Source organism: Shewanella sp. M-Br, from assembly GCF_036245925.1.
Classification (GTDB): domain Bacteria; phylum Pseudomonadota; class Gammaproteobacteria; order Enterobacterales; family Shewanellaceae; genus Shewanella; species Shewanella oncorhynchi.
Window position 1 is genome coordinate 1 of record NZ_BJBV01000012.1, and the last position, 57671, is coordinate 57671.

General features: G+C 44.7%; 43 protein-coding genes and 2 riboswitches (1 of these 45 running past the window's edge). Of the genes, 21 read left to right on the top strand and 22 right to left on the bottom strand.

Annotated elements, in window-relative coordinates:
- Positions 1-77: 77 nt before the first annotated feature.
- From pepN to AAA952_RS11535, 6 genes are all read right to left on the bottom strand, one after another.
- Positions 78-2711: an aminopeptidase N gene (gene pepN, locus AAA952_RS11510; RefSeq protein ID WP_338257144.1), complete on the bottom strand. Its 2634-nt coding sequence runs from the start codon at positions 2709-2711 to the stop codon at positions 78-80.
- 256 nt (positions 2712-2967) lie between these two features.
- Positions 2968-3561, bottom strand: coding sequence for a penicillin-binding protein activator LpoB (lpoB, locus tag AAA952_RS11515; RefSeq protein ID WP_173246506.1), 594 nt, complete (start codon positions 3559-3561; stop codon positions 2968-2970).
- A gap of 69 nt (positions 3562-3630) precedes the next feature.
- Entirely contained in the window at positions 3631-5034 is a 1404-nt protein-coding gene (locus AAA952_RS11520; protein ID WP_113939848.1) for a COG3014 family protein, read from the bottom strand.
- On the bottom strand, positions 5034-5591 hold the full coding sequence (def, locus tag AAA952_RS11525; RefSeq protein WP_338257147.1) for a peptide deformylase: 558 nt from the start codon (positions 5589-5591) through the stop codon (positions 5034-5036). The genes AAA952_RS11520 and def overlap by 1 nt, the downstream gene beginning before the upstream one ends.
- Positions 5592-5656: 65 nt before the next feature.
- On the bottom strand, positions 5657-5869 hold the full coding sequence (locus tag AAA952_RS11530) for a SlyX family protein (protein WP_198573842.1): 213 nt from the start codon (positions 5867-5869) through the stop codon (positions 5657-5659).
- Positions 5870-5878: 9 nt separating this feature from the next.
- A complete protein-coding gene (locus AAA952_RS11535) occupies positions 5879-6829 on the bottom strand; it encodes a WD40 repeat domain-containing protein (RefSeq protein ID WP_173246498.1) in 951 nt (316 codons plus the stop codon).
- A gap of 154 nt (positions 6830-6983) precedes the next feature.
- On the opposite strand from AAA952_RS11535, the gene fkpA reads away from it, so the two are divergent.
- The 6 genes from fkpA to katB all read left to right on the top strand — a co-directional run bounded on the left by fkpA (position 6984) and on the right by katB (position 14218).
- A complete protein-coding gene (fkpA, locus tag AAA952_RS11540; protein WP_105250047.1) occupies positions 6984-7751 on the top strand; it encodes an FKBP-type peptidyl-prolyl cis-trans isomerase in 768 nt (255 codons plus the stop codon).
- Positions 7752-8369: 618 nt separating this feature from the next.
- Positions 8370-10982, top strand: a complete 2613-nt coding sequence (exeM, locus tag AAA952_RS11545) for an extracellular exonuclease ExeM (RefSeq protein WP_338257153.1) — start codon at positions 8370-8372, stop codon at positions 10980-10982.
- A 109-nt stretch (positions 10983-11091) separates the two neighbouring features.
- Positions 11092-11547: a hypothetical protein gene (locus AAA952_RS11550; protein ID WP_338257154.1), complete on the top strand. Its 456-nt coding sequence runs from the start codon at positions 11092-11094 to the stop codon at positions 11545-11547.
- 105 nt (positions 11548-11652) lie between these two features.
- On the top strand, positions 11653-12090 hold the full coding sequence (locus AAA952_RS11555; protein ID WP_028761594.1) for a PaaI family thioesterase: 438 nt from the start codon (positions 11653-11655) through the stop codon (positions 12088-12090).
- Positions 12091-12172: 82 nt separating this feature from the next.
- Positions 12173-12415, top strand: a complete 243-nt coding sequence (locus AAA952_RS11560) for a YgjV family protein (protein WP_028761593.1) — start codon at positions 12173-12175, stop codon at positions 12413-12415.
- A 327-nt stretch (positions 12416-12742) separates the two neighbouring features.
- Positions 12743-14218 (top strand): catalase KatB, encoded by a 1476-nt coding sequence (gene katB, locus AAA952_RS11565; RefSeq protein ID WP_338257158.1) that lies wholly within the window; start codon positions 12743-12745, stop codon positions 14216-14218.
- 115 nt (positions 14219-14333) lie between these two features.
- Here katB and norW read toward each other — a convergent pair whose 3' ends face one another.
- Entirely contained in the window at positions 14334-15500 is a 1167-nt protein-coding gene (norW, locus tag AAA952_RS11570) for an NADH:flavorubredoxin reductase NorW (protein WP_338257160.1), read from the bottom strand.
- The gene (gene norV / locus AAA952_RS11575; protein WP_338257162.1) at positions 15493-17022 is read right to left on the bottom strand and encodes an anaerobic nitric oxide reductase flavorubredoxin; all 1530 of its coding nucleotides are present in this window, start codon (positions 17020-17022) and stop codon (positions 15493-15495) included. The genes norW and norV overlap by 8 nt, the downstream gene beginning before the upstream one ends.
- Before the next feature lie 226 nt (positions 17023-17248).
- Here norV and norR point away from each other — a divergent pair, with 226 nt between their 5' ends.
- Positions 17249-18856, top strand: coding sequence for a nitric oxide reductase transcriptional regulator NorR (gene norR / locus AAA952_RS11580; RefSeq protein ID WP_251068822.1), 1608 nt, complete (start codon positions 17249-17251; stop codon positions 18854-18856).
- 50 nt (positions 18857-18906) lie between these two features.
- Here the strand turns inward: norR and AAA952_RS11585 are convergent, their stop codons facing one another.
- Entirely contained in the window at positions 18907-19461 is a 555-nt protein-coding gene (locus tag AAA952_RS11585) for a TMEM165/GDT1 family protein (RefSeq protein ID WP_338257167.1), read from the bottom strand.
- An 83-nt stretch (positions 19462-19544) separates the two neighbouring features.
- Positions 19545-19648: riboswitch (yybP-ykoY riboswitch) on the bottom strand.
- A 223-nt stretch (positions 19649-19871) separates the two neighbouring features.
- Positions 19872-19970: riboswitch (cyclic di-GMP riboswitch) on the top strand.
- Between the two features lie 123 nt (positions 19971-20093).
- Here AAA952_RS11585 and gbpA point away from each other — a divergent pair.
- The 3 genes from gbpA to AAA952_RS11600 all read left to right on the top strand — a co-directional run bounded on the left by gbpA (position 20094) and on the right by AAA952_RS11600 (position 25704).
- A complete protein-coding gene (gbpA, locus tag AAA952_RS11590; RefSeq protein ID WP_168824930.1) occupies positions 20094-21539 on the top strand; it encodes an N-acetylglucosamine-binding protein GbpA in 1446 nt (481 codons plus the stop codon).
- Positions 21540-22102: 563 nt separating this feature from the next.
- Positions 22103-23278: an aromatic amino acid transport family protein gene (locus tag AAA952_RS11595; RefSeq protein ID WP_173248682.1), complete on the top strand. Its 1176-nt coding sequence runs from the start codon at positions 22103-22105 to the stop codon at positions 23276-23278.
- A 269-nt stretch (positions 23279-23547) separates the two neighbouring features.
- Positions 23548-25704 (top strand): S46 family peptidase, encoded by a 2157-nt coding sequence (locus AAA952_RS11600; protein ID WP_198572959.1) that lies wholly within the window; start codon positions 23548-23550, stop codon positions 25702-25704.
- A 158-nt stretch (positions 25705-25862) separates the two neighbouring features.
- Here the strand turns inward: AAA952_RS11600 and AAA952_RS11605 are convergent, their stop codons facing one another.
- The 5 genes from AAA952_RS11605 to AAA952_RS11625 form a co-directional block, all read right to left on the bottom strand.
- The gene (locus AAA952_RS11605; protein ID WP_338257171.1) at positions 25863-27461 is read right to left on the bottom strand and encodes a methyl-accepting chemotaxis protein; all 1599 of its coding nucleotides are present in this window, start codon (positions 27459-27461) and stop codon (positions 25863-25865) included.
- Positions 27462-27534: 73 nt separating this feature from the next.
- The gene (locus tag AAA952_RS11610) at positions 27535-28641 is read right to left on the bottom strand and encodes a carbohydrate porin (protein ID WP_338257173.1); all 1107 of its coding nucleotides are present in this window, start codon (positions 28639-28641) and stop codon (positions 27535-27537) included.
- A gap of 275 nt (positions 28642-28916) precedes the next feature.
- Complete coding sequence (locus AAA952_RS11615; protein ID WP_338257174.1) at positions 28917-29660, bottom strand: 23S rRNA pseudouridine(2604) synthase RluF; 744 nt, start codon at positions 29658-29660, stop codon at positions 28917-28919.
- 8 nt (positions 29661-29668) lie between these two features.
- Positions 29669-30367 carry a hypothetical protein gene (locus AAA952_RS11620; RefSeq protein ID WP_338257341.1) on the bottom strand — a complete coding sequence of 233 codons (699 nt, stop codon included), beginning with the start codon at positions 30365-30367 and terminating at the stop codon, positions 29669-29671.
- Between the two features lie 181 nt (positions 30368-30548).
- Positions 30549-31880, bottom strand: a complete 1332-nt coding sequence (locus tag AAA952_RS11625) for a Na+/H+ antiporter NhaC family protein (protein ID WP_105250033.1) — start codon at positions 31878-31880, stop codon at positions 30549-30551.
- A 723-nt stretch (positions 31881-32603) separates the two neighbouring features.
- Here AAA952_RS11625 and AAA952_RS11630 point away from each other — a divergent pair.
- Complete coding sequence (locus tag AAA952_RS11630) at positions 32604-33449, top strand: FAD:protein FMN transferase (RefSeq protein WP_263203119.1); 846 nt, start codon at positions 32604-32606, stop codon at positions 33447-33449.
- A gap of 281 nt (positions 33450-33730) precedes the next feature.
- On the opposite strand, the gene AAA952_RS11635 is transcribed toward AAA952_RS11630, so the two are convergent.
- Together AAA952_RS11635 and AAA952_RS11640 are read right to left on the bottom strand one after the other, a co-directional pair.
- On the bottom strand, positions 33731-35362 hold the full coding sequence (locus AAA952_RS11635) for a methyl-accepting chemotaxis protein (protein ID WP_212600405.1): 1632 nt from the start codon (positions 35360-35362) through the stop codon (positions 33731-33733).
- Between the two features lie 153 nt (positions 35363-35515).
- Positions 35516-36406, bottom strand: coding sequence for a DMT family transporter (locus AAA952_RS11640; RefSeq protein WP_168824945.1), 891 nt, complete (start codon positions 36404-36406; stop codon positions 35516-35518).
- Positions 36407-36619: 213 nt separating this feature from the next.
- Here AAA952_RS11640 and AAA952_RS11645 point away from each other — a divergent pair, with 213 nt between their 5' ends.
- The gene (locus AAA952_RS11645) at positions 36620-37396 is read left to right on the top strand and encodes an AraC family transcriptional regulator (protein WP_028759458.1); all 777 of its coding nucleotides are present in this window, start codon (positions 36620-36622) and stop codon (positions 37394-37396) included.
- Between the two features lie 776 nt (positions 37397-38172).
- On the opposite strand, the gene AAA952_RS11650 is transcribed toward AAA952_RS11645, so the two are convergent.
- The 4 genes from AAA952_RS11650 to AAA952_RS11665 all read right to left on the bottom strand — a co-directional run bounded on the left by AAA952_RS11650 (position 38173) and on the right by AAA952_RS11665 (position 41828).
- Positions 38173-38577 (bottom strand): GreA/GreB family elongation factor, encoded by a 405-nt coding sequence (locus AAA952_RS11650; protein ID WP_338257180.1) that lies wholly within the window; start codon positions 38575-38577, stop codon positions 38173-38175.
- Between the two features lie 622 nt (positions 38578-39199).
- Positions 39200-39334 carry a DUF2474 domain-containing protein gene (locus AAA952_RS11655; RefSeq protein ID WP_105250029.1) on the bottom strand — a complete coding sequence of 45 codons (135 nt, stop codon included), beginning with the start codon at positions 39332-39334 and terminating at the stop codon, positions 39200-39202.
- A gap of 101 nt (positions 39335-39435) precedes the next feature.
- Complete coding sequence (gene cydB, locus AAA952_RS11660) at positions 39436-40443, bottom strand: cytochrome d ubiquinol oxidase subunit II (protein ID WP_338257182.1); 1008 nt, start codon at positions 40441-40443, stop codon at positions 39436-39438.
- Positions 40444-40493: 50 nt separating this feature from the next.
- A complete protein-coding gene (locus AAA952_RS11665; protein WP_338257185.1) occupies positions 40494-41828 on the bottom strand; it encodes a cytochrome ubiquinol oxidase subunit I in 1335 nt (444 codons plus the stop codon).
- Between the two features lie 158 nt (positions 41829-41986).
- Here AAA952_RS11665 and AAA952_RS11670 point away from each other — a divergent pair, with 158 nt between their 5' ends.
- Both AAA952_RS11670 and AAA952_RS11675 read left to right on the top strand, forming a co-directional pair.
- Entirely contained in the window at positions 41987-43426 is a 1440-nt protein-coding gene (locus AAA952_RS11670; protein WP_338257187.1) for an aminotransferase-like domain-containing protein, read from the top strand.
- Positions 43427-43549: 123 nt separating this feature from the next.
- A complete protein-coding gene (locus AAA952_RS11675) occupies positions 43550-44848 on the top strand; it encodes an O-acetylhomoserine aminocarboxypropyltransferase/cysteine synthase family protein (protein WP_338257189.1) in 1299 nt (432 codons plus the stop codon).
- A 120-nt stretch (positions 44849-44968) separates the two neighbouring features.
- Here AAA952_RS11675 and AAA952_RS11680 read toward each other — a convergent pair whose 3' ends face one another.
- Positions 44969-48208 (bottom strand): DUF2339 domain-containing protein, encoded by a 3240-nt coding sequence (locus AAA952_RS11680; protein ID WP_338257191.1) that lies wholly within the window; start codon positions 48206-48208, stop codon positions 44969-44971.
- A gap of 212 nt (positions 48209-48420) precedes the next feature.
- On the bottom strand, positions 48421-49557 hold the full coding sequence (locus AAA952_RS11685) for a methyltransferase (RefSeq protein WP_338257343.1): 1137 nt from the start codon (positions 49555-49557) through the stop codon (positions 48421-48423).
- Between the two features lie 83 nt (positions 49558-49640).
- Between AAA952_RS11685 and AAA952_RS11690 the strand changes: the two genes are divergently transcribed.
- The 7 genes from AAA952_RS11690 to AAA952_RS11720 form a co-directional block, all read left to right on the top strand.
- The gene (locus AAA952_RS11690) at positions 49641-50255 is read left to right on the top strand and encodes an alpha-ketoglutarate-dependent dioxygenase AlkB family protein (RefSeq protein ID WP_338257193.1); all 615 of its coding nucleotides are present in this window, start codon (positions 49641-49643) and stop codon (positions 50253-50255) included.
- Between the two features lie 151 nt (positions 50256-50406).
- On the top strand, positions 50407-50727 hold the full coding sequence (locus AAA952_RS11695; RefSeq protein WP_028761572.1) for a BolA family protein: 321 nt from the start codon (positions 50407-50409) through the stop codon (positions 50725-50727).
- Between the two features lie 253 nt (positions 50728-50980).
- On the top strand, positions 50981-52099 hold the full coding sequence (locus AAA952_RS11700; RefSeq protein ID WP_113939872.1) for a TRAP transporter substrate-binding protein: 1119 nt from the start codon (positions 50981-50983) through the stop codon (positions 52097-52099).
- Positions 52100-52264: 165 nt separating this feature from the next.
- Positions 52265-52774, top strand: a complete 510-nt coding sequence (gene luxS, locus AAA952_RS11705) for an S-ribosylhomocysteine lyase (RefSeq protein ID WP_028761570.1) — start codon at positions 52265-52267, stop codon at positions 52772-52774.
- 164 nt (positions 52775-52938) lie between these two features.
- Positions 52939-54993 (top strand): TonB-dependent receptor domain-containing protein, encoded by a 2055-nt coding sequence (locus AAA952_RS11710; protein ID WP_338257197.1) that lies wholly within the window; start codon positions 52939-52941, stop codon positions 54991-54993.
- 401 nt (positions 54994-55394) lie between these two features.
- Entirely contained in the window at positions 55395-56729 is a 1335-nt protein-coding gene (locus AAA952_RS11715; protein WP_028761568.1) for a Na(+)-translocating NADH-quinone reductase subunit A, read from the top strand.
- Positions 56729-57671, top strand: partial view of an NADH:ubiquinone reductase (Na(+)-transporting) subunit B gene (locus tag AAA952_RS11720; RefSeq protein WP_105250021.1) — the 5' portion only. 257 nt of this gene lie beyond the right edge of the window; 943 of the gene's 1200 nt are visible here — the first part of the coding sequence; it begins with the start codon at positions 56729-56731; its stop codon lies beyond the right edge, outside the window. The genes AAA952_RS11715 and AAA952_RS11720 overlap by 1 nt, the downstream gene beginning before the upstream one ends.

Sequence of the window (57671 nt, forward strand, 5' to 3'; positions counted from 1 at the left end):
GTTTAAGACTCATCTGTAACAGAGCATAAAAAAGGGACTCCTAGGAGCCCCTTGTTCATTTTAAAATGACCTAAATATTAGTGGGTCATCTTATTTTTGATCAGCACACAACGCTGCTCTATTTGACGGGTTTCCAGTAGATTACGGCGGGTAAGGTTAGATAGCCCAGTTTGGCGATCAAGTACTTTGTCCAATGCCGCTATGCTAGTGTAATTACAATCGGTTGGGATGAGGAAATGGCTATAATTACGCATAAATACTGGCCCTTTTTTGTCCATATCCATTAAGCTCGCCAGACGCTCTTCCGCTGTAGCTGCGCTTAATAGTTTTTGCTCAGCAGGATAAAGATTTTGCATAATAATCCGCTGTTTGGAGAAAGGCAGGCTGTCTAGATGGACTTTACTTAACCAACGACGTTTTGCGGCCGCTTCAGGGCGGATCACTTGTGCCGCAAGTGCCGCTTTTTCGCCAGAGTCTGAATTATCCTTGGCAGCTTCTTTGGTTAAGCGCTGCAGCGCGTTAGGAAAATCATAGCGATTAAGCTGGGTGATGATTGCCCATCGTAAATCTTGATCTAAAGTTAACCCCTTAATTTTTGTTTCACCGTCAATGAGTTGTGCTAAATGACGCAGTGAATCTCTGTCGCTTGCTAAACTGACATAGGCATTGAACCAGATCCGTTGGAAGTCATTATCGCCTTTATTTTCCATTGCTTTTCTCAGACTCATTTGGCTTAAGCCTTTAATTGCATTTTCAGCGTAGTTTTGCTGAATAGGGGCGATCTGCGCGAGATATTCCTTCGAGCGCAACATGCTATCGATGATCTGACCAACAATCGTGTAGTCCGTCTCAGCTGGCGCGTTAACAAACACTGTGCTTAGGTATTGATCTAAGCTCAATTTACCTTCGCGGACGCTGTCCCACAGACTTTGCCACAGCATAGATCGCAGTAGTGGATCGGAAATGTTACTCAGTTGTTGTTTTGCGGTATTAAATGACTTGTCATCAAGCTCGACTTTCACAAAGCCCCAATCATCAAAGTTTGGATAGACTAGGTCTGGGCAGCGCTCACCAATCAGTTGTCTAACTTCGGTACGCTCGCCTTTGTAAGTCACTGGCACTGTAATGTCATTTCGCAGATCAAAGCGACCTTGGGTAAATAGAGCCACTTGGACTTTTTGTTCACGTAATGTGGGTAGCTCTGCGCTTGCAGGGAACTGCCGTAGGCTAAATTCGCTGATACGGTTGCCCTCACAACGATATTCCGCCTTGATGGTGTTAACACCCGCGCTGTAGAGCCATTCTTGAGTCCATGCACTTAAATCGCGGCCAGCGGCTTTCCCTAGGCTATTGATAAAATCGTCTAGCTCAGCGTTTTGATAACTGTATTGTTTTAAATAGTTACTGACGCCACGACGAAACACCATGTCCCCGAGTAAATGGCGTAATTGTTTCAGCGTTGATGCGCCTTTTTGGTAAGTGATAGCATCGATATTGTCAAAGGCGTTCTGGGTTGTTGCTACGGGTACTTCAATGGGGTGCGTGGTGACTAAGCTGTCCTGCTCATAGGCTTTTTGCTTGCCTTTAGCGTAGAAGGTACGCCAAGCATTAGTGAACTCTGTGGCTTCTTGAGTCGCAAGTGTGCCCATAAATGAAGCAAAACTTTCATTTAACCACAAGCCGTTCCACCATTTCATGGTGACGAGATCGCCAAACCACTGGTGCGCCATTTCGTGCATGATCACGCCCGCAAGATTTTGCTTCTGATCCGCTGTCATAGCCGCTTTATGAAGGAAGATATCTTCGGAAAAGGTCACTGCGCCCGCGTTTTCCATCGCGCCATAAAGGAAGTCTGGCACTAGAATTTGATCGTATTTCTTAAAGGGGTAAGGAATACCAAAGTAATTATCGAAAAAAGTTAACCCTTGTTTCGTATAGGTAAACCAATCTTGCTCCGTGACTTGGTTAGCAACGGATTGGCGGGCGAACAGGCGCATAGGATAGCGGCCTGAGTTGTCTTGCCACATGTGATAAGGGCCCGCGTGCATTGAAAAGTTATATGGGCTTAGCTTAGGTGTTTGTGGGAAAGTCCAACGATTGTAAGCACCCGCTGGGGTGATTTGGCTTTCACGCATTGAGCTAATGACTTGCCAGTCTTTGGGCGCTGTTACCGTAATTTGATAGTTAGCCTTGAGATCCGGTTGGTCGAATACTGCGAACATCTGCTGAGCAGCAGCGGGTTCAAAATGAGAGTAGAGGTAGACCTTGCCATCGATTGGATCTTTAAAACGGTGTAAACCTTCACCATTGGTGCTGTGGGCACGGCTAAATTGCACTTCTATGGTATTTTCACCTGAGGTGAGTAAACGCGTATTTAAGCTGATGTAAGCGCCATTGTAATTGGGGTATACGGCGGTACCGTTGATGATAAAGCGTTTTATCTGCGCCTTGTTTAAATCTAAGCTCAGTTGTTTTGGCACTTCACTTAATTGAAATGTCACTTTGGAGGTGGCGGAAAACTCGGCATCCCCTGTGAGCTGAAAATCCAAGTCATAGTGAATATCGGAGATGACCTGCGAGCGAAGCGCAGCCTGATATTGGCTAATATAAGCGCTAGCATCACGTGGACCCGTATTGAGTGTACTTTGGGTTGCACACGACATTAATGTGCCGCAGGTAAGGGCAACGAGACTGGCTTTAAACAAGTTCACAACTTAAATCCTTCAGCGATTTGTTTTGTTTTCTGCTTGGATGTTTGCATTCAATATCGTGTGTGTAGGTTTGCCTTTGTGGCAAATTATCCCTCGCGCCAGCGCCAATTTTGAGCATCATCATCGCAGTGTATTTTGGCCGAGTACACTACCTTATTTACCTTGGATTACCAATGTTAAAAATGTAAAAAAAAGCCAGCGTTAACGCTGGCTTCTTGAGATTACTGTTTGGCAGAATTAAGTGCCAATAGGACAATTACATGCCTAAGAAAGACTTAGACTTCATCTTACGGATTTCTTTTTCATCAGACCATTCGATAAGGCCTGTTTCTAAATCCATTAAACGCATTGTCATCTTATAGTAGACGTCTTTAGTGCTACCGTCTTGCTTCACTATGCTAGATAAATTGCCATATAACATGTATTGAGCGCCAATTTGACGACCAAACTTGATGGCGGTTGATGGGTCAACCATGCCAGTGTTGTTTTGGTAATCCAGTTGTTTACGGACTGAATCTACTTTAGTCATGTCGATAAAACGGAACTTGCCTGAGCGCAATAATTTGTTACTGATAGAGTCAGTGACAGACTCAGTGTCGATATGTTCTGAGGTTTTGTTTTTGATGCTGTCAACAAATAAAATCGGGCGGTCATTGGCAGTTATTGCCACGATAGGAGGGAAAGTCATCATGCTATCCACCATCTTAGCTGCAATAGCTTGTAGATCCGTCGAGCCAAAGTTCTCATTGACGGTTTCAACTTCTGTGGCATCGCCATATTCGACTTTAGATTGACATGCAGCTAGACCCATAACGGCAGCCAGTACAAAAATCAGTTTAAATTGTTTCATAGTCAGTTCCATTTTGTGATTGTATAAACTTAATGACACACGTCTTATTCAAATACCACAACCGCTAGGCTAAATGATTATTGAATAAATTCGGGTGTAATTACCAGTATCAATTGCCCAGACTAAGGTGGTTTTGCCTGCTGCAACATCAATTTTAGCCGGTGGCGCTTTGTCTAACTGCAAAGTGTATTCACCTGCACTCAAATAACGCCGCCCGATCTGTGCTTGTTTAGGGAGCGTCAGCCAACTACGACGATCCGCTTGTTCTGTTACTACGTTAAAAATCTGCATCGCTATACTGCCAATATCGGCAGCATTGTTCCCTGGTTTGCCACTCTTCTCAATCTGATAGGCCATCTCAGATTTAGCATAGACCCTAGCGACTTGACGAACTAGCGTCGCGGGCAGATCTTCCTTGAGTGCTGTGATGGCTAAGGCATCGATATTGGCAATAGGTTCAGTTTTCAGCACTGTACCTAAACCTTGCACTTGCGTCTCTGGCACAAAAGTATTGTTTGGCATGTAGGTAGCGAGTGATACTGTCTGCCAGTTACCATGGATAGTAAAAGGTACCGTGAGAGCTTGTTTTGCTGGCACAAAGCCGCGCTCGACCATCAAAATTACTTGGCCATCTTTGGGATTGGGCAACTTAGCATCGCCCCAACGGCGCTTAAACTCATCATACTGTGGCATACCGAGTTGCTTGGCGAGGCGGACCAGATCTTGCTGTAAATAGGTGTTATCTGGAGTGATTTGTGCTGCTTTACGATAATCGATATAGGCATCGTTCGGCTCACCCAGCACTTCGTGCAGTACGCCAGTGGTGTAATAACTGTAAGCGTTTAAGAAAGAACTGGTGACAGTGCCCGCGGCTTGTCCTAGTTTGTTAACCTCGGCATCTATGGTGCCGTTTGCCATGGCTTGAACTGACTTTTGTGATTTTTGATAGCGTTCTTGCTCGCTGCTCTGTAGTTCGTTACTGCGACGAACTTCGACTAGAGCCCCCTGATAGTCGCCACTAAACAAATAGTTAAGAGCTTGGTATTGGTGCAGCATAATGCGTTCATACCCAGGGCCTCGGTACGGAATCGCATTGTCGTTTAACACTAAGCTGCTGGCTGTTGCGCCAATGTCACTAACGCTGACTTTGGCCTTATCATCAAAGGCGGTATAAGCATCTACTGCTTGCTGATAATATTTTTTACTGGCAGCAAAATCGCCGGCGACTTGAGCAATTCGTCCCGCTTCTTGGGCATAGAGTAAGCCGTCATTGCCATTGATATTACTGGCAAGTTTGTCGATATCGGCCATGGGAGTCGCACTATTAAGCTCTTGTTTGAGTGGTTCAATCTGCGCAGGATAATTAATAAAAATACTGTTATAAGCGCAGCCCGATAAGTTTAAAACCAATCCCATTGCCAAGGTTGGCGCAATAAATGCACGAGAAAAAGGTGTAACGAAGGACAGTTTCATTATTGCGCTTCACCTTTTTTGATGGATTGGGCTGAAATCGCCTGAGTCTGTTCTGGCATAAGTGAACGCTCGAGTAATGTGATCCCTTGAAGGTGATCAAATTCATGTTGAAAAATCCGTGCAATAAAGCCCGTTAATTCGGTTTGTTGCCACTCGCCTTGTAAATTTTGATAGCGTACTTCAATGGTTTGATGTCTTTGTATCGTAAATCTTTGCCCCGGTACAGATAGGCAGCCTTCTTCTCCGCTAACCAACTCACTTGATGCATTAATGATTTGCGGATTAACCACGACCACAGGCGCCACATTAGGCGCGTCGGGATAACGCTCATTAGGGCGAGAAGCCATAATAAATAAGGCTAAAGGGCTGTGAACTTGGGGGGCTGCGATACCAACGCCATTGGCAGCGTCCATGCTGGCAGACATTTGCTCGGCAAGATGCACGAGCTCTGCATCGAAATGGTGCACTGTTATTGCAGTCTGCCTTAGAATGGGTTCACCCACTAACGCTATGGGTAATAGAGTTGGGGTTTCTTTTGGCATTAAATGTTTAAACATCGCATTCCCTGGATATTTTGCAGTAACTGTTTTTTTAATCAAAGTTAACATCTAAAGCGTCAGTGTTAATAATGTGGTGGTGGCGTTTCTTCAGCCTGAGTCGCCATATTACTCGGTTCCATGTCCTGCAACTTACCAATTAACATGTGAATTTGGTGTTGCTGGTGAGCCACCAGTCGATTTAATTTGATGACCTCTTGGTTTAATTCTTCGACTGTGAGCTCTTGAAAAGCCAATTTGGTTTCTAGATCTTCAATCTGTACTTGTACGCCTTGCATGGCTAACCTCTATTTCTGCCAAGTTTCAACTAAGCCTTGGCTACTGATACTAACGACTTTATTGGTATCTCGAATTGCCACAGAGTATACAACGGCTCCTCGATTTTGGCTGTTTTTAGTGAGTGCAACCTGCCATTTTTCAATTTGTTTACCCGAGTCACGTTGCCAGAGTATAACTTCCCGCGCTGGCGTACCTGTTAATAGCTGGCTGTCTTGTTTGATAAACCTCACCGCTGAAAAGTTCATTTGGCGACGGGTAATATCCAGCTTATTTAACAGCTTACCGCTTGTGTTATCCCAGATTTTTGCTTCATCTGTGCTGCCATTGGTAAAACTTAAACTACCACTGTCGTTGAGTGCCACTTTGGTTATACGGCTGCCGAGTGTCCACGTATGAAGCGGTTGGCCAGTTTGTGCCTGCCAGAGAATCGCCTGCATATCATTTGACCCCGTTAATGCTAATCGGCCATCAGCAGAGAGGGCAACACTATTGACGCGCTCTTTGTGTCCAAGAAATTTGATTAAGGCAGATTTTTCGGCATTAAGCGACATGACTGAACCATCATTTAAACCAATAAGTAGTGCGCCATTATCGGCTACCGCGACACTTTCACCGGATGAAGGTAAGGACCACCAGCCCAAAGGCTTACCGTCGGCTATTTTCCACATAGCAACTGAATCTCGGCTTAACGATGCTGCAAATATCCCGTTGGGAGAAATCGCTGTACCTGTGACGCCAGTATTAATATCGCCATGTATCCATTGGTATTTGAGGGTGTGGGTACTAAGATCCCAACATTGAACTCCACTACTTTGAGTGGCAACTAAGGCGAATTGCCCATTACTTGATAGGCTCGCGCTATAGCTGGGCTCTGTTGTGAGAACACTGATATCTTCTGCTTTGGGGTGGCAAGCGATTAGAAAAACTGTGCAAATTACCAGCAGTAGATTTTTCTTCATGAACTTGCTCCCTAAGTTGTTGTCTTTAGACTTGATCAAGTGACATTAATCACTGTTAACCCATAAAGAATCTAGTTGGTATAACCGAGATAACTAGTATAAAGTTGTCACGCTTAGGTTATTGTAACCGCTTGAGGATGCTGAGGAAGCTTTAATGAAATCGATTTATAAATTATCGTTAGTTGCATTGGCTATTATTGGCCTATCTGCTTGTAATCAAGAAGAAAAAGCAGCTACGAGTACAAATGTTGAATTAACGACTGAAGCTCAAAAAGAAGCTTACAGTGTAGGCGCTTCAATCGGTCGTTATATGTCTGGCCATATCAAAGAGCAAGAAGAATTAGGCCTGCCAGTTGATCGCACTCTGATCGTCACTGGTTTCACTAATGGTCTGAATGACCAATTAAGTTTAACCGAAGAAGAAATGCAAACCATTCTTCAAGGTCTAGATAAAAAGTTAAACGATAAACGTCAGGAACAAGCAACAGCGATTTCTGCGAAAAATATCGAAGATGGTAAAAAATTCCTTGAAGAAAACAAGGTTAAGCCTGGTGTAGTGACAACTGAGTCTGGCTTACAATATGAAGTATTAACTCCAGGCACGGGTGAAAAGCCTGCCGCAGAAGACACTGTAGAAGTGGATTATGTCGGTACTTTACTTGATGGTACTGAGTTTGATAGTTCTTATAAACGCGGCGAAGCGGCTAAGTTCCCTTTGAATCGCGTTATTCCAGGTTGGACTGAAGGCGTGCAATTAATGCCTGTTGGCGCTAAGTACAAGTTTGTGATCCCATCAGAATTAGCCTATGGCGTACGTGATACTGGTACTATTCCACCAAACTCTACGTTGATTTTCGAAGTTGAGTTGAAATCAATCGAAAAAGCTTCTGCGGCGCCAGTAGCTGAACCTGCTAAAAAGTAATTGATTAGCTGCGACGTGTAATACGCCGCTATTGAAAATACCGCTCCTAAATGAGCGGTATTTTTTTGTCTGTAAAATTCGCATTATTGTTTTAATATTGAGCTCACTATCTTACAGTCGTTGGTTCTCAGACTGGCTTTATGTTTCATTTTTATACCCATCATCAACATTAATCTGCTGCAATAACCAAGGGTATAAATCATCCACTTTAGCAGCTTGACTGTTATGTTTATTTCAAAATAATGAATGCTAAATTAAGTTTTAATTATATCCATTACCTTTTAAGGACCCGTGTTCCTTATATATTATTGGGTATTGCATACCGAATAATATCATCAAAATATCACATTAAAATATTGATTATTATTTGAGCGGGACACTAGATGCTTTGAGCTTATGTGTATTGCTCTTACTGTTTGTTTTTACATGGCTAATACTTTTGATTTACCATCCTGTTCTGTTAGGTGAACAGTGAGGTGTCTATAATTAGTTACTCATCAATGTGTTACATTGGCAATGTGCGATCTTGCCCTCTTTTTTTACGCATTCAACTCTGAAATAATCCGCTCGCACGTTAATAGAAGTTAGCGGCAATATTATAATAATGGGGTTGATGATATGGATAATGTTAATAAATTAACGGCTATTTCTTTAGCTGTTGCAGCGGCTTTGCCTATGATGGCAAGCGCAGATGTGATGATCACCGAATATGTTGAAGGTAGCTCAAATAATAAAGCGATTGAACTGTATAACAGCGGCGATACGGCAATTGATCTCGCGGGTTATAAACTGGTTCGTTATAAAGATGGTGCTACTGTTGCGTCGGATATGGTGGCTTTAGGTGGTCAAACTATTGCGGCAAAATCGACAAAAGTTATTTTAAATACTAGCGGTACTATTACTGTTGCTCAAGGGGTTGATAGTTACTCTGGTAGTTTAAGTTTTAATGGCGGTGATGCGGTTGCCTTAATGAAAGATGATGCAGTCATCGATATTATTGGTGATGTGCCGACGCCAACGGGTTGGGGATTAGACGTTACCTTAAAACGTAAATTAGATGCGTTAGTGGCGAATACAGTATTTAATGCCGCCCAGTGGGAACAATTACCTAAAGATACCTTCTCTGGTTTAGGTTCACTAGAAACGCCTGCTGAGCCAGAAGTGCCGCTCTTTAGCTGTACTGGCGCTAAAATTGTGCCTATTTATCAAGTACAAGGTGCGGGCGAGTCGAGCCCATTTGTACCAGCAGGGGCATTCGAATCTGAAGCCGAAGTGACTGTGCGTGGCGTAGTGACTGCCCGTGGTGAAAGCTTGTTTAAAGGTTTTTACTTACAAGAAGTTAAGGGTGATAACTCACCGTATACCTCTGATGGTGTATTTGTATTCTTAGGTGAAGCTGCACCTGAAGCGATTCAACCTGGGGTTGAAGTGTGTGTGCAGGGTAAAGTGAAAGAATACTTTGGCTTAACTCAAATCGATATTAAAGCCGATAAGAAATTTGATGTTGGCGCTAAGGGTGAAGTCCCTGTTGCCGCACCTTTCTATGTGGCCGATGGCGAAACTTTAGCGCAAGCATTAGAGCGCTATGAAGGCATGAATGTGGCCTTAGATGCGGGCAGCGATCTTAAAATCAGCCGCACCTTCAGCTTCGACTATGCGGGTAGTCGCAATAACATGCTAGTGTCATATCAAGCACCTTTGATGAAGCCTACACAGCTGTATCCAGCGCTTTCTGCTGAAGCAACGGCATTAGTTAAATCTAACCGCGAAAACCAACTCTTTATCGAATCCGATTACAAGCCTGCCAATGGTGTTATTCCATACTTCCCTGATTTCAATGTGGAAACGGGTTACATCCGTGTTGGCGACCAACTGACTAACCTGCAAGGTGTGATTGGTTATAGCTACGGCGCTTATCGTTTAGTGGCGACTAATACTATTACAGCGGGTGATTTTATCCGTGGTGACGATAGAACCGAAGCCCCAAGTGTTGCAACTAAGGGTGATCTGCGCGTGGCTAGCTTTAACGTGCTGAACTTCTTTAACGATGTTGATGGTGGCGATACCAATCCATCAGGCAGTAACCGTGGCGCTCTAACGCTGGAAGAAATGGTGCTACAACGTACTAAAATCGTTAGCGCTATTACCGCCATGAATGCCGATATCGTCGGTTTGATGGAAATTGCTAACAACGGTTTTGGTGAGAAGAGTGCGATTAAGGATTTAGTCGATGCACTAAATGATAAGCAGACGCCTGAAAACGCCTATAGCTTTGTTGAAATCACCGATGCTGATAAGTATGACGGCAAGTACTTTGGCACAGATGCGATCACTGTCGGCATGTTATACCGTGGTGGTAAAGTGACTTTAGCGGGGGCCGCACAAGTTATCGGTACTCCAGAACAGCACGCCAGTGCTGGCAGCGTGACTCGCACAAAAGATGGCAAAACTGAGACTAACCCTGGCAATGATGCTTATCAACGTCACAGCTTAGCGCAAACCTTTAAAATCCATGATGAGTCTCTGACCGTAGTCGTTAACCATTTGAAATCTAAAGGCTCAGGTTGTTTAGAAGATTGGGTTAACTTCGAAGAGTCAGTTGATCCTGCCGATCAACAGGGCAAGTGTAATGCTTTCCGCGTATCTGCAGCCAAAGTCTTGGGTGAAACGCTAAAAGACGTGAAAGGCGACTTACTGATCATCGGTGATATGAATGCCTATGGTATGGAGGATCCTATCCGTGTACTAACCGACTTCGATGCGAGCAAGTCAGAGCGTGACATCCTGACCGCTTCGTGGACGACGCTCGACGGCAAAGTGTTTGAGCGCCAAGGCAGCAAGATTGAAAAAGGTTATGGCTTTATCAACTTGAACACGAAAGCCCACGGTGCAAGCACTTTCTCTTATAGCTATAACGGCGAGTTAGGTAACTTAGATCATGCTTTAGCCAATGCTAGCTTAGCCAAACGTTTAGTGGATATTGAAGATTGGCACATCAACTCAGTGGAATCTAATCTGTTTGAATACGTTAAGAAGTTCTCTGGTGATCTGGCTAAATCTGAAAATGCTTTTTCTGCATCGGATCATGATCCTGTGATTGTTGCTTTAAGTTATCCTGCGCCAGTAGTGCCGCCAAAACCTGAGCCAAAGCCTAAAGATGATGGCGGTGCTTTAGGTTATTTAGGTTTAGCACTGATGTCCTTGTTTGGTTTGCAGCGTCGTCGCCGTTAACCTGTATATGGGGTTAACTCAAAGTGCAATTTGTGAGCTAGACTGAAACAAAGGGATGGTTAACCATCCCTTTTTTATCTTTTTTTTTCAGTTTTTATTAGGAGTGAGTATGGATACCACCTCAAATCCGCTGAAAACCATGAATATCAAGGCGCCACTGTGGTTTTACTTTGTCGCAACGCTCAGTTTGTTGTGGAATATCATGGGGCTGATGGCTTTTGTGATGCAAATGACTATGACGCCAGATGCACTCGCACAGATGAGCCCAGATCAAATTAAACTCTATGAAACAACGCCAATTTGGATTGATGCTGTGTTTGGCTTTGCCGTGGTTTCAGGGGTTCTAGGATGTTTATTATTGTTATTCAGAAAATTAATTGCTTATAAAGTGCTGGTCGCCTCGCTTATCGCTATTTTGTTGCAAATGACCTATGTATTTTGCATTCAGCAAGCGGCTGTGGTGCTAGGAGCCGACGCGTTAATTATGCCAAGTGTAGTCGTGGTGTGGGGATTATTTCTTGTCTGGTTTAGTCAGCTAAGTACCACTAAATCTTGGTTAGTTTGAGCCTTATTTTTGCCGATATTGATGTGACCAGCTAAGAGTAAACTAGTTGAACTTCATCCACTTCACAGTAAACTGCTGATTGGTTTTATTGACTAGGAAGTTGCAATGAGTATTTGGTTTAGAGCTGTAACGTTAGAGGATTGCGCGCGTTTAGACGCAGGTATGGGTGGCAAAGGCACCTTGATGCAGACTTTAGGAATTGAGATCAGTGAGATTGGCGACGATTACATGAAGGCCACTATGCCAGCCAGTCCGGCGGTGCATAACCCTTTGGGCATAGTGCATGGTGGCGCGAATGTCGCGCTTGCTGAAACCGTTGCTAGCTATGCGGCAAATTTCGCGGTGGATTTTGAGCAGTACTATTGTGTCGGTCAAGAAATTAACGCTAACCACTTACGGGCTTCCCGTAATGGGGTATTAACCGCCACGGCTAAGCCTATCCACTTAGGGAAGCGCAGCTCTGTATGGGAGATTTTAATCCACAACAGTGCGGGTGAACTGACTTGTATTTCACGGATGACGGCGGCTGTCGTTAAACGCTAAATGCAATGAGCCAGCTTATTACCTGTGGTGTGATTGGCGTATCAATCGTTTGATTTAAATAATATATAGATAAGGATTGGATATGGATAACGCTACAATTTGGGAATGGGTTGGTTATTTAGCTTCAGTGGTCGTTGCAATATCACTGATGATGTCAAACATTAAGAAACTGCGCTGGTGGAATCTCATTGGTGCGGCTTTATTTGTGGCCTACGGTGTGGCAATTGGGGCTTATCCTGTTGCCTTAGTTAACTTTTTTATCGTGCTGATTGACACTTATTATTTGGTTAAGCTTTATCGTGAAGCCGACTTATCCAGCAGTTAATGGCAGTGTATCAGCTTAACTCCGCTTTCTCGCACCGCACTTCGCTCCATTGTCCTGAGCAGCTATTTGGTTTTTCAACAGCATCTTAAGTGATGTGAGCGGACCATTGGCTGTGAGTCCGTGTAATTCATTAACTGTCTTGCTAAACTCATTTTTAATCTTTTTTTTAGATTGTATGAATCTAGTTTAATCGTTTTATTCTCAAGTGGTAATTCTCTATTCTTGCTCTATCGACAACACGTCGCCAGCCAAGGAGATAAACCATGGCCACCATTTACGATTTAATTGAAACCTGGTTAACCAGCAATCAAGACTAAGGAGCAGGGCATGAGTCAACAACATCAAACAAGTCAGTACTTAACGAGCCAAAACAGCGCCCCAGTGGCCGACGATCAAAACTCACTGTCGGCGGGTGAACGTGGTCCTCTGCTATTACAAGATTGGCATTTAATTGAAAAGTTAGCCCATTTCAACCGTGAGCGTATTCCTGAGCGTATCGTGCATGCTAAAGGTACTGGGGTTTATGGCACATTTACGCTGACTAAAGATTTAAGCGATTACACCATTGCTGACCATTTCAATGGTGCTGGTAAGCAAACCGAAACCTTTATTCGTTTCTCAACCGTAGGTGGAGAAATGGGTTCTGCCGATGCAGAGCGCGATCCACGTGGCTTTGGTTTACGTTTTTATACTGCCCGTGGTAATCACGATATTGTGGGTAACAATACGCCGACCTTTTTCTTGCGAGATGGAATTAAGTTTCCAGACTTTATCCATACGCAAAAGCGTAATCCTAAGACCAATTTAAAAGATCCGCAGGCTATGTGGGACTTTTGGTCATTGAACCCAGAAGCTATGCATCAAGTGACCATTTTGATGTCGGATCGTGGTATTCCGGCGAACTACCGTCAAATGCACGGTTATGGTTCACACACTTTCTCGCTGTGGAATGCCAAGGGCGAGCGTTTCTGGGTGAAGTTCCACTTTAAATCGCAGCAAGGCGTGGTCAACTTAACCAATGAACAGGCTGATAAATTAAAAGGGATTGATCCCGATTCATCACAGCGCGATATGGTGGTTGCTATTACTGATGGTAACTTCCCGCGTTGGACGGTTAATGTGCAGATTATGCCTGAGGCAGATGCCAATACTTACCATATCAATCCATTTGATTTAACTAAGGTTTGGCCGCATAGCGACTATCCATTACTTGAGATTGGTGTATTAGAACTGAATCGTCTGCCACAAAACTATTTTGCTGAAGTTGAGCAAGTGGCATTAGCACCTAGTAATTTGGTCCCAGGCGTCGGGGCTTCACCAGACAAGATGTTACAAGCGCGTTTATTTGCCTACGCCGATGCGCAGCGTTACCGCATTGGTGCTAATTACAACCAATTGCCAGTAAACTGCCCGCATGCCGCTAAGGCAAATCACCATCAACGTGCAGGTGCGATGGCGGGCACACAATGCCCTTATCATGGCAGTCAAACTGGTGGCGACGCTTCGGTAAACTATGGCCCGAACAGCACTGCTGATGCCTTGGTTGAGCCAGTAAACTTTAGCGAACCACCATTGCGTTTAGAAGGTGAAGCGGCGCGTTATAGTCGTTATAACCAAGACGATTATACCCAAGCGGGTAATTTGTATCGCATCTTCTCTGAAGCTGAGAAAGCGCGCCTAGTGGCAACAATTTCGGGTTCATTAAGTCAAGCGAGTTTAGATGTGCAGCAACGTATGGTGGCGCATTTTACTCAAGCCGATGCGGATTACGGACAACGTATTAAACTGGCATTAGGTCTTTAAACTATTGCTGTTGCGAATGTTTGAATAATAGTAGAAACGATAAAACTGAGTAGAAAGCCTCTACTCAGTTTTTATTATCAGCGACAATAATATTAACATTCTCGTTAATGTGCTCTTAGGCCGCGATGAGTGCCGCGTTAGGGCTATTTAGCTGCTTTAACAATCCAAATGCTTGCTGCATTTTATCCTCGGTTACGATAAATCCTATAATTTTTTCATCCACGTCGAATGCTTTAATACAACTTCCTTGAGCATCAATATCGACTTGCCAGCGATGGACGCCATTCACTGTTATACCGCTGAGTTGCATAGGTAACAGTGGCGTTTTCACTTTAATGAGCATGGCGGGAAAATTCACTGCTGTCGGTTGGTTCAGTAATGTGTTCGCCAGCGCATTGGCGCTCAGTAACGCAGGTTGCAAATAGGCCCTATTTTGGCCGTTGATTTGGGCGCAATCACCTAGCGCATAAATATGGGCATCGTTGGTTTGTAAGCATTCGTTAACGACGATACCTTTATTGACCTCTAGCCCCGCATGCTGGGCAAGTTGATAGTTAGGGATCAGTCCGGCTGCACAGATAACCGCATCACAAATAAACCGCTGGTCATTATCTAGGCACACAAAGATACTGCCATCTTGGTGTTGCAGTTGGCTGACTCGGGTTTGCAATTGCACTGTGACGTTATGCTGCGTTAGTACAGCGGTCAGTTTGTGGCTTAACATCTCGGGTAGCATATTCGGCATTAAGCTCGCTTGTGGATCGACCAAAAACACTTGCTTACCTGCAGTTGCTAAGTCCATTGCCAGTTCAACTCCGACCAAACCAGCACCGATAACCAGTACTCTCCTCGCGCGATGGAGGTCTGCTTCGCAGGCCTGATACTCCATTAAGCTGTTAACTGTGTGGATGATATCGACGCCATCCCCCTCTATAGGCGGAATAAAGGGTCGTGCACCCGTGGCAAGCACTAATTTTTTGTACGCAATTTCGCGTCCTTGATGGCAACAGACTACCTGACGAACTTTATCTATTTTTATGACTTCACAGTGATTTATTACATCAATTTGTTGCTCATGTGCAAATTCAGTCGCGGTCAATTTTATGAGGTCTGACGCCATTTTTTTAAGGCTAAACACATGGCTTAAATCTGGTTTATGGTATTCGTCACCAGAGTCGGCTGTGATAACTGTAATCGGTTGTTCGCGGTTTAAACGTCGTAGTGTTTTGACTAGCTGATATGCCGCGAATCCACTGCCGATAATGACGATTGGCTTAGGCATTAGTCACCTCATTTTTTATGACAGCGAAAACGCTTTTACCTAGGCCACATTCGGGACAGAGGAAGTCTTCGGCCACTTGAGTCCAAGGTGTGCCAGCAATGACATCTTGATTAGGTTCTCCTTTTTCAGGGTCGTAAACCCATTGGCAAACGGTGCAAGTCATTGATTGTGTATCATTTAATTCGCACGCTTTTGTTGCAATAGGTGCAGTCATAGGGACGTTATTAGTAGCAGTATTTTTAGCTATTTGACTGGCTGTGGTGGCTTGGTTAGGTTTTGACATGACTTGATTAATGATAGAGCGACTATTCGCGCTATCGAGGGGACGCAATGCCCATTCTCGCGCGATTCGCTGGCCGTGCTGACGGCATTCTTGCATCGCATCACGATCGGGACGCCATTTGACTTTTAATCCCACCGAGGTTTCGAAACCAGCATCCATCAAACGAGTGTGAATTCTATCGACTGCGCCGCCATTCCAGCCATAACTACCAAAAGCTGCCGCCTTTTTATTGCGAAAACGCAGGCCCGTAATTTCTTCAAGCATGGCGGCAATTTTAGGCATCATCACATTATTCATGGTGGATGAGCCGACTAAAATACCTTTTGACCTAAATGCCTGTGCAAGGATTTCGTTTTTATCATGACGTGCGACGTTATACACTTTTACCGCTACATTGGGGTCAACATCATGGATACCTTGAGCAATACCGTCGGCCATCATGCGAGTATTATTGGACATAGAGTCGTAGAAAATCGTGATGCGGTCTTCTTGATAAGCGTCGGCCCAAGCTAAATATTGGTGAATAATTTGGGCTGGATTATCACGCCACACAATGCCATGTGAAGTTGCGATCATATTTACAGGTAAATTAAAGCTTAATACTTCGTGAATTTTAGCCGTCACTAGGCTGCTAAAGGGCGTTAAAATGTTTGAGTAGTACCGTAGGCATTGCTCCATTAATTCATTTTGATCAACCTCATCATTGAATAAATGTTCGTCGCAATAGTGTTGGCCAAAGGCATCGTTACTGAATAAAACCGCATCTTCGGTGAGGTATGTCATCATGCTATCTGGCCAATGCAACATAGGTGCTTCGATAAATATCAGTTGCTTACCATTGCCTATCGCTAAACTATCCCCTGTCTTTACGGTAATGAAATTCCATTCTGGGTGGTGGTGATGTCCTACAATGGAGTCGACCGCATTTTCACTGCAGTAAATTGGAGTGTTAGGAATTTTGGCCATTAATGCAGTCAGGGCGCCTGAGTGGTCTTCCTCTGCATGGTTCATCACAATATAGTCTATGTCGGTTAAATTAATTTCAGCTTCAAGATTTTGTAAGAATTGCTGGCTAAACCGATGATCAACTGTATCAATTAACACGGTTTTTTCTTCACGGATAAGGTAGCTATTGTAGCTTGTGCCTTTAGTTATCTTGTACTCAGTACCATGAAAATCTTGCACTTCCCAATCGCGTTGACCCACCCAGTGGATATTGTTTTTTACATGAATAGTCATAAATACACCTGTGATAATTAATAATGAATACGCTACGTAAATCTTGCTTATTTAGTTAAATCTCTTATTGCACTCACTATGCCAATATTCTAAGGTATTGATTTTTATTTATATTAACGTATTTCAACATTTAAAATTACTTGCTGGTGTCATAATGACAATTTGATATTTGTCAATTTGACATTACACTGTTGTCAATATGACTTTATTTGACTGTGGATGTGCTATGAGTGCCCATGCTGATTTAACTCAGTTAGCCTTAGATTTAACTGTCGGCGTGTCGACGCAAGACAGATTTGAGCGTTTGTTGGCAGTGGTCAGGCGGCGTGTCAATTGTGATGCTGCGGCATTATTGGCATTTCGGGAGCAGCAATTTGTCCCCTTGGCGATAGATGGGCTCTTTGCCGAAGTGTTAGGGCGGCGCTTTCAAATTAGTGAACATCCGAGATTAGAGGCTATCGCCCGTGCTGGCGATGTGGTTCGTTTCCCAGCCGACAGTGAACTTCCCGATCCGTATGATGGTTTAATTCCACATCATAGTGCGAACTTACATGTACATGCTTGCATTGGTTTACCACTAATCGCGAACGATCGCTTAATTGGGGCGCTCACCATTGATGGTTTCAACCCTCATCAGTTTGATGGTTTTAGTGACAGCGAGTTGCGTGTGATCAGCGCACTGGCCGCAGCCAGTCTTAATACTGCGTTATTGATGCAACAGCTAGAATCCCAAGTTGTTGAAGTTTCCAATGGCACTGAGGTGCTCAATCGTCCTGCTAGTCAGCAGGAGATCATAGGGCAATCCACACAGATCCAATCGCTAAAGCAGCAGATAAGTGCCGTGGCAGGCACTGATTTATCGGTATTAATTACCGGCGAAACTGGCGTGGGTAAGGAGTTAGTGGCCGCGGCGATACATAATCAATCGACCAGAGCCGATAAATCACTTATCTATTTGAACTGCGCTGCACTGCCTGAGTCCGTCGCCGAAAGCGAGTTATTTGGGCATGTAAAAGGGGCATTTACGGGGGCAATCAGTCATAGGCAAGGCAAGTTTGAACTCGCAGACAAGGGGACCTTGTTTTTAGATGAAATCGGGGAGCTTCCTTTGGGGCTGCAAGCTAAGTTATTGAGGGTTTTACAATACGGTGAATTACAGCGAGTGGGCAGTGATAAGAGCCTAAAAGTGAATACTCGGATTATTGCCGCCACTAATCGAATTTTGCACCAAGAGGCAACGGAAGGGCGTTTTCGTTTCGACCTTTACCATAGGTTGAGCGTATTTCCTATCCACGTAGCACCATTAAGAGAGCGTGGGCAAGATATTGTCATGCTGACAGGTTTTTTTCTTGAACGTTGTAAAGCGAAGTTAGGACTCACCCATATCAATATCACACCCGCAGCGCAGCAGTTATTAGAGCAATACACATGGCCGGGTAATGTGCGTGAGCTAGAGCATGCGATACACAGGGCTGCGGTGTTGGCGAAAGCCGAGCTAAAAACGGCTTATATCAGCTTAAGTGATAAACATTTTCAGCTCGATTCTTTGATGAATCAAGCACACAGAACAGTCGACGAAGATAGACCATCAGATGCCGCAACGCCAGCCAGTGAATTAGCATTTAGGTCTGAGTCGGCCTGTCGTGAGGGACAATCGCAAGATAATTCCAGTGTTATGCTGGGGCTTAAGGCTGCGACTGAGAGATATCAGCGTCAACTTATTCGCCAAGTTTTAGCCGCGAATCAACAAAATTGGGCTGCGTGTGCAAGAATATTGCAAATCGATACAGGTAATTTGCACCGACTTGCAAAACGGTTAGGTTTAAAAGAATAAAATATTGCGTGAAGAAATTTTATTCTGCAGCAAAACCCCTGCCTCGATTCTTAGAAGAACAGGGTCGCGACACCCAGTAGTGCGAACAATACGGCGCAGCCACGGTGTATCCACAACATAGGCAATTTTTCGGCGCTGAAGTGGCCTGCGATTACTACGGGTACGTTAGCAAGCAGCATGCCTAAGGTTGTGCCAGCAACCACCATAGTTAATGAATCGTATTTTGCGGCTAATACCACAGTTGCTATTTGCGTTTTATCCCCCATTTCGGCGATAAAAAACAGGATAAAGGTGGCGAGAAAGGGGCCCATTTTATAGAAATGGCTCTCTTCTGCATCGACTTTATCGGGGATTAACACCCAAAGAGCGATCGCGAAGAAGGACGCAGCCACTAAATAACGTGCAAGATCAGGGCTTACCCAGTTAATCGCCCATTGGCCAATCCAAGCTGCGGCAAAATGGTTAAATAATGTCGACAGCAAAATACCTAAAATAATGGCGGTTTTATTTTTAAATCTTGCGGCGAGGATTAGTGCAAGCAATTGAGTTTTATCACCAATTTCGGCGATAGCAACCGTAAAGGTTGAGGCAAGTAGGGCTTCCAAGTGTGATCCTTTAGGGGTGGTTATGACATAAGCACAATAAACCGTCCACCCCTAGGTGCGGTCATTGTGCTCAGGTCTTGCTGGGCAAATCTATGATTTGCTGTGAACACCATGGCATGTTGCCAAGTATGTTGATGTTCACCCTAAATGACGATGGCTCGAAATCCAGTTAGCTACTCCCCCGAAGCGAGGTGGGCATTATACCTAGGTAAGATTTAGTTTCAAGCACGAGTTTATAACAGTAGGTGCTGATAAATGTTTGACAGGTGTCAGAAAAATACCGATCCACATTCTGTAACTCAATGAATATAAATGAATTATTTTTTGACAACGTTGTCTTTTGTTGCTAATTTAGCCAAGTCATTTCTACTTAGTTACATACTGTTAACTCGTAGTGACTCAATGATAACGACTGTATTTGGCAAACTAATTGAAAAGTTAGGACGCAAAGCTTCCGGTCTAAGGTTGTAAATGGATTTTTTAGTGAACTAAGAAGCGGAGTTGCCGCAGAATTCGATTTCTGTGAAAGATAAACGACTGCTGTTTAATGCTGTTGTTTGCCCAAATACCACTTTTATATCTAAGCCTATCATTATGTTTAGGATGATAGGCAATCAATGGAGTGCATTAAAGTGGCAAATCCTACTGTTTTTTCCCCTATTTCTAAATTGAGTTTATTGGCCGCGGCAGTAATGGCGACGAATGCGTTTGTGAGTATCTCTGCGCAGGCGCACGGTTATGTTGTGGCACCTGAATCGCGTTCATATGCCTGTAAAACAGGTAAAAATGCCAATTGTGGCGCGGTGCAATGGGAGCCGCAAAGTGTTGAGGGGCCATCGGGTTTTCCTGAATCAGGTCCTGCTGATGGCAAACTGGCGAGCGCTGGCAATGGTGCTTTTTCACCTTTGGATGAACAAAGTCCGAGCCGTTGGGCAAAGACGGATATTAAAGCGGGCTGGAATAAGTTCAGTTGGCAGTTCACAGCAAATCATGTCACCCGTAATTGGCGTTACTATTTAACTCGCCAAGATTGGAACCCAAACCAAGCTTTGAGCCGAGCGAGCTTTGACTTAGCACCCTTTTGCGTAGTTGATGGTGGTATGGAACAGCCGCCTAAGTTAGTGACCCATGACTGCTACGTGCCAGAAGGTCGCAGTGGTTATCAAGTGATCTTGGCCGTGTGGGAAGTGGGAGATACGACGAATAGTTTCTATAATGCTATCGATGTGAACTTGGGCTCGGGTCCTGTTGTGCCGAGTGAATGGCAAGATGTGGGGGATATCAATCCGTCACTCGATCTAAAAGCAGGCGATAAAGTGATGACCCGGGTGTTTGACGCCAATGGTGAGCAAGCGGCTAAGCAAACAGTCATTACCATTAGCGATGCGACTCAAGGTGATAAACAAAATTGGCCTTTCCTATTAGCGAGCGCGATTAACGCCCAGCAGTCCCAGTTAAAAGCGGGACAAAAAAATGCATCGGGTGTGATTGAGCCTGTGTATGGCAAAAACGACATTTTTACAGCGAAAAACTCAGGTATTGAGCGTGTCGAAGTGGGATTTGATTTAGCTCCTGCTCCGGGCAACAGCTTAGAAGTCACTTCACTTGCCGACGATTATCAAATTATCGATGGTGCGGCGAAGGTCAGCTTTGATGTGACCAGTAACGCCGAGATGCTAGTGTCAGCGTATTTGTTTAGCCATGATGGCACAGCGGCAGGTTTTGTGAGCCAAACTGTTAACAATACCAGTGCTAGCTTAGTGTTAGACGTCGTTGAGCCTAAAGCTGGGCATTATCATTTGCAGGTAAAAGCTGAGCCTAAACAAGGTGATGTTATTCAGCAGAACTTTGATCTCTTCTTAAAGGATCAAGCTCCTGCACCAGAAGCTGATTTTGTATTCCCAGCAGGCGTGAAAGGTTACGTTGCAGGTACTACAGTGTTACAGCCTAAAAATGGCAAAGTGTATCAATGTAAGCCATTCCCTTATAGCGGCTATTGCGTGCAGTGGTCGGCTTCTGCCACAGGATTTGAGCCAGGTGTTGGCGCTTCTTGGGCTATGGCGTGGACTGAGCTGTAAATTAACTTTTTGAGCTAACCTAGCTTCAAAAAGGTGTCATTGGGCTTAAACATATCCGTGTGTTTAAGCCCATATTTTGCATGCTCTCGATGGTGAAAGATGCGCTTTACCTCGGTTTAAGCTCAATGCTGCATCCGATATATTCTCAACAAAGGTAGCGATTTTGTTGGCTTGTATATTTTCGTTTATCACAGCGCTATTAAGTTGTTACCGTATCGTTTGCTACCCTTCTTTGTTCACAACTGGCTTGCCCACTGGGTTTGGCTCTGTTAATGTCCCAAACTATCTATTTAATCGATGCTTATATCGGTACATTCATTTGGGCTATCACAATTGAAAGTCATGCCATTTTTCAATAATCGATTTAGTTAGCCTCAATGGCTACTGGGTTGAAACATTCAAAAGCTATTGGGGCCAATTGATCTGCTAGGTCGAGATCTGATTGGATGCTTTAAGTGATGTGTCGCTTATTTCGATTTAAGACGCAAGGCTTTATCGGTTCAAATCTTACTCAAATAAAATAATAATTAATTATTGAACAGGACTATTGTGTGAATTCAAAAATGTTAGGCTCGATCGCCATCGTTGCCGGGACGGCCATTGGCGCAGGTATGTTAGCGTTACCTTTAGCCACAGCGGCTTTAGGTATTATCCCTGCTTTAGTGTTACTCGTCGTTATTTGGGGCGTGTCCGCCTATACCTCATTACTTATGCTCGAAATTAACTTACGCACTGGCGTGGGGGATAACGTGCATGCTATTACGGGTAAGTTACTGGGTAAAAAAGGTCAAATAATTCAAGGTGCTTCTTTCCTGAGTTTATTATTTGCCTTGACCGCGGCTTATCTCACCGGCGGCTCTTCGTTATTAGTGCTTAAAGCGAAGAACATGTTCGATATCGTGCTCGATAATCAAGTCGCAGTGTTGTTATTTACACTGGTGCTCGGTGGCTTTGCGGCGCTAGGTGTTGCTTGGGTCGATAAAGTGTCACGTTTCCTATTTTCGTTAATGATTCTATTGCTCGTGGTGGTGGTATTATTTTTATTGCCCGAAGTCAGTATTGCTAGCATGGCAACTGGCGCGATTGCCGAGTCTATGACCAGCAATTGGATGGCGGCAATTCCCGTGGTGTTTACTTCGTTTGGTTTCCACGTCTGTATCGCCACTTTAGTTCGTTATCTCGATGGCGATGCGGTATCACTGCGTAAAGTGTTGTTAATCGGCTCGACTATCCCACTTGCTTGTTATGTTCTGTGGTTATTGGTGACTTTAGGCACAGTAGGCGGATATGAGGTGAATAGTTTTGAAGGTTCACTACCTTCACTCGTCACGGCATTGCAGGATATTGCTCATACGCCTTGGATCAGCAAATGTATTTCATTATTCGCTGACTTAGCCTTAGTGACTTCATTCCTCGGTGTGACCTTAAGTTTATATGACTTTATCGCCGAATTAACTCGCGCCAAAGAAACGTTTGCCGGCCGTATTCAAACTTGGTTACTGACCTTTATTCCGCCTGTTTTGTGTGCCTTGTATTTGCCTGAAGGCTTTGTGGCGGTACTGGGATTTGCGGCCGTACCATTGGTCGTGATGATTATCTTCTTGCCAATTGTTATGGCACTGCGTCAACGTCAGTCGCAGCTGGGTGGTTATCAAGTGTCTGGCGGATCTGTTGCATTAGTCATTGCAGGCTTGTTAGGTGCCGTGATTGTGGGTGCCCAACTATTTGTTGGGATCTAATTCATTGCGATAGATGAGGGCTTTTTAGCGAATACATCTGGGTAACTTTGATTAAATGTATTTGCTTTGTAAGCGAGTTTTTCAGAGTCTGTTATAGAGTGTGTCGCATGTGATAAAGTCAGGCCCCGGCCTGACTTTTTGCTTTTTAGGTTTTAAAGCGAGTGATGCTGGGTTTTAGCACAGTTATTTAAAATTAAAACAACGCTATTAAAACGAGAAAATGGCCCAGCTTGCGCGTGGCTTCATTCACATAAAACGGACTTAACACAATGAAAAAATGGTTACTCACAGTTGCCGTGGCCGCTAGTTTTGGCGCACAGGCTGACGAAGGTATGTGGCAGCCCCATCAACTGCCTGCTATGGCTGATGAGCTGAAAGCAAAAGGCCTTGAAATTGATGCAAAATCGATTTCTAAACTCACCGAATTCCCGATGAATGCCGTGATAAGCCTCGGCGGTTGCACTGCATCATTTGTATCGCCAAAGGGCCTAGTCGTGACTAACCATCACTGTGCCTATGGGGCGATTCAATACAACTCCACTCCTGAGAAAAATCTGCTGCAGGATGGTTTTTTAGCTAAGACCTTCGCCGATGAATTACCTGCGACCCCTGGCTCACGTGTCTATGTGACTGAAGATGTCACTAATGTCACTGAGCGAGTTAAAAACGGGCTTGAAGGTAAAGTGGGCAGCGCCTTCTATCAAGGCGTTGAAAGCCAAGAAAAAGCCTTAGTTGCTGAATGTGAAAAAGAAGATGGTTACCGTTGCCAAGTGTATAGCTTTCACGGTGGTCTCGAATATTATCTGGTTAAACAACTGGAAATCCGTGATGTGCGTTTAGTCTATAACCCAGCCGCGAGCGTGGGTAAATACGGCGGCGACGTAGACAACTGGATGTGGCCACGTCACACAGGCGATTTTTCTTTCTACCGTGCTTATGTATCTAAAGCGGGTAAACCCGCAGAATTTAGTGCTGACAACGTGCCTTATGAGCCAAAAAGTTTCTTAAAAGTATCGGCTAAAGGCGTGAGTGAGGGGGATTTTGTGATGGTGGCAGGCTACCCAGGTCGCACCAACAGATATCGCACAGCCACTGAAGTTCAAAATGAGTTTGAGTGGGCTTATCCCGAAGGCAAAATGCTGCGTGAACGCTTTATAGAGATCATTAAAGAAACCGCTCCAGAGGGCAGCGACGAGCGTATTAAGTACGAGAGTCAAATTGCTGGCCTTGCAAATTACGCGAAAAACTTCACTTCTATGATCGAGTTTTACGGCAAATCAACCATGTTGGCCGACCGTAAAGCCCTCGAAGCTAAGCTGGCGGCGTGGATAGCCAAAGACAGCAGTCGTGAAGCGAAATACGGTAAAACCTTAGCGGAATTAGATGCCTTGATTGCCAAAGGCAAGACGCATCAAGAGCGTGACATGATCTTAAGCTACATAGGCAGCACGACTATGTTGCCGACGGCGCGCAGCTTATATCGCCTCGCGAACGAGAAACAACTGCCAGATATGCAGCGTGAACCGGGCTTCCAAGATCGTGATATGACACGTCTAAAAGCCAGCATGGAGCGTATTGACCGTCGTTATGCGCCAAGCGTTGATAAAGCGGTATTGCTCGACATGCTAAAACGCTACGCCGCACTGCCAGAAGATCAGCGCCTACCCGCATTGGATAAAGCCTTTGGTATCGATAAAAAGTTTAGTGAAGCTAAGCTTTCGAAAACCTTAGATAAAATGTACGCCAAAACTGAGTTAGGTAAGAAAGACGTTCGTCTGGCGTGGATGGACAAATCCGTTGCCGATTTTAAAGCCTCTAAAGATCCTTTCATTCAATTCGCTGTCGCTATGTATGACACAGATATGGCCGAAGAAAAGAAAGAAAAAGAATTAGCGGGTGAACTAATGAAGGTGCGTCCGCAATATATGGATGCCATTATTGCTTACAACCTAGAGCAAGGTAAGCCAGTGTATGCCGATGCTAACTCAAGCTTACGTGTCACGGTTGGTCATGTGAAAGGCTATTCGCCAAAAGACGGTTTAGTGGCCGTGCCATTCACTCGCCTTGAAGGCATAGTGCAAAAGGACACGGGTGTTGACCCATTCGATGCACCGAAGAAAGAGTTAGAGCTGATTAAGCAGAAGCAATATGGTGATTTCTATATGAAATCAATAGATTCTGTACCAGTAAACTTTTTATCAACTTTAGATACTACTGGCGGAAATTCTGGCTCACCGACCTTAAACGGCCGTGCTGAATTAGTGGGCCTATTGTTCGACGGTGTGTATGAAAGCATTATCGGCGGTTGGGCATTTGATAACGAGATTAACCGTTCTATTCATGTCGACAGCCGTTATATGCTGTGGGTAATGAAGTATTTAGATCATGCCGACAATTTATTAGCTGAGATGGAAATCGTTAAGTAATCCATTGCCGCATCTTGAATACTGTGGCTTAGGACGATTTAGATGAGCTGCATTTAAGCGTGTTTTTGTTCGATTAGCACGCAGGAATTACAAGACAATAAAATAGCGATAGACTCATAATGTTTATCGCTATTTTTTATTCCTAGAGCGCAGTAACTTTAGGTTCTAAATTGCTTTAGTAACCCCTCAATCATCTCCACTTGTTCTTCCAGATGTTGCTGTGATGTTTGTGCTAACTCTCCCGCTTGCTGATTTATTTTGGCTTGTTTTAGAATATTTGAAATGCTGTAAGTTATATGTGCCATCTCTTGTTTTTCATCTTCTGAAGCGCGGGCAATATCTCCATTCATGATTTTTATTTGATCAACAACGCGGATGATATCTGCAAACGCATCAGAAGTTTCTCCGATCCGTTCTTTTATCATTAACGCTTGCTTCTGTGCACTATTCATTACATCTACAGCTTTAGCTGAACCGGAAGATAAATTCGTGATGATGATTTCAATGGATTTGGTGGATTCCTGTGTCCTCGATGCAAGGTTGCGAACTTCGTCCGCGACTACGGCAAAACCGCGCCCAGTTTCTCCTGCACGCGCGGCTTCAATAGCTGCATTGAGTGCTAGCAAGTTGGTTTGCTCTGCGATACTTCGAATAACATCTAACATGGCGCTGATATTTTGACTGTCGGCAACCAAACTTGAAATGACTTGTGAGGCTTTATCTACCTCACTGGCAACGAGAGCGACTCCTTGTTGAGCCAAAACGACAATCTGATTACCTGTATAAGTGCTTGAGACTGCTTGTTCAGAGGCTTTATTTGCACCCTCAGCGAAGTCACCTACTTGATTGAGGGAGTGAGAAATTTTTTCTACTGCATCTGCAACTTGAGTTATTTCTTGTAACTGTGCGCCAGCAACCTGTGAACTTGTGGTAATGGACTGGCTTATTTGCGTGCTAGCGGTGATGAGAGAGTGATTACTGAGTTGGACTTTACTAATCAAGGCTTGTAATTTTTGTATAAACCCATTAAATGCGTCAGCTAAGCGTCCAACTTCAGTTTCTGCATTGGCATTGGGTAATCGCACTGTTAAATCGCCAGACCCTATGCTTAAATCAGCCAACTTATCCGTTACTACCGCTATCGGGGTCAATATTAATTTGATCGCCATGAAATACACAAATACAGCGACAAGCACTGAGGCGATAAAACCTAATATTAACTTTGTGTTTGCACTGGTAACAATGGAATCAATTTGGCTAGATTCCCCCTCTACCTTACTATCAGCAGCTTCCTCTAAACTGGTTATAAATGCTAACAGTTCACTTATTTGTTGATTAAATTGTTTAATATCATTTTCTGGTACATCTCCGCTTTGCAAGGCTGAAAATATGACTTCGCGGATATGATTAAAACTCTCTAAACGATGGTTTAATGAGTTAACTTGCTGAGGCTCTATCAAGTTTTGTGATTTCATTCGCCCTAAGGCTTCTTCTGCGGCTTCAATGGCGGCATCCATTTCAGTTCGAGCTGCGGCTGGATCAATTTGTTTTTGTTGTAAACGGTTAATAACAATAATTTGTTTTTCAAGCTCTATCTGCCCCTCCATGGCACCATCGGCCGTATTCCAAGCCGGACCTGTGATGTAGGTTAGCATGTTTGACATTTGTACTGTCGCTGAGTAACCCACATAGGTATTAATACCGATAGATATTAAAAATGCCACTAAACCCGCGATAATTGATTGTTTAATATTCATATGCTGTCCCTAAAATCCTTAATAGATCCACAAACTTTAATTTTACAGCGTCATCTACGATTAATTTATTAGCTCAAAATTCAATATAAGCTCGCACTCCAAATGCTAATGCGTTATCTAGCACTGATGACATACTTGGATTATCAATACCGTACAAACTGGCTTGCATACTCACTGAATATGTGACTGGACATAAATAACTCAGCTCTAAAATATTCTCATTGAAGAGTAAATCAGTATTTACGCGTAAGAATGGCGAACTATTTTGAGTAGAAGCATAGGCTAAACCAATGGTATCTTCTTCAAACCAAATATTATTTAGAGTGAACCCGATACCTAGATAGGATGCTAATTGATTTTTACTGGCATCAGCTCGTCCATATTGGAAAAAAGCGGTCAATCTATCGTTAATATTCTTTTCGCCAATTAAATAAAAACCGCTATTTGAATCACTGATATTCTCGTCAACGGGATTTTCTATTTCTGCAGAATGGTGCCATGCACCGATGGCAAATTTATAGGAATGTTCATTTTTTATTCCCCATTCAATGGCATTGAATAAACCATCAGATTGTTTAAATTTAATGTGAGTACCATGCGGATGCTCAGGATCGCCGGGAATGCCATCGTATGTCGCAAGTAAGAGATATTGATGTTCACCAACAAGTGTTAGTTGAACTCCTACCGCGGTTGTCGCAAAAATGGAAGGGCCTACTTGAGCGACATCTGGACCAATACCAAAAGATGACGTTGTGAATAGTCCCGCAGATTCAAGTGTGTAAAAGGTTGAGTTGTAATCATGCAGGCCTGCCAATAAATTTACCGCGCCATTTGCAAAACTATGCTCATACCACAATTCATAGAGTTTAAGATGATTATCGGTTTGAATATTCGAAATGGTTTGTAAGTCGCCAGTCAAATCAGAGGGCGCCTTTCCATAATTACCTAAGACATAAATAAAGATGTTGCCATTATTCGACCAATTGGCAGCTTGCGTATCGATCGCTAAGGTTAAATCCAAATTTGCGAGATTGCGTGTTCCCTCTGCGATCCCTCCTTTAAGATTGGTGACAGACTCCAGTGTAAGGGCATTCGACCAGGTATACGGGGAGTTTTCTTCCGCCATCGCATTCACAATCGTCAACTGCAACATTATGGTAAAAAAGCACTTTTTCAGCATAAGGCAAATCCATTCGCTTCATATGAATTAAAAGTATAGGTAGGATTGTAAAATATGCAGAGAAATGAGACGGATGTGATTCTAGCAATGAAAGAGTTGTCTACCTCTTATCGCCAAATACGTCTTATCACCAAAATAGTGCGACACTTGGTAATGCTCCCACTTTTTAAGAACAGTAAGGCACATCGTACGAAGTGGCTACAGTGATACTAAAGACTGATGTGAAAAGAGCGCAAGACTTCTCTGAGTGCCGCTAGGGTGAGGCATACAACCGCCTATATTATTGCCAGCGCGGCTTTTAGCGTTGCAATTTCATCTAGTGTGAGTGGTCGCATTTCTCCCTCTGCTAATGCTGCTTCAGTACAAGAGTCTTCCGCCTCTATCGCTAACCTTAGCGTCATTAGCTCGACGCGTTGTAAGTCGATAACCTTATAGCGTAAGGCGCTGGCCATACGCCGAATTTGTCGATTTAGTCCCTGAGTCAGCACGATTTCAAAGCTGTCCGAACTGAGGCGGCGGACTTGGCAGGGCAGGGTTTGCAGGTCTTTATAACGCACTCCACTGGCCATTTGTTCAATAAAATCATCAGCAAATGCTCTATCGAGGCGCACATGGTAGGTTTTGTTGTGGGCAAAACTGGGGTGCATCAGTTTATGGGTCAGCTCACCATCGTTAGTTAACAGCAACAGGCCGCGGGAATCCTTATCGAGTCTGCCGACGGGGTAGAGTCTTGGTGCTTTGGGAAGTAGGTGTATGAGGCTCGTTTCATCCTGCTCAAGCAGACGGCAATCCGTGCCCACTGCTTTGTTCAATACCCAATAGGCGAGTGTTTCGGCTTTAGTGATAGGTTTGCCATCAAACTCAATACGGTCGAGGCAGTTTAATGACTCGTCGAAACAGATGGGATCTGCGTGGCGGACGATACCGCCATTGAGTGTGATGCGCCCGGCCTCAATCAAACGGCAGGCTTCACGGCGTGAGCCTATGCCACACTGGGCGAGGTATTTTGCTAAGCGCATAGATTACCCTAAAGTATTTGGCGTTCTTGGGCGCGATGATACAGTATTTTTGATAGGCGCCGCATTGCAAAGGCTAGGCTTAAACACCAAATAATACTCAAGTTAGTTTGGAGCCACATATTGGCTGAAACAGTACAAAAGTGTGTTTGGGGCATACAGGGAGGGAAATCCAATATTGTCCAATCTAATTGCAGGGTTAAACTCACGGCACTACAAAAGCTGATCAGGCTCAAATAGAACAGTGGCTTTGGGCAAATAAACCGAGGCACTATCCCCGCTATAATCACAAGGCTGTGTAAGATGAGGGTGCTTAATAGATAACTCGTTGAAACTATTCTGTGTATGCTCAAAAAATTAATGGGGAATATTCCCATCAAAATCACAGAGACTCCTACCCAAGCACCTGTAAGTGCTATGCATTGGCTGAACGTATCCAGTTTTAGTAAGTAGAGCCCGGTCATTGAAATGAGTATGCAGAGCCCTGCAGCCAATAAGCTTAAATTAAACACATAAGCGAGGGGTGAGTTGATATAGTTACCTAAAAAATCAGCTCGTATTTGTAAGACTTGAACTCCAACGTTTTGATATTCAGCATAAATAGCAATTAAAACTCCAGAAGCGCTAATAAAGGCTGCGCCTACAATCAACCATGTAATAAGACGATGTAGATCGTAATAACTTGGTTCTTGGTGATAAAGAGGATTCATGGAGACTAAAAATATACTGACGGGATATGACCACATTGAATGCGGTAACTTGCCTGAATTGTTTAATGAAGGCAAGCGAGTTAATGCTTTTTCGCCAAAAGAGGGCTTTAAAATGACAAGGAACGCCTAGTGCGTTCCTTGTCATAAACGTTAGATTCTACTCATGCGACTCAAATATCATTTAGTGTCGTTTGCGGAAAATTACAATCGCAACAGCCACTACGGCTAAAATCATACAGTACCAAGCGTGTGATACCGCTGCTAATGGCGTGATGCTAAAGGTCGAAGCAATTAAGAGTGCCTGTGCACCATACGGGATTAAACCTTGGATAATACAGGCGAAAATATCGAGTATGCTGGCGGCACGTTTTGGACTCACGCCATGTTTCTCTGCTAAGTCTTTTGCAATATCACCCGTCACCACGATAGAAACTGTGTTGTTAGCCACACAAGAGTTAGTCACTGCGACTATACCTGCCATGCCTAGCTCAGCAGCGCGGCATGAAGCTTCACCTTGCGCCTTGGAGAAACGAGTGATCAGCTTTTCAATCTGTTTACTCACAAAGGCGAGACCACCTTGCTGCTGCATGAGTGCGGCTAAACCACCCACTAGCATAGATAGAATGAAAATCTCCTGCATATTGCTAAAGCCAGCATAAATATCTTTACCGAATTGGATCACGCCGTAATCCATAGTAAACAGGCCGGTTGCGCCCGCTAATAAGATACCTAAGGTCAAGACCACAAATACGTTCAGACCCGCCACAGCTAAGATCAAAATGGTCAGATAAGGAATGACCTTAATAAGATCGATATTCTGCGTTGCTAATTCTGCTTGGCCTTGTCCGGCAAATACAAAGGCGATTAAAGTTAGCAGTGATGCGGGGATAGCGAAAATCAAATTTTCACGAAATTTATCTTTCATATCACAGCCTTGGGTGCGCGTAGCTGCAATTGTGGTATCGGAAATAATCGACAAGTTGTCACCAAATAGAGCGCCAGACATCACGGCTCCCGCCATCAGTGCATAGTCGATTTGCGCTTGGTCGGCTACGCCTAGGGCGATGGGAGCGACAGCAGCGATTGTCCCCATAGAGGTTCCCATGGCCGTTGCGATAAAAGCGGCAATCACGAAGAAACCAGGTAGTAACAGGTTCGATGGGATTAACGATAAACCAAGGGCAACAGTAGCATCGACGCCGCCAGTGGCTTTAGCGACTGCAGCGAAGGCGCCTGCAAGTAAGTAAATTAAACACATTGCAATAATATTGCTGTGACCAATACCGCCAATAAAGGTATCAATCGATTGATTTAATTTCTGTTTTGATAAAATCAACGCCAGAATGATTGCAGGTAAAATAGCGATAACGCTGGGTAATTGATAGAAGGCAAAGTCGACACCTTGGCTTTGGAAATACACACCCGCGCCAATGAAAAGACCAAGGAAAACAAATAATGGCAACAGGGCAATAAAAGATGCCGGGCTGTGCTGTGCTGCTGTTGGATTGCTCAAATGTTATCTCTCTTTCGCTTAGGGTTTTTCCGCAGGATCCTTGGCAGTCAAACTCGCTTAAATTCAGTGTTGCCGCGGCATCGTATCCTAGCAACTTGAGGCAAAGCATATTTGATCCCTGATAACCTGTCAATTTAGACGTCTAGATGTTTTTACTTCCGTTGTGATCGCTAGGTTATTAATAGGTTGTATAAGATGAAAATTAGTCTTTATTTTAATTACTAATCAATACTTTACCTGTTTTCATTTAGATTGAGTTAGAGGGTTTATATCTGATTTAGCGTGTATTTCAACTGAATGGAATAGCGTAAAATTTAAGCGGATGACTGGTGTGATGGAGTAAGCCGGCTATTTATTGCTCCATTTAGTTTGAGTTGTTGGTGGGTAAGACAGCATAAATAGCGTAAATGATGAGTGGCATTAATCAATAGGGCTCATTTGGGGACGTATTGACTTAGTTCGCTTGTGCAGCGTTGTGATAGCAATGATAAGTCAAATAACTTTAATAAAACCTTAATAAGCAATCTATTGTTTTTAAATGTAAAACAGTTTCAAGCATCTAAAATCCCCATAAAAACTAATGGCAACAATTTGTATTGAAGTAGAGACTTTAATAGAATCCGCACAAATTATGTTAATTACTCTTAGTGCTTTGTTTAAATTTAACTGGATGAAGCGTTTATTGCTGATCCCTCAAATCTTCCTACCACAGTGGGTATTATCATGATACGTCGCGCTAAGCCATTACTCGGAACGCTGGTGGAAATCGCTGCCGAGTCACTGCCAAATCAAAGCGGTGAGGTACTACTTAAAGATAAAGCATTGGAAGCGGCTATTAGCGCGGCTTTTTCGCGTGTGACCCATATTGGGCGGTTGCTGAGCTTCCATCAACAGGACAGCGAGTTAAATCAGTTAAATCGGCAGCCGGGAATTTGGGTAACGTTAAGCCAAGATAGTTTACGAGTGCTCAAGTTGGCTAAGGGGCTGGGTAAGGCGAGCAACAACTTATTCAATTGTACCGTTGGCGGCGAAATGATGTCTCGCGGCGCTTTGCCTGCTTACCTTGGTATGCCATTATTATTGCAAGGTGACTGGCAAGATATTGAAATAAAAGGTAATCAAGCGCGATTAGCTAGACCGCTAATGTTAACCTTAGATGGTATTGCTAAAGGTTATGCGGTTGATATGGCAGTGAGTGAGCTGCGTCGCGCTGGCGTGAGCGGAGGTTGGGTCAATGCGGGTGGCGATTTAAAAGTTTTTGGCAGTGCATCTTTAAATGTAGTGTGCCGCGGTCCATTAGGAGCGAGCCAAAAGCTCTGCGTTAGCAATATGGCGCTCGCCAGCTCACGGGTCTCACAAACCTTAAGTCATGATTATCCTGCACTATTACTGCCAACTGGCAATGTTGCCGATACGAACGTCGATGCTGAAAGCGAGCGTATTGTTAGTGTGAGAGCTTCTTTTGCTTGGCGCGCCGATGCGTTAACGAAAGTCGCAGGATATCTTAATCCCGACTTGGCCGCTGAAAAAATTGCTCACTTGGGTGGTCAATTAGTCAGTTTTGATTGATGTATCTTCTGGTTGTTTTACAGCTTTTGTAGATGATTGAATTAGAAATTCAATCATTACTGTGAGTTAACATTAAGCAGTTAGTACTGTTATTCGCACTTTAACGGGTGAATCGATACAACTTGGGTTTTGTTACCGTTATTTGCAACTTGCATACGGTTGTGGGCTTTTATTGTCTTCAAGCTTTTCTTGGTATTATTTCCATTAAAAAGAGTGCCCACATTGGGCACTCTTTTCGTTTCAATAGCTTATCGCTAACTATGTGTCGTTAGTCATTTATCTTAAGCGACTTTAAATCGCGCAACTTCTTTTTGTAGGTTGCTGCAAATGGCTTTAGTGTTGACGACTATTTGCTGCGTTTCTTGGATCACTAAGTTGCAGTATCTTGTTTTATCGGATAATTCGGTCAAGTTACGATTAATTTCTTCGGTCACATGGGTTTGCTCTTCGGTCGCAGTCGCCGTTTGAGTGGACATCTCACTGACCTTAGAGGTGGAGTTTAGAATTTCATCTAATGCATCTTGGGTCTGGCTGGCGAGGGTCACGGTTGATGTGGTCAGGCTAGCTCCCGATTCAATGCTTTTAACCGCATCATTTACTCCGCGTTGCAACTCTTCAATCATGCGCTGAATATCTTGGGTTGAGGTTTCGGTACGACTCGCTAGTGTACGTACTTCATCGGCAACTACGGCAAAGCCACGGCCCTGTTCGCCAGCACGCGCCGCTTCAATGGCCGCGTTAAGGGCAAGGAGGTTAGTTTGCTCAGCGATTGAGCGGATCACATCAAGCACTGAGGCAATATTGGCAGAATTAACTGAAAGTTTTTCAATAACAGTCACGGCATTTTTAACTGATTCAGACAGTTGTTGAATATGATTAACGGACTGGGCGAGGATATTTTTACCCTCTACTGTTTGGTCATTCACCTTAGTGATTTCGGTGGCAGTATGAAGAGCGTTACTAGCGACTTCTCTTACGGCTGCACTCATTTCATTTACTGCTGTGACAATGGTATCGACAAACTGCTCTTGTTCATGGCTGATGTTGATTGTGGTGGCTGACTTAGTTGCAAGGCTTTCAACGGTTTGGCTCACATCTTTAGTTTGACCAATAATCGAGATGACCATTTGCTGTAGCTGCTCTACAAATAAGTTAAATGCATGGGCGAGCTCGCCGATTTCATCCTGACGTGTGATAGGGATCCTTTGGGTTAAGTTACCGTCACCATCGACAATGTCATTGATCCTGCTAGTGATATCTTCAATTGCATTGACTATGATTTTAGGGCCGAAGTAGGCAATCAAAAGCGCCACAATGGCGACTAAGCTCGCTATCGTTAAGGATATTTGGGTTTGGGTGGTTGCCTGTTCCGTTGCTTGTAAATCTAGCTCTTTTACTCTGTTATCGGCGGCTTCGCCCGCGGCATTGTAGATATCTCTTAATGCCTTAAATTCTTGCTTGGATTTGGTTTCGTGGAGTTGTTTCGCGCGTTCAAAATCATTACTTTTAACGGCATTAATGACCTCTGATGAGGCTTGATACCAGAGCGAAAACTGCGCCTCAAAGCCATTGGTTGATTGCAGTACTTGCAGGTGATCTGTAAGGATTTTTTTAAATTCTCCCATTCTGTCACGGGCTTGATCGACATTCTCTTGCCAGTTATCAATCTCATTTTTGCGATTATCGGCAGATAATTCTTCCCTGAGTAACACTTCTTCACTTAGCTGCGCTTGATAAAGGTCGCGATCTGCATTGAGAATTGCCGAAATTGCGGGATTAAATAACTGACTAAATTCCTGCATCTGTTTCACAGTAGCACGGCTTTGCATAGCATCGGTGACCGCCATGACAATGAGGGCTGTCGCCATAATGGCAAACATCAGTGAAAACTTAACGCGAATACTGTTAAACATAGGACTATCTCCATTAATAACTTAATAAATAGCTTAGCCGTTATTTATAGAATTGCCTTTGCGTGCAGCAGATTGCGATGGGATTTTGTACGCATTGAAATAAGTGAAACCGCCTTGGTCACTGTTACCAAGGCGTTGACGCATTACTTTGTATTATTCAGGACAAGCTAGGGTAGGGATGACTTTAGGCTTAGGTTTTATCTGCACTAGCATGACGCCAATAATGACCATAGAACCGCCAATATAATGATAAATGGCTAAGGTTTCATCTAGGATGATGGCCGCCAGTATCGCCGCAATAATAGGCATTAAATTAAAGAATACACTGGTGCGATCGGCGCCGAGTTTGCTTATGCCATTGATCCAAGCCCATGGCGCTAAAAGTGAGGCAGCGATAGCAGCGTAAAGTATCAGTGGTGCCGATTGGGCACTGATCGCTATGCTGGGACTCGTAAACAGCAGTGGCGTCAGCATGAATACGGCTATGAGTCCTTGAATATAAACCGATTCCCAAGTCGGCAGTGGCAGTTGCCAGCGTTTCAGTAATACGCCATAGAGAGCATACACAAAGGCGCTAAAGAGCAACAGTAAATCACCTTGAGTCACGCCGATGGCAAGATTCATCATATCGCCGTGACTGAGCATAAAAATCAATCCAAATAGCGAGATTAAGGTGCCACCAAAGGCTAACGGTGATAATTTTTGCTTGAGTAATGGCACGGCTAAAAACAGACTGATCATAGGCACGAGAGAGGTGATTAATGCCATATTTGTTGCCGTGGTGGTTGCCGCCGCAAAATAGGCCAGACTTTGGTTTAGCACCATACCTAACAAGGCCAAAGTAGCGAACTTAGGTAACAAAGGTAGTATCACTTGGCGTTTTTGCCAGACGCGATTTGCGACAAAGGGTGTTAACAATAACATAGCGAAAAACCAACGGTAAAATGCTATGGCTTCAGGATCGATAATCCCAAATGAGAGCTTGTTGACTATCGAATTGCCTGCCCAAATTAATACGGCCAACAGGGGAAACAAATACAGCATGGTCCTGCCTTTAGGTACTGGCTAAAGTGACTGGCCATAGCTTATGGCTTATCACTTAAGCATCCAGATAATAGATTAGTGGCTATTATCCATGGTCGGTTATGATATAAATATCGCTTATCAGACAAGGTCAATTCCTCTACGGACAAGCGTAATCTGGGTTAGCGATTTCGTTTGAGTTTTTTGGACCACCATAGCTTTGAGGGCATCAAAATGCGCACGGTTTACCATCCGCTCACGGCAGAGCAAGAGCCTGCTGCAGATATCTTCTTCAACTATGAAGCTTTCCTACCAAATACGGTAACGCCAAAACATCAACATGTTTGGGGGCAACTGCAGTTAATCAGCGGTGGAATTATGGAGTTACATGCTGCAGGGCAACGGTTTTTATCGCCGTCACAATATGCGATTTGGGTTCCTGCGGGGATAGAACATGAAAGTTACACTCGGCGCAGTATTCATTATTGCTCGATGAATATAGTTGCCGAGCGGGCTGCGGCTTTTCCCATAGAGACCTGTCTTTTAGCCGTGACATCCATTGCCCAATCGATCGTTAACGATCTGCGGGAACGGCAAGTCACTGTGGCAGAAACTGCGGCGGATAAGCGACTGGTTGAGGTTTTGCTCGATCAGCTGACCTTGGGTAAAGCTCTACCGCAATTTCTGCCCACCGTTTCAGATAAACTGTTACAGCCGTTGTTGCTGGCACTTGAAGCCGACCCTGCGAGTTCGAAAACCTTTAAATCTTGGGCCAGTGAATTACATACCACAGAGCGTACCTTAGCTCGTCGCTGCCAAGAGGTTCTGGGGATGAGTTTTACTGAGCTAAGACAAAGGCATAAGTTTATCTATTCTTTACAACTATTACGTCAGGGACTTGCGATCAAAGAAGTGGCATTGACGCTCGGCTATAACCAAACTTCGCCTTATATCGTGATGTTTAAAAAATATGCTCAGTGCTCACCTGAGCAGTATCGCCGCCGATTGTGATTGAGTGGCTGATGGAGCAAGGCTTAATAAAGGCGAGATAATGAGATCCTATGTGAAAGTCGCGCTAGATGATGCACTAAAAATATTGGGTGGAAGCTGTGAAATAAGATAGGGTGCTAAAGTATTAACACCCTATTTTCGGCCTATTTAAAGAGAGGATTTAAGGTTTTTTACAGAGTTAGATAAGTTAGTCGGAAGCCTTTTGGCGGTTCCGTTTATCTTGACGCTTCTCTTTTAAGGTTTTCATTGGCGGTTTTTTGTTTTTTTCTTTACTCATAGATATAAACTCCAAAGTGAAGGTTACTATCCGAACCCGCGCCGCAAATCGGTTTCGATAGTTGGGCTCAATTTTTTATTTCAGGCTTTAATTGAGACGGTTTATTTATAAAGAGTATAAAAATAAATTTAACGATTGAGGCGCCGTGCGAAACCTCTTAACCCCTTTGCTGTTTACTCTAAAGCGCTGCCATGACTTATACGTAAATAGTTGCAAAGAGTCGTTAATTGCAGTGTTAAACCTATTTAAAGTGTCTCTTTAATAAATATCGCGGCCAGTTAATGACTTCAAAATAACATTCCCTCTTATTATATTATGTTGAAAATACCGCTATAAGCCGCCGCTAATAGCGAGTTCAAAGCATGTTGCCACTGAATTGAACATGCTTTATTTTAAAATGCTTACAGTCTAATAATCATATCTTTAAAATTTTCTGAAATGTTATCAAGTAGCAATACTCAATAGCCATTTACAAAAAAGTATGCCAAATGATTTTTTTCTATACAGACTTTTTAGGTTGTTTTTTCGTTAAACTGACATCTTTAATCATAAACAGAACTGGTTTGCCTAAAATGCTCACCTCTGCCAGTTCGCCCTTTGATAACCCAAGTAAGCTGACGCCTAAATCTGATATGACAGAGAAACGTCCTGCACTGGGTTTATGCCTTGGTGGATACACGAGTTCAATTTGGTACTCTTGCTGATCCTGCAGATTAACTAAGTGAATTTCCCGTCCCACAGTCACTTTATCACTCGTCGTATCATGTTTTAGCTGCTCAAGCTTACTAATCACGCCTGCCAAAGCTGTTGGGCGTAGAGAGACATTAAAACTGTTTTGTAAATAATAGGTTTCAGTTTTTAGAATAAAATTCTGGAAAAGACCACTAAAAAAAGAATATGCCATTGCCGCCTCTGAAATAACAAAGTTAAAATATAAGCATAGAAATTAAAATGAGTATTACTCTGTGCTTATTTCACAAGAAGTTATAATTCTGCCGAGCGCGAGTGACGCTCGGCTTAGACTGGGAATTTGAGCGAGAGGCGGATTGAGCTTACTGAACTAGATGTGTTAGCTAACACATGGGAAAATAGTGATGAAAATGCAGTGCTAAACATAGTGTTACATCTCCAGTCAAAAGTTGATATTCGATTGATTATTTATTTTTGTATATCGATTTAGTATATCGGCCTTGCTGTTAACTAAATCTTGCCATTAACTAAATAAGTAATTGCTTGGCTGATACCATAGGTCAAGTAAAAATATAAAGCAAGCCTAACTAAGCTAATCTTGCTGAATATACTGATAACAGTAAAACTGGATTTAACATTATTTTAACTTTGCCACATTGGCGCTAGTCTTTGTCAATTTAATGCTAGCACTCGTAAAGTAAACTGAGCACTTGTTAATTTGGCAGAACTGAAAGCCAAATTAATTCAACCATTGAATGTTCTAGTGCATTGTCGCTAGATGCTATGGGCACTAACTGAATTAAGCCTTAATATAAGCTTCTAAAGTCAATATTTACTTAGGTTGTTAAGCCCGCACCTTTTAAAAGTATTTTGATACACATAGAGACGAGGAACAGACAGCTTACGCTTGTACACCAAATCAGCACTAACCAGCCGAGTCGATAGGCGAGGGATTTCGTTTGGGTCGTCATGTTGATCTCCTGCATATATAAAGTCATCTAAGGTGAATCAGCGACCTAAGCCAAGTTGGCTTAGGTCGCGTTTTGGGAAGCCTCTTTTACCTGAGTCATGGCTAGTGATAGCCTGCATCCTTGGTTACTTTGCCGCGGAACACGTAGTAGCTCCAAAAGGTATAAACCAAAATCAGCGGGATGATCATCAGGGCGCCGACGAGCATAAAGCTTAGGCTGCTGTCGGGGGCTGCTGCCTGCCAAAGGCTGATGTTGGGTGGAATAATGTGCGGCCAGATACTGATCCCTAAGCCACTAAATCCTAGGAAGATCAGCCCTAGAGTGAGTAGGAATGGCTGATAGTTATCATCACGATTTAGGGATTTTATCAAGGCCCAACTGCAGGCTAATGCCAGTATTGGCACTGGGGCGAAGTAGAATAAATTCGGTAAACTAAACCAGCGCAGGGCAATATTGGGTTGCACAAAAGGCGTCCATAAACTGACTAAACCTATGGTCATAAGCAGGCATAAGGTCAGTGCTCTGCCGAGTTGTTGCATGGTCGTTTTAAGCTCGCCTTGGCATTTTTTTACTAACCAAGTTGCGCCGAGCAGAGCATAGGCCAGCATAAGGCCAAAACCGCAGAAAAGTGAGAAGGGCGTTAACCAATCGAAACTACTGCCGCTAAATTGTTGGTTACTCACCGAAATGCCAGAGATAAACGCCCCCAGCACTACGCCCTGTGAAAAGGTGGCCGTGATAGAACCGAACATAAACGCTTTATCCCAGAATGGTTTAGCTTCTGCGCCCGACTTAAATCTAAACTCAAATGCCACGCCGCGAAAAATCAATGCCAGCAGCATGATGAGCAGCGGTATGGTTAGTGCTTCGAGTACTATTGCATAGGCGAGGGGAAAGGCACCGAGCAGACTAGCGCCGCCGAGCACTAACCAAGTTTCGTTTCCATCCCAAACGGGGGCGACGGTATTGACCATAATATCCCTGTCGTCCTCATCGTGAATGAAGGGAAACAGTATGCCGATGCCGAGATCAAAGCCATCCATCACGATATACATTAAGGTGGCAAAAATGATGATCCCGAACCAAATCAAGGGTAGATCGAATTCCATGGTGAGCCCTTAAATATGCTTAAGATTGAATAAGTAAAACTAGATTAAAATTAATGGCTTGTTGCTGCGCTATCTGGCCCTTTGCGGATGAGTCGCATCATATAGCGATAACCAACGCCAAAGATGCCACAGTAACTGACGATAAAAATCCCTAGGCTGATACTCAAGTGGGTAACGCTGTGGGAAGACACTGCATCCTGAGTACGCATCAATCCTTGGATCACCCAAGGTTGACGGCCAAGCTCGGTGGTAAACCAACCTGCTAGTGTGGCGAGCAATCCGGCGGGGCCGAGCACCAATACAAATCGCAGAAAGTGTTTGTTGCTGTAGAGGCTGCCTTTGCGCCTGAGATAAGCGCTCCACAGTCCAGCAAAAATCATCAATAAGCCTAAGCCGACCATGAGCCTAAAACTCCAGAACACTAACAACACATTGGGTCTGTCCTCGGCGGGATACTCAGTCAAGGCTGGCACTTGTTTGCTTAAATCATGCTTTAAGATCAGGCTCGCGAGCCCTGGGATTTCGAGACTGAAGTGGTTTTTCTCAGCGTCCATATCGGGAATCGCAAACAAAATAAGCGGTGTGGGTTTATCGCCCTCATTACGCCAATGGCCTTCCATCGCCGCGACTTTTACAGGTTGATATTCAAGGGTATTTAAGCCGTGAAAATCGCCAATCACAGCTTGCAGCGGCGCGACAATTAACGCCATCCACATCGCCATAGACAACATCTTGCGGATCGCGGGCGTGTCGTTACCTTTGAGTAAATGCCAAGCCGCCGATGCGCCCACAAAGAAAGCCGATGAAATAAAGGCCGCCACTGTCATATGGGCTAAACGATAGGGAAATGAAGGGTTAAACACTATCTGAAACCAATCCACAGGAATGACGCGATTGTTCACGATTTCAAAACCTTGGGGCGTCTGCATCCAGCTGTTTGAAGCTAAGATCCAGAAGGTTGAGATAATCGTGCCCGTGGCGACCATACAAGTGGCGAAGAAATGCAGGTTTTTGCCTACCTTCTGCTGACCAAATAGCATGACCCCCAGAAAACCCGCTTCGAGGAAGAAGGCGGTGAGGACTTCATAGGTGAGTAGCGGCCCAGTTACGCTGCCCGCGAAGGCGGAAAACGCGCTCCAATGGGTACCAAATTGATAGGCCATCACTATGCCTGAGACCACGCCCATGCCAAAGTTTATGGCAAAAATCTTCGACCAAAATTTATAGAGTTGTTGGTAAACCTCATTCGCTGTTTTCAGCCATAAACCTTCTAATACTGCTAGATAGGTGGCGAGGCCGATAGTGATGGCAGGGAAAATAATGTGAAAAGAGATGGTAAAAGCAAATTGGATCCTAGCGAGTACTGTGGCATCAAAATCAAACATAATTTCCTCGAGCGATAGGCATTTCTCGTTACAAAGGCATTGATCTAGTCGCGTTCACTGAACCCTATATTGGCTCGGCGGTGAAAGCTTGTGTGCTATTAGACCATGGGATATGCTAGCTATAACAGACACAGAATATCTTGGCTTGGCTATAACAGATGACGAAGTATGAGCAGTTAGCGCAGGAATTAAAGACACGAATAGCCCAAGGTGTCTGGCAGGCGGGGGACAAGTTGCCGTCGCTGCGCCAAACTGTGGCCGATTCGGGCTTGAGTCTGATGACAGTGCTCAATGCCTATCAGTTATTGGAAAGCCAAGGTGTGATCTCGGCGCAGGCTAAGTCTGGCTATTTAGTGGCGCCAAAGCCGGAATTAATCGCGCGGCAGGGAGAAGCCTTTCGTTATCCCGAGCGACAAAAGCCGATTTATCTTTCCGATAGCGTGGATATTAATGAGTTTGTATTCAATGTTCTGCAGGCTTCAAAGCAGGCGGATATAGTACCCTTTGGCTCAGGATTTCCCGATCCTAGTTTATTCCCACAACAAGCACTGGCGCGATCTTTGGTTAAGGTGACTCGGCACATGTCACCTTCTTTTGCCGCCGATAATTTACCGCCAGGAAATGCGGGATTGCGTAAGGCTATCTCCCAACGTTATGCCAAATTAGGCATGAGCATTTCGCCCGACGAAATCATCATTACCTCGGGTGCCATGGAGGCGCTCAACTTGAGTTTAGCGACGCTGACTCAAGCGGGGGATTGGGTTGTCATTGAGTCACCGACCTTTTATGGTGCGATGCAAGCGATTGAGCGGCTTAAGCTTAAGGCCATTGCGGTCGCGACCGATCCACAACAGGGGATTGATCTCGAGGCGCTGGCAGAAGTATTAAAAACCTATCCAGTGAAAGCCTGCTGGTTGATGAGCCAACATCAAAATCCCTTAGGTTGCAGCTTATCGGATGCTAAAAAACAGGCGCTTTATCAGTTACTAAACGAGCATAAGGTCAGTCTGATTGAGGATGATGTTTATCAAGAACTCTATGTCGACTCGAGCGCGCCAAGGCCAGTAAAAGCCTTCGATACAGAAGGACGGGTGTTGCACTGCGGCTCATTTTCTAAGTCTTTGATTGCTGGTTATCGTGTCGGCTGGGTGGCGGCGGGATGCCATGCACCGCAGTTACAACGCTTACAAGTCATGTCGACGTTATCGACCAGTGCGCCCATGCAGCTCGCCATCGCCGATTTTATTCAGTCGGCGCAATATGAACGGCATTTAAAACAGTTACGTAAAAAGTTAGCCAGCCGTAAATTGGCCATGTATCAATTATTGTGCGCGCATCTGCCCGAATCTGTGGGGGTCAACTTCGCGCAGGGCGGCTATTTCCTCTGGTTAGCGCTGCCATTACACATGGACGCTACACAAATTTATTATCAGGCGATTGAGCGTGGGATCAGTATTGCACCCGGAAATCTCTTTAGTAATCAGGTCGAATTCCGCCATTTTATGCGTTTGAATGCCTCATACGAGTGCTCGCCAGAGATAGTCTCTGCGGTCGTGGTGCTGGCCGAACTTATCCGCAACAATTTGCGCCGAAGTTAAAGGCTGTGGCTAAAAAATTTTAGACTTCTAGATGTCTATCTGTTAGCTTGTTGAACATGCACAAATCTTGTGCAATTCTCAATGTCGATTGAATACTGGGCTGCTACGGATAAGGAAGGGAAAATGAAATTAGAGTCACTGGCATTACACCATGGTTATGAGTCAGAAGCGACCACGAAGGCGGCCGCAGTACCTATCTATCAAACGACCTCTTATACCTTCGATGATACCCAGCATGGTGCTGATTTATTTGACTTAAAAGTCGCTGGCAATATTTATACTCGGATAATGAATCCTACTACTAGCGTGCTAGAGCAACGTCTGGCGGCCATTGAAGGCGGCATAGGTGCGCTGGCCGTGGCATCGGGTATGGCGGCGATTACCTATGCGATTCAAGCCTTGACTCAAGTTGGCGATAACATCGTCAGTACCAGTCAGCTCTATGGCGGCACCTATAATCTGTTTGCCCATACGCTGCCGCGCCAAGGCGTTGAAGTGCGCATGGCGGCCTTCGATGATTTTGAAGGCCTCGATGAGCTGATCGATGACAAAACTAAGGCCTTATTCTGCGAATCGATTGGTAATCCAGCCGGCAATATTGTCGATTTACAACGTTTAGCCGAGATTGCCCATAAGCATGGCGTGCCTTTAATTGTCGATAATACGGTCGCAACCCCAGTGTTATGTCGCCCCTTTGAGCATGGCGCCGATATCGTTATTCATTCTTTAACCAAATACATAGGTGGTCATGGCACGACCATTGGCGGGGTGATTATCGATTCTGGTAAGTTCGATTGGGTGGCTAATAAAGAAAGATTTGCCTTACTCAATCAAGCCGATCCTTCTTACCACGGTGTGGTTTATACCGAAGCCTTTGGCCCTGCGGCGTTTATTGGTCGTTGCCGTGTGGTACCGCTACGTAATACTGGCGCCGCACTGTCACCGCACAGCGCATTCTTACTGCTGCAAGGCCTTGAAACTCTTAGCCTTAGAATGGATCGCCATTGCTCGAACGCGCTAGCATTAGCCGAATATTTGGTGTTGCATCCGGCGGTGAGTTGGGTGAATTACGGCGCGTTGCCAAGCAGCCCTTATCAGGATAATTGCCACAAGATCACTGGCGGCAAAGCCTCTGGGATCATTAGCTTTGGGATTAAAGCGGCCACGCCTGAAGAGGGTAAAATTGCCGGCGGACGTTTTATCGATGCGCTGCAGATGATCCTGCGTTTAGTGAACATCGGCGATGCGAAATCCTTGGCCTGCCACCCTGCGAGCACTACGCACAGACAACTCGATGCCGATGAACTCGCAAGGGCGGGTGTGTCAGAGGATCTTATCCGTATCTCGGTTGGGATTGAGCATATCGACGACATCATTAACGATGTGGCGCAGGCGCTCGATAAGGCACTGGCGAGCAAATAGCTCGTATCGAATAGTCCATATTAAATAGCCGATACCTCATCGCTTTATTAAATCGTTAACAGTAAAAAGCCGCCATCGATTCAATTTGATGGCGGCTTTTTTAGTGCTTTAAAAACGATGTTAATCTTGCTGCAGTCGATTTCTCGCCTTCTGATAGAAGTAAGAAACAGTCAGCAAAATGACCCCGATCAGCATAAAGGCAATCACCTTTTGCACTAGCTCGAAGGACGCCATATCCAGTAATAGCACTTTAAGCGTCGATAAGGTAAATAGCCCTGCGGCGAGGCGGATCATATCGGCATTTTGTGGTTTTAAGCTGATAAACATCAACACACTGCCATGGATAACCAATAAAATCGCGCTGAGTGGGGCGGCAATAATGTTATCGAAGCTATAACTCCACATGAAGTAACTTAAGGCGAGTAACAGATGCCAACCCCACTTAAGTCCTTGTAAAGGTAAGATGCGTCTATGCAAGCGTATTGCTGGACCGTGCTGCAAGATAAGCCTTGCTAGGAGCGCCAGTGATAAAAACTCGATTAACATGAACGAGGCATTATCACGATTAAGCCCGAGTGTTAGCTCAAAATGGAACATGATGGGCAACAGGGCTAAGCCTAAAGTGAGACCATAGGCGAGATGGTAGCTTTCCTTTATTGCGGCTTGGATTTCGGCGGCGAGGGGGAATTTTGCGCTATATGAGGCTTGGCCTACAGATCTCTGACTTAAACCTCTCAGGCTTAAACCTCTTTGGATTAGCAAAGCAAAATAACCACTTAAGGCTAATGCTGTCATGGCTATTCCTACTAGCTCAGAATGATTAAAACCATAAACGATCACGGCCAATACCAGTGCAAAGTAATAAGGGCTTAATTGCCATTGTAGCTGCAGCAAGGGACGCCATGTCTCGGGTAATTGGCGATAACGAAGCAGTGTGAAGCCCATAAAGAGGGCGCCAACGGCTAGCGCCGCGAGTCCTTGCCAAGCGTGAATAAGGCATAGCGAGGCTGTCATAAGAACCGCTAGCCAAGTGAGGATTTTGGCTTCTATATTCAAACTCTTATGTTTAACAAAGTAGGCTAAACCTAGGCTCATAAAGGTGCTCAGCCAGAGTGCAATAGCGGTATATTCCCAATGGTTGCGGATGACTTTGGGCAGCAGAATAAGCGGCAGCAGCAAATAGCAGAAGATTTGCATCGTATAAGCGGCTTTGGCAAATAAGGCATCTTTATAGTGGCGACGATACCAATAATGGGCCAAGAGTAGGACGATAAATAACTCAAACCGTGCCAGTTTTGCCATAAGCGGTTGGGCACTAAAGCTAAAACTGCCTGTGAGCATTATGCCTTCAACAACCTTAAACAGCAGCGGCAATAGTAAGAGCCAAGCAGCAAACTCGCTCACAACGAGTCTGTCCTTTGCGCTCAAATACAGCAGTAATAGGCTGACGAGTGGCAAGATGGCGAGGTAGTAATCGCTACTCAGAAGGTAAGCCGCGAGGATAATTGTCGCCACATAAAAACCGCTTAATAGCTCTTTTAACACTCTGTTTAGCTGACTTTCTAGGGTCGAAAGTAACGTATGATGGAGTGTTAATAGCCGAATCACTAAGACTAAGGCGGCGCAACTTAAAGCCAGTGCCAACAGTGGAAAGCCAAAAGCTGACAAGGGAGAAATTGGCGCCCCATCGATAAAGCTTGATTCTAAAAGGCTCATGCCCGTCAGTACACTAGACACATTGAGCCCTAATCCCATCAGCAGCAATACATAGGCTTCGGCGCGAACGGAAATCAGTTCTTCTTTGGTGCCAATCCACAAGAGTAATAAGGCTTCGAGCAGTAATACTAATCCAAGGAAATCGTGGCTGAGTAAATACAGTGCGGCAAATCCCGCAAAACTGCCTGCAAAGACTAACAATAAGCCGCTGCGGGCTTTTTCTAGATTGCCTGTGCGCTTCCAATAGAGGGCTGCGCAAATCAGTGCGTTCGCCGCAAAGATTTCCCCTGCGAACTCAGTAAATTGCGTCAACTCTAATAACACAAATGCGAGCAATGCTATCGGTAGGGCGAGTATGCGATGGCTCAGTGCATTATGTTTTTCATCCTGATGGGTAAACGGTTTGGTAAATAGTAGGCCTGTGATGCCGTAGAGATAAAAGAACGCATTAATACTGATAAGTGCGAGCAGACTGACTCCGCCAATGTCGCCAATGTCGCCAAGTGGCAATTCAATGAAATTGCTAAAAGCTTCGATGCAGCCTATGTGCAACAGGGCGCTGATTTCCAGTAGCAGCGGCCACTTAAGTTTGCGACTCTGGGCAAGGGCGCCCGCACCAATAAGCACTAAATAAGGCAGATACAATAGCGGCGCATAGCTTTGGGATAACAGCATCATAGGCGCGGTCGAGCCACCGACTAAGGCGATCACGGCGATCACTTTGGCATCTAAGCGCATCGACAGGCCATAACCCGCCAAAGTGATCAATAACAGTAAGATAAAACTCGCGCTATTGGGAATTAACTCAAAATACGGCCCAATAAAGTACGCGCAGAGGTAATTAAGTATGAGTCCGAGTCCGACAATACCTGAGCCAAAATCCGCCATACCCGCGCGTTTTTGGCGAATAAAAATCCCGCCCACTATGATAGCGTTCGCGCTGGCAAACCCGAGTAGCGCTTTGCCAAGTTCAGAAAACCAATGGTTGATTGAATATTGCAGTAAATAACCAAAGCCTAAGGTCAGGGTGATGATCCCTGCGACAGTCATTAAAAAGACAGGTCCTAATCCCTTAGCCTGATAATGATGATAGAAAGATTTGACTTGCTCGTTGACTGCCGCAAAGGGTGCCATGACGGCCGCGAGTCCTTGGGATAACAACTCATCAAATTGACTCGCCGCTTGCACACTTGCCTGCAATTTGACTTCATCACTCAGCTGTTGATTTTGTGCTTGAATAAGGTGTTCGGTTTTAGCGACTTGTTCCGTCGAGGTATTTTTCGTTTTTCTTTGCCAAGGGTCTTCTTGCCAAGGTTCACTTGGTATAGGGCCTTGCTGCCATGGGTTGGGTTCTGCTGGGGCTGGTTCTACGGAAGCTGGCTCAAGGGTTGGTGTTTGTGCCGCATAGGTTAATGTAGGCGAGTTATCGGCGGCGGTGAGCACAGATGCAATCGATGAAGCACTCGCTGCCATATTCAGAGTGGTTTCAGTGGCGTTTTCAGTCGCAATTTGCTGACTTAAGGTCTCGAGCTTAGTGGAGAATTCTGCTAATTGACGACCGAGCGAAGATTGCTGCGATAAATGCAGCGATTGTAACTGTGCCAGCTCAGCTTTTAGTTGGGCAACGTCATCCTTTAACGGCATATCTCATTCCTAAGTGTTTAAGTGCTTAACTCATAAACCTTTGTCGGCAAGAAGTGTACTTGTATGTGTATTTTTCGGCTAGTTGTTGTTGATTTTTAGGAAATCTCCGACTGCTACTTTTCCAACATGTCATTGCTCAGCATAAAAAGAGCCCTGTATAAAAAAGAGCCAAACATTGCTGGCTCTCATTTAACGTGTCAATTTCGATGAGGTTATTTTTTCTGTGCCTGCAGGATCACAAATTTACCGTTGGAGGCGACTGTGGTGCAGTTCTTAAATAAGCGCTGTAATTTTACATGGTAAGCCAGATGACGGTTGCCGACGATATGTAAGATCCCCCCCTCTTTTAAGCTGCGGCGGGCATCTAAAAACATCTGCCAGGCGATATGATCGGTAATGGCTTCACCTTGATGAAACGGCGGATTACACAGTACCAGATCCGGTTGGACTTCTTCTGGCAGATGCGTCATGCAATCGTCCCAATAGAAGTGGCCTTTGTCTGTGGGCAATTGGTTGCGTGCCCAGTTTGCCTTGGCTGATGCGACTGCCATTTCAGAATCGTCGATAAAGTGAATGTCGGCCTCTGGGAATAACTGGGCGGTGCGTAACCCCAGCACGCCATTGCCACAGCCGAGATCGACAATCGACTTGAAATCCCCTTTGGGCAGATTCTCTAGCATGATGCGTGCGCCAATATCGAGTTTGTTGGCGGCAAACACATTACTTAAATTGCTGATCTCAAGTTGATATTCAGGTACGGCCCAAGTGACTTCTTTGGCTAATGGTCTTGGTTTGCCATCACTGACACAGGTGATCACTCGCGTGTTTTTCCACGCTAAACTGGCGCTTGCGGGGCCTAAATGCTTAGCAAAAATGTCGAGTAAGGCGCCATTAATCGATTTGGCTTTGGCGGCCACTAATACACGAGTGCCTGCGGGTAACACTTGCGACAAGCGCGTTAGCTGGTGGGCAAAGTAGCTTAAGTTTTTAGGCAACTTCATCAATACTAAGGCTAAGTTTTCCGGCAAGGTATCGCGGCTGGTAAACCATTGCAGATTATCCATTGGCAACTGATTGCGGCCATGGTTTTGTTCTGTGCCTAAAAAGCTGGTTCTGGCATCGGTTTCAACACGCAGTGGCCAACATGGATTCAATTTAGATAAACCGCAGCTTAAGGCGCCGAAACTGTCGTTGATAATGGCGGTTGGCACGGCGGCTTGCTCTGACTCAATAAGGCTTTTGAGTAAGTGTTCATCGGCGGCATCCCAAGCTTGAAGATTAGATTCCTGCTGAGCTGGATACCGTAAGAGTTCGAGTTCAACACCCGCTACTGAAAATTGTGTTGTCATGTGCCACACTGCGCCAATAAATTTAAGGCGCAGATTATCGCAGATTTCATGGCGCAGTGCGACGGCTCGCATGGAGGACGTCAATGCAGCAAGGTAAGTTAGGGTTTGATACAGAGGGGGAGGCTCAAATTAAACCGCCCATCACCTTAGTGCGGGGTTATCTTAATACTGAGCAGCAAGCGGCGCTAATGAAAGAAGCGCAGACCTATCCCTTAAGCCGCCCCGAAATCCAAGTCTTTGGTCAGTTTCACGCAATTCCCCGCCAGCAAGTGTGGTTTGGCGATTTGGGCTGCGACTATTTATATTCAGGACTGTTTATTCGCGCCTTACCTTGGCCTAAATATGCTCACAAGTTGAGGGATAAGTTAGCGCGGGATTATGGTTTGGAGAGCAATGGGGTATTAGTGAATCGCTACGCCGATGGTAAAGATTGTATGGGCGCCCACAGTGATGATGAACCTGAAATTGCTCAGGGGAGTCATATTGCTTCTATTACCTTAGGCGCCACGCGGGATTTTGTGCTTAAGCATAAGCACAGTCAAACCAAGTACTGCATCAGTTTGCACAGTGGCGATCTACTGATCATGCACTGGCCTATGCAAAGTGACTGGTTACACAGTTTGCCTAAACGTTTGAAAGTAAAAGAGCCGCGTTGGAACTATACCTTTAGACAACTTATCGTTAATTTCCATGGTTAATTGCCTCCCGCTAACTGCCTATGGTGAAGCACTGCGAAATATGGCTGATATAAAGTGGTAGGGCATCAACAAATTGAAAGCGTGAATTTGATCTTTTCAATTTGAAGCAGTACTCTGCGGCAACTGGATTTCCCCATTCTGAGACTCGAATATGTCCAATACTCATGTGCAGGGCACTGTGGCTAACACTATTTCGCAGAAATTAACCGAATGCTTTTCGCCGACCCATTTAGAAGTGATTAACGAAAGTAATCGTCACCATGTACCACCGAATTCAGAAACCCACTTTAAAGTTGTGCTGGTGAGCGAGCAGTTTGATGGCTTACGTTTATTAGCCCGTCATCGATTGGTCAACACTCACTTAGCCCATGAGTTAGCCAATGGCGTGCATGCTTTGTCTATTCACACTTTCACTCAAAATGAGTGGGATGCGAATGCACAAGTACCTAATACGCCAAATTGTCGCGGTTAATTAATCGCTCAATAATACTGTTTAGCTTAGATTTCAAGGCCACTCTTCATAGAGTGGCTTTTTGTTTTAGGCCAACTTAAGACCGTTTTTGGATTTGCCGACCTTAGTTTCTAGTTTCCCTACCTTAGTTTCTGTGTTAACAATATGTTTTATTTTAAGAGGTTGGGCGATGTGATTGTCGATACCCATCTTGAGTGTATTTCCATGTCAGTTGGATCCATGCGCTCGTTTGACATCAGGGAGACTATTAAAAATGCGTAAGTTAGGGAGTTTGTTTATCTCAGTGCTGCTGATGGGACTGAGCGGTTGTAACCCCGTCTCCAGTGATGCGCAAAGCGTAGCCGCTTCCCATGCCGCAACTGATGTTCCCCACGCTTTACCTGCTATTGAATGGCGTCTTGCAACCTCTTGGCCGAAAAACTTCCCCGGTTTAGGCATGGCTCCTGAGCGTTTTGCGCATTTAGTCGATGAAATGTCTAACGGTCGGTTAAAGATTAGCGTTTATGGTGCGGGTGAGTTGATGCCCGCTTTTGCCGTATTTGATGGTGTGAGTCAGGGTAAAATTCAAATGGCCCACTCCGCTTCTTTCTACTGGAGAGGAAAAGCGCCCGCAGCGCAGTTTTTTTCATCGATCCCCTTTGGTATGACCGCGCAGGAAATAAATGGCTGGCTTCACTATGGCGGCGGTATGGAGCTGTGGACTGAAGTGTATCAACCCTTTGGGATAATCCCCCTCGCGGGTGGCAATACTGGGATGCAAATGGGTGGCTGGTTTAATAAACCCATCAATACCATTGCTGATTTTAAGGGATTGAAGGTCCGCATGCCGGGCTTAGGTGGTGAAGTGTTGAAACGCGTTGGTGCTGTACCTGTAAACATGGCGGGGCGTGAACTTTATGGTGCACTGCAAACGGGGGCGATTGATGCCGCAGAGTGGGTAGGGCCAGTGAATGATCTTGCCTTCGGTTTACATAAAGTGGCTAAGTATTACTATTACCCTGGTTGGCATGAGCCAGGTTCAAATATGGAATTCTTGATTAATACCGCTGCCTTTGAGAGTTTACCTGAGGATTTACAGGCCATAGTCAGAGTTGCTGCTAGAGCCATTAACCAAGATATGCTCGATGAATACACGACCCGTAACGTGACCGCCCTTGAAACGTTAGTGAAAGACGAAGGTGTGGAACTTAAAGCGTTTCCACCGAACGTCTTGTTGGAGCTTGAGAAAATCTCCAAACAAGTGATTGAAGATCAAGCGAATCAAGATCCCTTAATGCGAAAGGTGTACGATGCTTATCACGCGTATGAGCAAGGTGTGCGCCAGTACCATAAAATATCTGAGGATGCTTACAGTCAGCAGCGTCAACACTAAATGATGTTTTTTACTGCAAACTGTCACATTAGCATCTGATTTATATGAGATGATTTCATCTTAGATTATCTTGTTATCGGCGTAATTCATTTGGTGTTATGCTTGCAAGCCATAAATAGACAGTTACAGTGGCGTTGATGTCGCCCTGAGAATTTGGAGATCCCTATGCCATTACTTGATAGCTTTACCGTCGACCATACTCGGATGAATGCCCCTGCGGTTCGTATCGCTAAGCATATGAGCACGCCAAAGGGCGATGCTATTACTGTATTTGATTTACGTTTTTGCGCACCGAATAAAGAGATCCTCAGTGAGCGCGGAATTCATACTCTAGAGCATTTGTTCGCGGGTTTTATGCGTGACCATTTAAATGGCAGCGATGTTGAGATCATTGATATTTCGCCAATGGGATGTCGTACCGGTTTTTATATGAGTTTGATTGGTGAACCCACAGAGCGCCAAGTGGCCGATGCGTGGTTAGCCGCGATGGAAGATGTGCTTAAAGTGGTTGAGCAGTCTGAAATCCCTGAGCTGAACGAATACCAATGTGGTACGTATGAGATGCATTCATTAGAGCAAGCACAAGATATCGCCCGTAATATTATTGCTGCAGGCGTAAGTGTTAATCGTAATGACGATCTAAAATTAAGCGATGAAATTCTAGGTAACCTGTAATTGTTCGCACTCTTATAGTATGAGAGTGCTTCGTTAGTAAATTCAGTTTCCTGAAGTTAATAAGAGAAAGCGACGAGAGTCGCTTTTTTTTTCATTCAAATTCAGCTATTTTACAAGTTAATAACAAAAACACCGTGCGCTAACAAAGTTTTTGGGAGCTTGGTATGCCTAGTCGTTACTTCACTGTATCACTTTGTGCAATTTCTGTATTTCTTGCCTGTTCTAGCACAACGTTCGCCGATGATCTTCACAGTCAAATGCTTGAATTGAACAAGCTCAATGACACATTTCATTCAACGTCTAATCGTTTAGCATTAGGTCAATTGACGGCTTTGACGGTTTTGCCTGCGGATCTGAGTGGAAATCCCGCGAGCATCAGCATGCGCAGTGCGACTCAAGGTATTGCGGTATTACAAGATAGAGTGTATTTCTCCCCTGCGCCGTATTCTGCACCGCAATTACAACTCTTACCTAATCTGCTGCAGCAGCAGAGTGTTACTGCCACCCCGATGGCAAATATGGCTGTCGGTGGGCAAGGTGCGTTTGGGGTGGTGAGTTATCAAACCTTACCTGTTGCTGAGCAGACCGAGAATAGTAAGGCGACTCTCGAGGGCAATACCGATTCAGACTACAGTGTCGATATGAATTGGGGAGTTAAGCAAAAAGAGTATGGCATGATACTCGCGGTTAATTATGCAGATAATAGCGGCGCCGATCACTTGCTCAATGGTCAAGACACAGACCATCAAACGACAGACATCTTATTTAAAATCAACGCCGCGAGTTTACTCGGCGCCAGAAGCCCACAGGTGACTGAGTTTACCTATCAGTTTCTCGATGATGATAGCTATCGCTCTCAGCTTGGGTTAACACAGGCCGATTGGCAACAAGATCCTATGAGTTTGTATTCGGCCACTGCGGCGGATAAACATCAGGGGCGACATCATAAGTACCAACTGTCTCACCAAGTTACGCTTAATGGTGGGCATAAGGTCACCACAGACTTTTACTACCAGTCCTATTCGCAGCAATTAAACCAACTCAATCAATTTGATGGGCAAATGCTCGATGCCCAGAGTCTTGCTGCGTTGGCCGCATTTGAACGTCAGCCGACAGTCGATGGCGTCTCACTGGCTTCTTTACAACAAGACAATGATTTCAGCTCCTTTGGGGCACAAACTGAATCAGTGAATCAGTATGGTGCCCATCAAATTATCTATAGCGCCCGTTATCATACGGATAAAGCCGAGATGCACTTTGGCGAACAACAGAGTCTATGGCAGCAGGACTTGAGTTTAGTGAGTGATGCACAAAATGCGTTATTGGCCTATACCGACGATGCAACAGCATTTACTTCGGCAATCGATTCCTTGTTTAATTGGGACGAATTACAGATAAAGCTCGCGCTTGCCTATGAACAAGTGAGCGTCAATCGCAAGGTCGATTTAGCTTATGTAGGACTGGATGCGGCTGATTTCTCCGACAGCGATTGGATGCCACAACTCGGTGTTTTATATGATGCTGGAGATTGGCGCTTTAGTACGGATATTCGCCGCTCATGGACCGCCGCAAGTGCGGGGAATCTTGAGCAAGAGGCGCAGGTATCATTGCAATATCAAGTCAGTGTCCAATATGCCAGTGAGCATTTTAGTGCTGACATCAAAACCTACGTTCAAGATTTTGATAATCTTCATGTGAATTGTGATGCGTATGCGCAATGTGCTGACAGTCGTTTGTGGGTTCAAGGCAATGTCGTGGATGTACTGACCAAAGGAGTTGAGCTGAGTCTTGGCTACCAGTGGGATATCGGTAGTGTACAGTTACCATTAGTCTTAAATTATCAATATTCGAATTCGGAGTATCAAACCAATAGCTGTAACGAAATCCAAGGTTGCGTTGTGGCTGGTGATAGAGTGGCTTGGTTACCTGAGCAGCAATTGCATTTTAGTGCTGGAATGAAATATGCCGAATATGAATTGAATGCAAATATCTTTTATCAATCGGAACGGGAAATGGGCCAATTTGGCGCTGAATTACAGCCTATCGCAGTACAATGGCGAGTAGATTTGGCGGCGAATTATCATTTTAACCGTCACCATGAGATTTATTTTAGGGTAGAAAACCTCTTAGATGAGACATTAGTCACAACAGCATCAAATAGCGGAATTCGATCGGAAAATGGACGTATTAGCTATTTAGGTTATCAATGGCGCTTTTAAATTGAGTTTTATTTTGTTTGAATTTAAATCAATTGAAACAAATAAGATCGATTTCGGCTGCGTTTAGTGGACGTTTCGACTTTTTGCTAAATTAAATCTTTAATTATTAATGCTATAGTACCCAGTGGCCGTAATATTCTCTCTTTCTGATCAGTCACTAGGTCGGAAGGCGAACGCCGTAGCGCATGATTCTTTTCAATCCGTATTTTAGGTTTGAAATCACCTATAATTTTCGTGGCGATGCCAAGTCAATTGGGGTAAAATGCGCGCGACCAGCGTGATTGCGATCGCATTTCTGTGATAAATCTGCGCTAGCTCAATGCAGTAGGTTTTGTTTAAAACCTAAGTATTTAGCAGGAACGCGGCGCATTGTCTTTCCTTCAAACGTAGTGCTTGTGGATATGATTACAATTAAGAAAGGATTGGAACTGCCTATAGCAGGCGGACCAGAGCAAGTTATCCATAATGGCCCAGCCATTAAACATGTAGCTACTTTGGGTGAAGAGTATATTGGCTTACGTCCAACGATGAAGATCAAAGTGGGCGATAAAGTACAAAAAGGCCAAGTTCTTTTTGAAGATAAGAAGAATTTAGGCGTTAAATATACGGCTTTAGCCAGTGGTACTATATTAGACATTAACCGGGGCGCCCAGCGTGTTCTGCAGTCTGTTGTCATTGAAGTGGAAGGAAACGACAGCGTTGCCTTTGCTAAATATGATGCCACTGCACTCGATACGCTCGACTCGCAGTTAGTCCGTGACAATCTGATTGAATCAGGTTTATGGACTGCTTTGCGTACTCGTCCTTTTAGCAAAGTTCCTGCTGTAGACTCTTCTGCTGCTGGTATTTTTGTAACCGCAATAGATACTCAACCTCTTGCCGCTGATCCCGTTGTGGTGATCCGTGAGCATAAAGAAGATTTTGCTAATGGTCTTAAGGTCTTAGCAAGACTTACTGACGGTAAAGTTTACCTTTGTAAAGCGCCTGGCGCTGATATTCCTGCCGCAAACGCCCAAGTTGAAGAATTTGCCGGTGTGCACCCTGCAGGATTAGTCGGTACTCACATTCACTTCTTATTGTCTGCCTCTGCAAAACGTACCGTTTGGCATATTGGTTACCAAGATGTAATAGCAATTGGTCAGCTATTTACGACGGGTGAACTCAATACCGAACGTGTTATTGCGATCGCAGGCCCTAAAGCGGCTAAGCCAAGACTCGTACGCACTGTTGTGGGCGCGAGCATGACTGAATTAACCGCAGGTGAAGCCTTAGATGGCAATGTTCGTCTGATTTCAGGCTCTGTTCTGAATGGTCGTACAGCCGTTGGCCCACAAGGGTATTTAGGTCGTTACCATGTTCAAGTAAGTCTGTTAGAAGAAGGTACAGAGAAAGAATTTTTAGGCTGGGTATTACCAGGCTCAGACAAATATTCTATCACTCGTGCATTCTTAGGACATCTTGCTCCTTCTCGTCTGTTCAGCATGACGACCAGTACAGGTGGTTCAGACCGCGCTATGGTGCCAATTGGTAACTATGAGCGTGTAATGCCATTGGACATTCTTCCTACTATGTTGTTGCGTGACTTGATTTCAGGTGACTTTGACGGTGCTGCTACTTTAGGCGCGTTAGAGTTAGATGAAGAAGATCTCGCACTGTGTACGTTCGTATGTCCAGGCAAGTATGACTACGGTTCATATCTGCGTGACTGTCTAGATACGATCGAGAGGGAAGGCTAATGAGCTTGAAAGATTTTTTCGAACGTATTGAACCCGACTTTGAAAAAGGCGGTAAATACGAAAAGTTTTATGCCCTATTCGAAGCGGCATACACGATTTTTTATACCCCAGGTAAAGTGAACAAGGGCAAAACCCATGTTCGCGATAACCTCGACCTAAAACGTATGATGATTACGGTTTGGGCTTGTGCTTTCCCCGCGATGTTCGTGGGTATGTACAACGTAGGTTTACAAGCTCAATTAGCTTTAGTGGCTGGTTTTGCTACTCCTGACGTATGGCAAGTGAGCTTGTTCAGCATGTTCGGTACCGAACTGACGGCAAACTCTGGCTGGCCTGCGCTGATGTGGTATGGCGCCTGTTTCTTCCTACCTATCTACGCGGTGACCTTCGCCGTCGGTGGTATCTGGGAAGTGCTGTTTGCCTCTATCCGTGGTCATGAAGTCAACGAAGGTTTCTTCGTTACCTCTATCCTGTTCGCTTTAACGCTGCCAGCAACTATCCCATTATGGATGGTGGCGCTGGGTATCACCTTCGGTGTGGTCGTGGCGAAAGAAGTGTTCGGTGGTACAGGGCGTAACTTCTTAAACCCAGCACTAGCGGGTCGTGCCTTCTTGTTCTTCGCTTATCCGTTGAATATGTCAGGTGATACCTCATGGGTTGTGGCTGACGGTTACTCAGGTGCAACTGCACTGAGCCAAGCGGCGTCTGGCACTTTAGATTACGCAATTAACCAAAACTGGTGGGATGCGTTCTTCGGTTTCATTCCAGGTTCAGTGGGTGAAGTGTCTACATTAGCGATTCTGTTAGGTGGTTTGGTCATCATCTACACGCGTATCGCTTCATGGCGTATCGTTGGCGGTGTAATGGTGGGCATGATTGCCATTTCTACGCTGCTTAACGTTGTCGGTAGTGACACTAATCCAATGTTTGCAATGCCTTGGT

Excerpts from the sequence above, each read along its gene's own strand:
- lpoB (WP_173246506.1), bottom strand. The coding sequence starts at position 3,561 with ATGAAACAATTTAAACTGATTTTTGTACTGGCTGCCGTTATGGGTCTA.
- AAA952_RS11520 (WP_113939848.1), bottom strand. The coding sequence starts at position 5,034 with ATGAAACTGTCCTTCGTTACACCTTTTTCTCGTGCATTTATTGCGCCA.
- def (WP_338257147.1), bottom strand. The coding sequence starts at position 5,591 with ATGTTTAAACATTTAATGCCAAAAGAAACCCCAACTCTATTACCCATA.
- AAA952_RS11530 (WP_198573842.1), bottom strand. The coding sequence starts at position 5,869 with ATGCAAGGCGTACAAGTACAGATTGAAGATCTAGAAACCAAATTGGCT.
- AAA952_RS11535 (WP_173246498.1), bottom strand. The coding sequence starts at position 6,829 with ATGAAGAAAAATCTACTGCTGGTAATTTGCACAGTTTTTCTAATCGCT.
- fkpA (WP_105250047.1), top strand. The coding sequence starts at position 6,984 with ATGAAATCGATTTATAAATTATCGTTAGTTGCATTGGCTATTATTGGC.
- exeM (WP_338257153.1), top strand. The coding sequence starts at position 8,370 with ATGGATAATGTTAATAAATTAACGGCTATTTCTTTAGCTGTTGCAGCG.
- AAA952_RS11550 (WP_338257154.1), top strand. The coding sequence starts at position 11,092 with ATGGATACCACCTCAAATCCGCTGAAAACCATGAATATCAAGGCGCCA.
- AAA952_RS11555 (WP_028761594.1), top strand. The coding sequence starts at position 11,653 with ATGAGTATTTGGTTTAGAGCTGTAACGTTAGAGGATTGCGCGCGTTTA.
- AAA952_RS11560 (WP_028761593.1), top strand. The coding sequence starts at position 12,173 with ATGGATAACGCTACAATTTGGGAATGGGTTGGTTATTTAGCTTCAGTG.
- katB (WP_338257158.1), top strand. The coding sequence starts at position 12,743 with ATGAGTCAACAACATCAAACAAGTCAGTACTTAACGAGCCAAAACAGC.
- norW (WP_338257160.1), bottom strand. The coding sequence starts at position 15,500 with ATGCCTAAGCCAATCGTCATTATCGGCAGTGGATTCGCGGCATATCAG.
- norV (WP_338257162.1), bottom strand. The coding sequence starts at position 17,022 with ATGACTATTCATGTAAAAAACAATATCCACTGGGTGGGTCAACGCGAT.
- norR (WP_251068822.1), top strand. The coding sequence starts at position 17,249 with ATGAGTGCCCATGCTGATTTAACTCAGTTAGCCTTAGATTTAACTGTC.
- AAA952_RS11595 (WP_173248682.1), top strand. The coding sequence starts at position 22,103 with ATGTTAGGCTCGATCGCCATCGTTGCCGGGACGGCCATTGGCGCAGGT.
- AAA952_RS11600 (WP_198572959.1), top strand. The coding sequence starts at position 23,548 with ATGAAAAAATGGTTACTCACAGTTGCCGTGGCCGCTAGTTTTGGCGCA.
- AAA952_RS11605 (WP_338257171.1), bottom strand. The coding sequence starts at position 27,461 with ATGAATATTAAACAATCAATTATCGCGGGTTTAGTGGCATTTTTAATA.
- AAA952_RS11610 (WP_338257173.1), bottom strand. The coding sequence starts at position 28,641 with ATGCTGAAAAAGTGCTTTTTTACCATAATGTTGCAGTTGACGATTGTG.
- AAA952_RS11615 (WP_338257174.1), bottom strand. The coding sequence starts at position 29,660 with ATGCGCTTAGCAAAATACCTCGCCCAGTGTGGCATAGGCTCACGCCGT.
- AAA952_RS11620 (WP_338257341.1), bottom strand. The coding sequence starts at position 30,367 with ATGAATCCTCTTTATCACCAAGAACCAAGTTATTACGATCTACATCGT.
- AAA952_RS11630 (WP_263203119.1), top strand. The coding sequence starts at position 32,604 with ATGATACGTCGCGCTAAGCCATTACTCGGAACGCTGGTGGAAATCGCT.
- AAA952_RS11635 (WP_212600405.1), bottom strand. The coding sequence starts at position 35,362 with ATGTTTAACAGTATTCGCGTTAAGTTTTCACTGATGTTTGCCATTATG.
- AAA952_RS11640 (WP_168824945.1), bottom strand. The coding sequence starts at position 36,406 with ATGCTGTATTTGTTTCCCCTGTTGGCCGTATTAATTTGGGCAGGCAAT.
- AAA952_RS11645 (WP_028759458.1), top strand. The coding sequence starts at position 36,620 with ATGCGCACGGTTTACCATCCGCTCACGGCAGAGCAAGAGCCTGCTGCA.
- AAA952_RS11650 (WP_338257180.1), bottom strand. The coding sequence starts at position 38,577 with ATGGCATATTCTTTTTTTAGTGGTCTTTTCCAGAATTTTATTCTAAAA.
- AAA952_RS11655 (WP_105250029.1), bottom strand. The coding sequence starts at position 39,334 with ATGACGACCCAAACGAAATCCCTCGCCTATCGACTCGGCTGGTTAGTG.
- cydB (WP_338257182.1), bottom strand. The coding sequence starts at position 40,443 with ATGGAATTCGATCTACCCTTGATTTGGTTCGGGATCATCATTTTTGCC.
- AAA952_RS11665 (WP_338257185.1), bottom strand. The coding sequence starts at position 41,828 with ATGTTTGATTTTGATGCCACAGTACTCGCTAGGATCCAATTTGCTTTT.
- AAA952_RS11670 (WP_338257187.1), top strand. The coding sequence starts at position 41,987 with ATGACGAAGTATGAGCAGTTAGCGCAGGAATTAAAGACACGAATAGCC.
- AAA952_RS11675 (WP_338257189.1), top strand. The coding sequence starts at position 43,550 with ATGAAATTAGAGTCACTGGCATTACACCATGGTTATGAGTCAGAAGCG.
- AAA952_RS11680 (WP_338257191.1), bottom strand. The coding sequence starts at position 48,208 with ATGCCGTTAAAGGATGACGTTGCCCAACTAAAAGCTGAGCTGGCACAG.
- AAA952_RS11685 (WP_338257343.1), bottom strand. The coding sequence starts at position 49,557 with ATGACAACACAATTTTCAGTAGCGGGTGTTGAACTCGAACTCTTACGG.
- AAA952_RS11690 (WP_338257193.1), top strand. The coding sequence starts at position 49,641 with ATGCAGCAAGGTAAGTTAGGGTTTGATACAGAGGGGGAGGCTCAAATT.
- AAA952_RS11695 (WP_028761572.1), top strand. The coding sequence starts at position 50,407 with ATGTCCAATACTCATGTGCAGGGCACTGTGGCTAACACTATTTCGCAG.
- AAA952_RS11700 (WP_113939872.1), top strand. The coding sequence starts at position 50,981 with ATGCGTAAGTTAGGGAGTTTGTTTATCTCAGTGCTGCTGATGGGACTG.
- luxS (WP_028761570.1), top strand. The coding sequence starts at position 52,265 with ATGCCATTACTTGATAGCTTTACCGTCGACCATACTCGGATGAATGCC.
- AAA952_RS11710 (WP_338257197.1), top strand. The coding sequence starts at position 52,939 with ATGCCTAGTCGTTACTTCACTGTATCACTTTGTGCAATTTCTGTATTT.
- AAA952_RS11715 (WP_028761568.1), top strand. The coding sequence starts at position 55,395 with ATGATTACAATTAAGAAAGGATTGGAACTGCCTATAGCAGGCGGACCA.